This is a genomic window from Litchfieldella anticariensis FP35 = DSM 16096, assembly GCF_000409775.1.
In the GTDB taxonomy this organism is placed as follows: Bacteria; Pseudomonadota; Gammaproteobacteria; order Pseudomonadales; family Halomonadaceae; genus Litchfieldella; species Litchfieldella anticariensis.
Map to the genome: position 1 here is coordinate 558,224 of NZ_KE332392.1, position 56,165 is coordinate 614,388.

Sequence of the window (56,165 nt, forward strand, 5' to 3'; positions counted from 1 at the left end):
CGGCTCGCGGCGCGGCGGCACCGCGCTGATGCGGACGGCGCAAAGCCGTCCCCAGCCGATTCCGGTCTATGCCGAGATGAGCTCGATCAACCCGGTGTTCCTGCTGCCGGAAGCGCTCAAGGCGCGTGGCCCGGAGATCGCCGAGGGCTTCGTCGCCTCGCTGACCATGGGCGCCGGCCAGTTCTGCACCAACCCCGGGCTACTGCTCGGCGTGAAGGGCGAGGCACTCGATGCCTTCCTCGCCGCCGCCGGTGAGGCGGTCAAGGCCAGCGCTGCGCAGACCATGCTCACGCCGGGCATTCATGGTGCCTACGAGGATGGCACTGGGGCTCTGGCTGGCCATCCCCAGGTCCGCGAAATCGCCCGTGGCCCGGCCGGTGACGGCCCCTACCAGTGTCAGGCAGCACTGTTCGCCGCCGCGGCCACCGACTTCCTTCTTGAGGAGGCGTTGCAGGCCGAGGTGTTCGGTGCCAGCGCACTGGTGGTCGAATGTGCCGACCTGGCAGATATGCAGCGTGTCGCCGCTCACCTCGAAGGCCAGCTCACCGCCACCCTACAGCTCGACGACGGTGATCTCGAGGCGGCCAAGGCACTGCTGCCGGTACTCGAGCGCAAGGCCGGGCGAGTGCTCGCCAACGGCTGGCCGACCGGGGTCGAGGTGTGTCACGCCATGGTCCACGGCGGGCCCTTCCCGGCGACCTCCGACAGTCGCACCACCTCGGTGGGCAGTGCCGCCATCCAGCGCTTCCTGCGCCCGGTGTGCTACCAGAACCTGCCGGCGGGGCTGTTGCCCCAGGCACTCGAGGACGGCAATCCGCTGGACGTGAGCCGGTTGGTGGATGGTAAGAGAGAGCTGAGCCGCTGATCGTCAGTATGTCTGGCCCACGGCTCGGTCACTGGCGAGTCGTGGTATAGCGCTGGGTGCTGAAGGTGCCCGGCGCCATTCGTCGCTTTACTCAGCGCCTCTCTAAGAGAGGTGCCCACCCGCCACCATCCTCCGGCATCATAGTTAGACTATCGTCTCCCTTGTCCTCCTTGTGAGGGGTGGTTAAGTTGTATGATGTATGACGATATCTGTCATTCTGCACTGAAAAAGCGTTATCGCGTATCGCCCTCCGTTATTGATGCCGACGCTCAAGGAGCAAGGCTAACTATAAATCCAAATTGAACGAGCCAATGAGGAAACACGTCATGCCAATAAAAATGCTTGTGAATCGAGCGACTAGTGTTGCCGCAGTCTCCAGCGCCATGATTGCCATGTCGCTTCCGGTGCAAGCCGAGAACTGGCGAGGCTGGAATATCCATCCGCCCGGTTATCCGAATACTGTCGCGCTCGAATCTTTTGCTGAAAACGTGGCCGAAAGAACGGAAGGGCGAGTGCATGCACAGGTATACAACAATGCAGTGCTTGGCGATCAGCCAGATGCCATCGAACAAACTCGCAATGGTGCGCTCGATTTCGGTAACTTCAATATGGGCCCCATGGGGCCGATCGTAAAAGAAACCAACGTGCTCTCCTTGCCGTTCATCTTCAGCAGTGTCGAGCATATGCATGACATCATGGATGGCGAAATCGGCCGGCGTTTTGCTGATGCCTTGGCCGAGAAGAACCTGATTGCCCTGTCATGGTTTGATTCCGGGGCTCGAAGCTTCTATAACACGAATCGCCCCATCAGCTCTCCGGCGGATGTTGAGGGCCTCAAGATTCGTGTCATGAACAATGACCTTTACGTCGACATGGTCGAGGCACTTGGCGGGAATGCCACTCCCATGGCTTATGGCGAGGTCTATCAGTCACTGAAGACTGGGGTTCTCGATGGGGCGGAAAACAATTACCCTTCTTTCCAGTCAAGTAACCACTACGAAGTCGCCGGGTTCTACTCCGTGACCCAGCATCTCATCATTCCCGAGTGCTTGTGCATTGCCAAAGCGAGTTGGGAAGCGCTTTCACCGGAAGATCAGGAGATCGTTCGCGAGGAAGCCATCAAGGCGGCGGAGATGCAGCGTCAACTGTGGGTGGAAGGTTCCAGAGAGAGTCGACAGATCGTGCTGGATGCTGGTGTCGAGATCAACGAAGTAGAAGACAAGTCGGCATTCCAGGAAAGGATGCAGCCTGTATACGAAGGGTTCATCGAGGAAAATCCTGATCTGGCAACTCTCGTTGAAGATATCAGGGCTACCAATTGACCTCTGGCGTGAATTCCCTCTCGGTGACATGAGTCATCGAGAGGGGGACAGGAGTGTGCCGTGAGAGCTTACTTTGACTCATCAGAGGCGCTTGTGAATCTTCCCTTGTTGCAGAAAAGGATCGGTCGTGTTCTGGATGGCATGGCCGGCCTGTGCCTGGTGCTGGCTGGCGTACTGCTTGTCTTTCTTATCGTCATATTTGGCTGGTTGGTATTTGGGCGATACGTGCTGAATAACACCCCCACCTGGGTTGAGCAGGCGTCTTTGCTGATGGTGGTCTACATCACATGTCTAGGGGCAGCAGCGGGGGTGAGGGGCAATACGCATCTCAGTATCGATTTCGTTCGTGAGGGGATGCCTAGGCCCATCAAGATAGGCTTTCGCTATATCGCTGATCTCTTTATCGTCATTTTTGGTGGCTTCATGACGTATCAAGGATGGGAGTTGGTCGCTTCCAACCTGGAAAGAGCCATCCCCATGATCGGTCTTTCCGAGAGTTGGCGTGCGGCACCTCTCGTCATTTGTGGAGGCCTGATGATGGTGTTCGCTGTTGCCAATATCGTGTCGCGTATTCTTGGCACGAACCGTCAAGAGGGGAGCTGACATGGGCCTCGCCATTCTTTTCGGACTATTCTTTCTCGGTCTGCTCGTGGGGGCTCCGGTAGCATTCTCGGTGGGTTTGGCCGCAGTGGTCACTTTCCTGTACGAAGGCCTGCCACTGTTCGTCGCATTTCAGCGAATCCTGTCGGGAATTTCCGTCTTTTCCTTGCTTGCCATACCGTTTTTCATCTTTGCCGGCGAATTGATGCTTCACGGTGGTATTTCCACTCGCCTGGTACGTCTGGCATCGGCAGCCGTGGGGAAGCTGAGGGGCGGCCTGGGTATCGTCAACGTCAGTTCATCCATGTTGTTCGGCGGCATTTCGGGGTCCGCCGTGGCGGATACGTCGGCACTCGGCTCCATCCTGGTGCCGGTCATGAAAGAGAAGGGGTACGATGCCGATTATGCGGTCAATGTCACCGTGACCTCATCCGTGGCCGGCGTTGTCATTCCGCCCAGCCATAATATGATCCTCTATGCCGTCGCTGCCGGTGGCGGGATATCGGTAACCCAGCTGTTCATTGCCGGTATCGTACCGGGAGTCCTGATGTGTCTGACTCTGGCGGTCGCCGCTTATCTGGTTGCGGTTCGTCGTGGCTATCAGGGGGAAACCTTCCCCGGGTGGGATGTCTTGATCGTTAGCCTTGCAGCGGCCCTGCCTGGCTTGTTGACGGCTGTCATCATCGTGGGTGGAGTGCTCTCCGGCATTCTCACGGTTACCGAGTCAGGTGCTTTTGGTGCCATCTATGCCATCGTCGTCACGGCGCTGGTTTACCGGGAGCTCAGGTGGGAGTCGTTCAAGGCGGCTGTCCTGCAGTCGGTGAGAACGACCGCGCTGGTCATGATCCTGGTAGGGTGTGCCTCGGCATTCTCGTACCTGCTGGCCCTGTATAACGTCCCGCAAATGCTAACCGATACGCTGATGGCATTATCGGACAATCCCATCGTCATTTTCCTGCTCCTGAATCTCCTGCTGCTTGGGCTTGGCATGATCATGGACATGGCGGCCCTCATCCTGATCTGTACGCCGATCTTTCTGCCGGTGGCCGTGCAGTTCGGCATGGATCCGATTCAGTTCGGCATCATCATGATGATGAACCTGGGGTTGGGCTTGTGCACACCTCCCGTGGGTGCCTGTCTGTTCGTTGGTTGCGTGATCGGCAAGATCAAGATCGAGCAGGCCGTTCGTACCATCTGGCCGTTCTACCTGGCGCTCTTCGTTGCGTTGATGTTGGTGACATACGTGCCTGCCGTGTCGATGACGTTGCCTGGGTTCTTCAGGTGACAGGTATGTCACGGAATAAAAGGATCAAGATCCAATGAAGATAGCAGCCGTACATACCCATATCCTCGATCACCTACTGGATACGGCGTTCGAAAGTGCTTCGATGCGTTTTACGAGACGTCAGCACTGTCTGGTCGAGGTCGTTTGCGACGATGGCACTGTTGGCTGGGGAGAGTGTCTTGGGCCGGCCAAGCTGAATGCCGCTGTTGTCGATGCTTATGCATCTGCCTTGATAGGGCAGGATCCATTGCAGACGGAAAGGATCTGGCTGGAACTCTACAACCTGTTGCGTGACCAGGGCCAACGCGGCCTGACCGTGACGGCCTTGAGCGGTATCGATATTGCCTTGTGGGATATCAAGGGCAAGCGATTCGATGCGCCTGTCTCGACACTCCTGGGGGGCAGGTTCCGCGACAGCGTGCGAGCGTATGCGACCGGCTCGTTCCGCCGAGAGGGCGTCGATCGTGTCAAGGATATTGCCAAGGAGGTGGCTGACTACCGCCATGAAGGGTTTCATGCCGTCAAGATCAAGATCGGCTTCGATGTCGAGGAAGACCTGCGTGTCATCGCCGCGGTACGTGAGGCGATTGGGCCCGAGCTACGTTTGATGATCGATGCCAACCATGGATATGACTATCTCGAGGCGATCGAGGTCGGTAAGCGCGCGGCTGAATATGACGTCGATTGGTTCGAGGAGCCGGTGCTGCCGGAGCAGATTTCTACCTATCGTGCCGTGCGCGATGGTCAGCCTATCCCGGTGGCAGGGGGAGAAACTTGGCATGGGCGTTATGCCATGCTCGAGCCTTTGGCGACACGTGCTGTGGATATCGTACAACCTGATATCTGTGGTGTTGGTGGTTTCACTGAAATACGGCGTGTAGCCGACATGGCGGCCATGCATGGCGTTCGGTTGGTGCCACACGTGTGGGGAACGGCTATCTGTCTCGCGGCCAGCTTGCAGTTCATGGCGGCTCTACTCCCCAACCCACCACGCCGTGATCCAATCGAACCCATCCTCGAGTTCGACCGTACCGAGAACCCATTCCGTCAGGCTGTCGTCACTACGCCCATCGAACACGTTGGGGGCGTCGTGGCCATTCCCGATGCTCCTGGATTGGGAATTGACGTCAATCGGGATGCGCTTGCCAAATTCGCTCTCAAGGAGTCGTGAGCCTTGGAAACGATACCACCCAACACAAGACCGCTGGATGGCCCGGCGCCGCGACTGGAAGCCCCTGCCGGTGCTACCGATTGTCATATTCATCTTTACTTACCTGGATATGAATCACAGCCAAATGGGCCAAAGATTCCTGAGTTGGCCACGGTAGAAAACTACCGACCGGTTCAGAAGCGCCTAGGCTTGGAACGCGTTGTGGTCACTCAGCCGAATGCCTATCAGTTCGATAATCGAGCGTTGCTGGAAGCCTTGGCCGAGATAGCGCCACAAACGGCACGTGGTGTAGCCGCAGTGGCACCAGACACGCCGAGAGATGAGTTGCAGGCTTGGCACGAAAAGGGAGTGCGTGGCGCACGGATCATGAACTTGCCAGGTGGCGCCGTGACGATAGACAAGATGCGCGATGTCGAGCGACTGATTCGACCGCTAGGCTGGCATTTGATGGTTCAGTTCAACGGCCGCTACCTCGACGACTATCTTGCCGATCTGCACAAGATCGAGAGTGAATACATCATCGACCATATCGGCAAGTTCATGGATCCCGTGGCAGCGGATGATTTCCGGGTCGATGACATTCTTCGGCTACTCGATCGGGGCAACGCTTGGTTCAAGGTCTGTGCGGGTTATGAAGCCAGTCTGACCGGAGGGCCCTATTATGAAGATGTAGGTGCCATCGCCAAGCGTGTCATCAAGCACGCTCCGGAACGCATCATCTGGGGAAGTAATTGGCCACACGTCGGGGTGCCGCGAGAACAGTACCCTGATGACGCTGAGCAGTTGGATGTATTGCTCGACTGGGCAAGCCCGGAGTTGCGCCGGAAGATACTGGTCGATAATCCTGCGGCTTTGTATGGCTTTTAATCGGCCACTCGTTGTCTTGTCAGAAACATAGGAGGAATTTAATGATTAACCGTCTGTTGGTAACCGGAGCTGCTGGTGGCATGGGGCGTATCATCAGGCCTTTCTTGTCACAACTGGCTAACAAGGTGCGGCTTTCCGATATCATTGATCTTGACGCTGCGGCCAGTCATGAGGAGATAGTTGTCTGTGATTTGACAGATGCCCAAGCCGTCAACGCCTTGGTCAAGGATTGCGACGCGGTCATCCATCTCGGCGGTGTTTCAGTGGAAAAGCCTTGGAACAGTATTCTCCAAGCCAATATCGTCGGTACCTACAACTTATACGAGGCGGCTAGGAACCTTGGTAAACCACGTATTATCTTTGCTAGCTCCAATCATACGACCGGCTATTATGAACGCACGTCAAAGTTGGATGCTGAAGTGCCACATCGCCCAGATTCTTTGTATGGTGTTTCAAAGTGCTTTGGTGAAGATCTTGCGTGTCTCTATTATTATAAGTTCGGTGTTGAAACCCTGAGTGTGCGTATTGGATGGTGCCATCCCAAACCCACGGATACACGCAAGATGGCTATCTGGTTGAGTGCCGAAGATTTCGTCAGCTTGGTTCAGCGTGCGCTTGTCACACCAAGATTGGCTTATACCGTAGTGTACGGTGTTTCGAACAACTCCGAACGTTGGTGGGACAATAGCAAGGCCTCGTTTCTTGGTTGGGTGCCAAAAGACAGCTCCGAGCCTTGGCGAGCCGAGATTGAAGGGGAAGCGATGGGGGGCGATCCCGAAGATCCGGCGGTTGTCTATCAAGGCGGTCCATTTGCCACTTCCGGCCATCCCGACGACGAATAGGTCGAATGCAAGAAAATTGATCATGTTGCTGCTTTTTGACGCATGAATATATCGAATGATGACGCGAAAATACAAAGGTTGTTGTTTATTTCATAACCTTTGTCGATGGTTAATGCTGCCGTTACAAATGGAGAAGGTGATATTGGCTCGTTGACAAGCTATGCATTATAATAAAAATCATACTTTTGAGTGCCGGACGTTACTAACATGGCAAAAGATACGGAAATGACAGTCAAGCTGGCGCCATTTGAGGTGAAGAAAATATCTCGTCAGGGAAGCCTTTCTCTTCACGTGGCGGACCAACTAGAGGCTCTGATCACGCAGGGAAGGGTTCCCGTAGGACAGAAATTGCCTACTGAAAACAGCTTGTGTGACTCTTTTGGTGTCAGCCGCACCGTCATTCGTGAGGCAATTACGCATCTCAAGTCGTTGGGACTGGTCGAAACCCGGCGAGGGGTTGGCACCACCGTATTGCGTTCGACCACGATCGAGGCGAGGCCGGCGGAGCGCATCAATCCGACCACGGTGGAGGATATCCTGCATGTCCTCGAGTTACGTTTGACTCTCGAGCCGGCCGCTGCCGAGTTAGCGGCCCTTCGTCACGATGAAGATGACCGTAAGGCGCTGCAAGCCCGACATGAGGCATTCATCAACGCCCATGCCGAGAAGTCTCAGGCACGGGTCGAGGATTACGAGTTCCATCACGCCATTGCCAAGGCGACCAAGAATCCCTTTTTCAATCGATTCTATGAACAGTTGAACCAGAGTGTCATTCCCCGGGCCAAGTTGCTCAGCATCGACATCAACCCGGCGGCATCGGAGCGCTATCTCGAACGTGTCCAGGAAGAGCATGCTTATATTCTCGAGGCCATTCTTTCCCGCGATGCGGAGGCTGCGCGCGAAACCATGTTCCAGCATCTCAACCGAGCTCGGAACATGTATGCCAAATACCGTGATCGCCAGGATGACTCCCGGATATGACGAGACCAGCCCTGTTGCCGGCCTCACGACCATCAATAGAAGGGGAGTGAGGGTATGGGTAACAAAGAAGAGGCGGTTAGCGAGCCAACCACAATCCAACGACCCCCGCCGCAATGACGGTGGCGAAGAACAGGCGGTTGCGCAAGCGTGTATCACGTGGCGGACGAGATTTGGACACTAAAGGCTCTCTGTCGTGTAGAGGGTGAGTAAAACAAGCGTTTCAATAGAGGGCGAAAACGATTAGGGTTAGATGGTAAACTCGTTAGTCTGCTATGGCTATCGCCTGCCCAGAGATGAATTCGCCATGTCCATTACCCCGATTCGTGATCGCTTGGTCTTTGCCCATGCCAATGGTTTCACTGGTGCCAGTTATCGCAGCTTTCTGTCACCGTTGGAGAGCCGCTTCGACGTGGTGCCACTCGATCGTCTGGGACATCATCCCAGCTATCCGGTAGGCCCCAACTGGTTGCGGCTGCGTGACGAGCTGTTGGCTCAATTGGAAGGGTGTCGGCGCCCTGTCATCGGTGTTGGCCATTCGATGGGTGGGGTATTGATGGTGATGGCCGCCGACGTCGCCCCCCAGTACTTTCGTTGTGTGCTGCTGCTGGACCCTCCTCTGATGCTGGGGTTGGATGCCTGGGCCATGAAGGCGGCCAAGGGCTTGGGGCTTGCAGACCGTGTGACACCGGCGGGCAAGAGCAAGGGGCGCCGAGCGATATGGCCCGACCGCGATGCCATGGGCCATTACTTACGTCGCCGGGCTCTGTTTCGACGCTTCACTGATGAGGCACTGCACGATTACATCGAGGGCAGTACGCGAATATTGGAGGACGGGCGTGCCGAATTGGTCTTCGATCCCGTGGTGGAAACGGAGATCTTTCGTCATTTACCCGATCATTTGCATGGCTTGCCGGGCCGTCTCAAGGTGCCGTTGGCACTATTGGCAGGGTCCGAGTCCGACTTGATCACTCCTCGTCGCCGCCGTCGACTCATGCGCCATGGGATACGTGTCGACGTAGTGCCCGGAGGGCATATGTTTCCCATGGAGTATCCCGACAGCACGCGTCGGGCTCTGCTGTCCACTTTGGATTCGCTACTGGAAGTCCCATCATGAGCAATCCTCATTCCCTGGCATTATCGAAAGATCGCTTGGCGGCGCTGGCTTGGGGTATGGAAACGGCACCCACATGGTTGGCGTTACATGGATGGCTAGACAATGCAGCCAGCTTCACCCGCTTGGCTCCCTTGCTGGTTGAGCGTCTAGGGATTCGAGTCGTGGCGGTCGATTTCTCCGGCCATGGCTTGTCGCGACGGCATCCCCCTGGAGCCGATTACGCCATCTGGGATTACATACATGATGTGCTCGATGCCTTGGAAAGTTTGAAGCTGGAACGAGCTACCCTCTTGGCTCATTCCATGGGCGCTGGAGTGGCCTGTCTGGTGGCGGCAGCACTTCCCGAGCGTGTCGATAGGTTGGTACTGATCGATGGTTTGGGGACCTTGACAACCCCGGCTACGGGTACCGCCGAACAATTGCGCAAAGGGCTGCTTGGTCATCGTCGCCTTGTTTCGCCGGCACCGCGCTATCCTGATATAGAGGCCGCCATTGCTGCCCGAGTGGCGGGTGGAGTGACACCATTGGATACCGATACGGCAACGCCGTTAGTGCAGCGTAACAGCAAGGTTCTGGAGGATGGGCATATCCAGTTGCGCACCGACCCGCGTCTGCTGCGTCCTTCGATGGTTCGCTTCTGCCCTGAGCAGGCACTGGAAATCCTGCAGGCTATCAAGGTGCCCACACTACTGGTCGAAGGAGAGAACGGCATTCTTGGGGAGCGCCCCATGGCAGTCGCAGCGCGGGAGGCGCTATCTGGATTGCAACGGAATGTATTGCCGGGAGGGCATCATCTGCACTTGGAGGCGACGGCGGTTGGAGGGGTGGCTGAGGCGATAGCGTGTTGGCGCGATGGATGAGGTGATGACATGACAGCCAAGCAGGGTGGTAGTAAACGCGTGGCGCTGGTGCTGGGCAGTGGTGGGGCGCGCGGTTATGCGCATATCGGTGTAATCGACGAACTTCTGGAGCGCGGCTACGAGATAGTAGCAATTTCAGGTTGTTCGATGGGCGCTCTCGTTGGAGGGGTTTATGCCACAGGACAATTGGAAGGGTACCGTAACTGGGTGTGTCAACTCGATTATTTCGATGTGCTCAGCTTGGTCGATGTGACCTGGAGCCCGATGGGTGCCATGCGCGCCAACAAGGTAATGAACAAGCTCGAGGGGTTGATTGGTGACACGCTCATGGAAAATCTCTCGATCCCCCTGACCACTGTGGCTACCGACCTGGTACGCCAGCGTGAGGTTTGGTTTCAGAGTGGATCGCTGTTGCGTGCCATTCGGGCATCGATCGCGGTACCCGGCATCATTACGCCAGTGCATATTGGTGAACAGATATTGGTGGATGGGGGCTTGATGAATCCACTGCCGATCATTCCGACCGTTTCGGCACATGCCGATTTGATTCTGGCAGTCAATGCGACAGCCCAAAGTCCTTATCCCATTCGTCTGGAAGATTTGTTACCGCCGTTGGAGGCTGCTGCGGAAGAGGCGCGAGAGAAAGAGCTGGAAGCCCAAGGCAATGGCTTTGGCGCCTGGATCGGTGGGGTTCGGGATCAGGTACAGCGCATGTTTTGGGGCTCAGGGGACGAGGAAGCACTGGATGATCACAGTGAACAAAGCGTTAAGCAGCGTGCCTGGGGACGGCTCGACATGATGCTGGCCTCATTCGACATCACTCAGGCGACACTTGCCAGGTATAAGGTGGCCGGATATCCCCCGGATGTACTGATCGAAATCCCCAAGACGGTCTGTGGTGCTTACGAGTTCCATCGTGCCGAGGGACTGATCAAACTAGGGCGGCATTTGGCGAACGAAGCTCTGGATCACTATGAAGGTCGCCCTGGTGCTGCTAACCCGAGGATGGGGGCCGTGACCATCAAGCCCAAGCCCTCAGCCGTGGAAAAAGGTGTTTCACCCGAGGGGCACGATTTGAAAGGAGAGGAAGCCTGAAGGGAAGGGGGTCACAGGGCCTCACCACGTCGGCGCAACAGTATGTAGAGTGCCCCGGTGCCACCATCCGCTTCACGGGTTGAGCAAAAGGCCAGCACGCTGGGCCATTCGCGAAGCCAGGCATTGACGTGGCTTTTGATCACAGGATAGTCGCTCACGCCACTTGCAGTGTTGCTGCGTGATTTGCCATGGACGACCAGCACGCAGCGCGTCCTTTCGGCTGCAGCATCGCGCAGGAAACTTTCCAATTCGATTCGAGCCTCGTCGAGGGTATAGCCATGCAAGTCGAGCCCCGCCTCCCAAGGAATGTGGCCGCGTTTGAGCTGTACATGGGTGCGATAGGGTAGATCGGGGACGGCGAAATCGAGGAATTCGGAAGGGCGTACGACCTCGACGCGACCATCCGATGTACGGCTGTTGGGCTGGCTAGGAGATGCGGCTGTGGCGGCAGCACGGCGTTCGACGAAGGCGGTGTGTCGATTATCGCGAGGCTTGCCGGGATCGGCACGATTGGCCTTCAGACGCTTCACGCCGGCGCCTTCCAGGGCCTGACGGAATGCGCCGATGTCTTCTTCGTTTGGTTGGCCTCGGCGTCGGCTCATGAATGTTCTCTTCTGTCGGTAGGAATGCCGGGGACACGAATGTTCCAGATGATGGTCAGTATAACGTCTCCTCGATGCGGGAAACCATTGGCGTGGTTGTGACTGTGAAGCCGAGGCTCGGAAGGTTACAATGCCAGTTTCGTCACCATCGTTCACAGGATTCCGCGTGACCGCTTCCCGACCCGATGTCGCTTCGACTCTGACGCTAACCGACGCCGAGATCAGCGAGAGCTTGTTTACCTTGCGTGATTGTCTGCGCTGGGCGACCAGCGAGTTTCACGCTCATGGACTGCATTATGGCCATGGCACCGACTCTCCTTGGGACGAAGCGGTGGCGTTGGTGCTAGGTGCTCTCCATCTGCCTTGGAATGTCGATCCTGCAGTGCTCGAGGCACGTTTGTTGCCCATGGAGCGCTCGCGGATCGTGGCACTGGTGCGCGCGCGTATCGAGACGCGGCGCCCCTTGCCCTATCTCCTTGGCGAAGCTTTTTTCGCCGGCTATCCCTTCAACGTCGATGACCGTGTCTTGATCCCGCGCTCCCCGATAGCCGAACTGATCGAGCACGGTTTCGCCGCCTGGTTTTCCGAGGAACCACCAGCCAGAGTTCTCGACTTGTGCTGTGGATCGGGCTGTATCGGAATTGCCACGGCGCTGCATCTCCTCACCGCCGAAGTCGATCTGGCAGATATCAGTCTGGAAGCGCTGAACGTGGCCAAGGCTAATATTACTCGCCACGATGTAGGAGCCCGCGTGCGTGCCGTCGCATCCGATGTCTTCAGTGGTGTGGTCGGTCAGCGCTACGACCTGATCGTTTCCAATCCTCCGTATGTGGATGCTCGTGATCTGGCGACCATGCCGGCCGAGTTTCTTCATGAGCCGGCGATGGCACTGGGTGCCGGGAACGATGGACTGGATATCGTACGCCGCATCCTGCGTGAGGCTCGCGCACACCTTCGCGACAGCGGCGTGCTGATCGTCGAGGTCGGCAATTCGGATCGCCACCTGGAGGCCACTTTCCCTGATGTGCCGTTCCTATGGCTGGAATTCGAGCGCGGTGGCCATGGGGTCTTCGCGCTGACCGCACAAGAACTCGACGCTCACGCGGCGTCCTTCGCCTGATTCCCTGTCTTGAGAGCTTTGAGGAACGCCCCATGTCCGGCAATACCTTCGGAAAGCTGTTTACCGTCACCACCTTCGGTGAAAGTCATGGTCCTGCCTTGGGAGCGATCGTCGATGGCTGTCCTCCTGGCCTGGAACTCTCCGAAGTCGACTTGCAGCAGGATCTCGATCGCCGTCGTCCCGGCACCTCACGACATACTACCCAGCGCCGCGAACCGGACCAGGTGAGGATTCTCTCCGGAGTATTCGAGGGGGTGACCACCGGCACTCCCATCGGGTTGCTGATCGAGAATACCGACCAGCGTTCCAAGGACTACTCTCAGATCAAGGATCGCTTCCGTCCCTCTCACGCTGACTACACTTACCACCACAAGTATGGTGTGCGCGACTATCGTGGCGGGGGGCGCTCCAGCGCTCGTGAGACCGCCATGCGTGTGGCCGCTGGGGCGATCGCCAAGAAGTACCTGGCCACTCAGGGTATTCAGGTGCGTGGCTATATGAGCCAACTCGGCCCTATCGATATCGATTTCAAGAGTTGGGAGGCGGTCGACGATAACGCCTTCTTCTGTCCCGATCCGCAAAAGGTGCCGGAGCTCGAGGCTTTCATGGATCAGTTGCGTCGCGACCAGGACTCGGTTGGCGCACGAATTACCGTGGTAGCGGAGGGTGTGCCGGTAGGGTTGGGTGAGCCGATCTTCGATCGTCTGGATGCCGAACTCGCGCATGGATTGATGAGCATCAACGCGGTCAAGGGTGTGGAGATTGGTGATGGTTTCGCTGCGGTAACTCAACGCGGCAGTGAGCATCGTGACGAGTTGACTCCCGAGGGGTTCACTTCCAATCATGCCGGAGGGGTGTTGGGGGGGATCTCCTCCGGCCAGCCCCTGATCGCTCACCTAGCGCTCAAACCCACTTCCAGCATCACCATTCCGGGGCGTTCCATCGATGTGCATGGCAATGCGGTAGAGGTGGTTACCAAAGGGCGTCACGATCCTTGTGTCGGAATTCGTGCCACACCGATTGCCGAGGCGATGATGGCGTTGACCTTGATGGATCACCTGTTGCGACATCGTGCCCAGAATGCGGATGTCCAAGTATCGACTCCACGCTTACGCTGAGCTGATAGGATAGGCTCTCGAAAGTAGATGCGGATGCTACACTAGGGACAAGTTTCCTCCAGTCGAGTCACCGCCTCATGAAAATAAATGTCGAATTCGATCTTACTCCAGCCGAGTTTCGTCAGGCCTTGGGCCTGCCTGATGTTGACGCTTTTCAGAAGGAATTGATGTCGCGTGTTCAGCAGCAGATGGAAGCCGGGGTCGAAGGTTACGACCCCATGAGTCTGTTGCAGCCCTTCCTCCAACAGCAGCCGTTCATGCAGCAACCTTTCTTCAAGGATGGTATGGCCAAAGGGTTGGCCAGTTTCGGTAACTACCAGCAGATGATGCTCGACATGTTGCGGCAAGCCGCCAGTGCGTCTTCATCGTCCGAAAAGGAGACATCGCAAGAATCGCAAGGCAGAGGCGGTTCGAGTTCCTCGAAACGAGGCAGTGGTTCGGCTGCTGCCAGCTCGCGTGCCAATCGCAAGTCGGAATAGAGAACGTTCGAATATCGGAGAATGGTTTGCAAGACGATGATCATGATCAAACTTTTACGTTGTCATCGTATTGCAACGCGGGCGAGGGCAGACTACGCTTTGTGCATTGCAGCAAAGTGGTATTCATGCTGTCATGACATCGATCCGCCAGGAGGGACCTACCATGCAAGACAAGATGTTTGACGCCTTCACTGAACAGACCCGTAACTTCTTCGAGCCGATGCGCAAGCTCAATGGGTTGATGCTGGACAACATGGAAAAGATGACCCAGTACCAACTGGAGTCCATGAAGCGTTACAGTCAGCTGGGCACAGAGCGTGTACGCGATGCCAGTGAGATCAAGGATGCTGAGGATTTGCGTGACTTTGGCACTCGCCAGGCCGCCATCATGAACGAGTTGTCCAAGCAGATGCTCGAGGATGCCCGTGCCATGACTGAGCTGAGCATGCAATTCAAGAGTGAAATGGATAAGCTCTTTGTCGAAACCGGGCAGCAGACCGCCGAGCAGACTACTGCCGCCGCCAAGGCGGCCAAGCCTGAACCCGCTACGGCAGCATCGGCCAGAGCAACGGCAACCAAGGCTGAATCCACCAAGACGGCGACAACCAAATCCGAGCCCGCCAAGGCGACAGTCAAGCCTGAACCCGCCAAGGCGGAGGAGACCAAGCCTGAGCCTGCCAAAGCGACACCGACCAAGACGTCGAGTCAGTCAACACGCAAGAATTCGTGAGGACAGCAAGAGTCGGTGTACTGGCTCTTGTCGTAGTGGCCATTGACGTCAATGGTCAACCAGGAGCTGGGCATTATACGTAAGGACCACAGAGGAGGGGCCAATGCAGCCAGGTTTTCAGCAGCCTTCACAAGCCGATTCAGAAGAGTGGGCACAACAGCTCGATGCAATCGGCAAGGAATATCAGGTCTTGATGCAAGAGATGCTGGCTCGCATGTTGCCCAGCGAAGCGGGCAAGACGATTTACGCTGACATGCGCGACACATTCCAGGCGGGGCTGGAAGCCTTGATGCGTAATCCGCAAGCACTGTTCGAGGCTCAGACGCGGCTGGTCGAGGACCAAGCCTTGCTATGGCAGCATGGCTTGCGAGCTTTGGCCGGAGAGGAGGTGCAGCCGTTGGTCGAGCCCGCGCGCCATGATCGTCGATTCAAGGATGAGGCCTGGCACAATGACCCCTTCTATCATGCCATTCTGCAGCAGTATCTACTGTTCGTGCGTCTAGTGGAGGATTTGCTTGCCAACCTGGAAGGGCTCTCACCGGATCAGCAGCGCAATCTGGAGTTCTATGCCCGCCAGTGCGTAAGCGCTATGGCGCCATCCAACTTCGTTACCACCAATCCGGAAGTCATGCGCCTGACCCTGGAAACGAAAGGGCAAAACCTGCTTGATGGCTTGGCGCGACTACGTGAAGACTTGGCCAATTCGGCGGATGGTCTCAATGTCACGATGACCGATCGTGAAGCCTTTCGTGTCGGCGAGAATGTTGCCGTGACGCCGGGCAGCGTGGTCTATGAGAACGAATTGATCCAGCTGATCCAGTATCGACCCAGCACCGAGAAGGTGTTTAAGACACCGTTGCTGATCGTGCCGCCGTGGATCAACAAGTACTACATTCTCGACTTGCGTGAGGACAACTCCTTGGTCAAGTGGCTGGTCGACCAAGGGCATAGCGTATTCCTGATTTCCTGGCGCAATCCTGGCCCCGAGCAGCGCGATCTGACATGGGCCGACTATATGCAGCTTGGTCCTATCGATGCCATGGGGGCCATTGAGCAGGCTTGTGGCGAAAAGTCGGTGAACCTCCTCAGTTACTGCATTGGAGGGACCTTGGCAGCGACTACGGTGGCTTACCTGACCAGCACCCGGCGCGGGCGTAAAGTCCGTTCAGTGACTTACATGGCTACGCTGCAGGATTTCAGTGATCCTGGCGAGCTCGGTGTTTTCCTGTCGGAGCCGGTGCTACAAGGGCTTGAGCGTCAATTGGAGGCTGATGGCTATCTCGATGGCCGGGTCATGGCCTTCACTTTCAACCTGCTGCGCGAGAATGATCTGTTCTGGTCGTTCTATATCAGCAATTACCTCAAAGGCGAGGCGCCGGCGCCCTTCGACCTGTTGTACTGGAACACCGACGGTACCAACCTGCCGGCCGGCACTCACGGCTGGTATCTGCGCCATATGTATCTTGAGAATCGCCTAATCGAGCCAGGCGGTATCGAGCTCGATGGCGTCAAGATCGACCTGCGCAAGGTCTCCACACCGAGCTACTTCGTCTCCACACGTGACGACCATATTGCCAAGTGGAACAGTACCTATGGTGGTACTCAACTTCCCAAGGGGCCTGTGACCTTCGTGCTGGGCGGTTCCGGACATATCGCCGGTATCGTCAATCCTCCGCACAAGAACAAGTACGGCTACTGGACCAATGATTCGCTGCCACCCGGCCCCGATGAGTGGTTCGAGGGCGCTACCTTCAACGAAGGCTCGTGGTGGCCACACTGGCAAGCCTGGATGACCGACAATGGTTATGTCGACCCTGAGAAGCTGGTACCGGCCCGAGAGCCGGGTGACGGTGAACTCCCTCTGTTGGAGGCAGCGCCGGGTCGCTATGTCCGTCAGACCATTCCCGAAGTGCTTGGTGAAGTGCCTCCTAAGTCGGAAGATTCGGCTCGCGCCGAGACAGAAGGCGAGCGGGAAGTAAGTGGGAAGTAGCACGAGAGAAGAAAGAAGTAGGAAGACGGAAGAAGAACCGACAGAGCCCGCTATGTAATGTAGCGGGCTCTTTCCATGAAACCTTGGCCAATAACTGAATAGATATGCTGTGTCTTTACTCTTCCTTCTTATTCCTTCCTTCTCTTTTTCCTTCCTTCTTCCTTCTTATCCCCGGCAACACCAGCAGGGTAGAGAGCAGCCAAGCTGGCCAACTACCAGTGCGAGTGAAGGGGGTCAACCCATCCATGGCGGTGACTTCGGCCTGAATGCTGGTGGTCTCGAATTGGGGAGCGCGTGCGATGATCCGTCCTTGTGGGTCGATGACCGCAGTGACGCCGTTGCTGGTGGCACGCATCACGTAGCGGCCATTCTCCAGTGCACGCAAGCGAGCCATCTGTAGATGCTGTAGCGGGCCGATGGATTCGCCAAACCAAGTATCGTTGGACACCGTCAACAGAATGTCAGCTTCTCGAGCGCGATTGGCCACCAAGTCAGGATAGATGATCTCGTAGCAAACGGCACTGCCGATGGTGAGGCCGGCGGCACGAATCGGTGTCTGGACTTCTTTGCCGGAGGAGAAGCTCGACATGGGCAGATCGAAGAAGGCAATCACTCCTCGTAGCAAGCTCTCCAAGGGCAGGTATTCACCGAATGGAACCAAGTGCTCCTTGCGATATTCACCTTCGACCTCTCCGACACCAATCACACTGTTGAAGAAACGACCTTCCTGATCCCGCTGGACGATACCCGTCAGCAGGGCGGTTTCTGGTGCCATGGTGGCCTGGACCCGTTCGAGTACCGGCAAGGCATCTTGTTCCAACATTGGCAGGGCGGTTTCAGGCCACACGATCAGGTCGATCTCATCGCCTTGAGAGCGGGTCAACTGGGTATAGGTATTGGCGGCAGTGCGTTGCCCTTCCGAGGTCCATTTGATGAGCTGGGGCAGGTTGCCTTGCAGCAGTGCTACCCGGATAGGAGGCTCGCGAGAAGTCGTCCATTGCGTGGGCAGTGCGAGTGGCACGAGCCATAGAGCAGCGATCGCTACACCGGCAGACCAGCGCCGGCGCAGGAATTCCACGCCTAGGGTACCAGTGAGGGCTGTGATCAAGCTCAATGCATAGACACCACCGACTGGAGCCCAGGGCGCTAACGGTGAATCCACTTGGCCGCTCCCTAGTAGCAGCCATGGGAAGCCGGTGAAGGCATAGGTTCGCAGGACTTCACCCAGTACCCAGGTGCCGGCGAAGGTCAGAGCTGCCAGATGAGGGCCGCTTAGGCGTCTGTAGAGCCATAGGACCACGGCAGGGAATAGTGCCAAGGTGACCACGAACAGCACGGTGAGGAACACCGCCAGGGGAACGCCGGTATAGCCGTAGTCGTGAATCGATACATAAATCCAGGAAGTGCCGGAACCGAACAGGCCGACACCATACCACCAGCCCTTGAAGGCGGCTTGGCCGGGTGTTAGGGCATGAATGCCCAGATACATCAGGCCGACGGCCACTGGCCCCAGCCACCATAGCGAGAAAGGAGAAGCGGTTAGGGTAGTCAAGCCGCCGGCAACCAAAGCGATCAAGTAGCCGAGCGCAGGGGTGAGACGCAGTTCACTCATCATCGATCCTTGATATGGGCTGAACGGTGCGACCACCTAGGCTCAGCTGTGTTCTTCCTCATGGGTGGTGACATTCCGATTCTGCTCGGCTTGCAGCAAGCGGATACGACGGTTGTCGGCATTGAGGACCGTGAAGCGCCAGGTGCCGAGGTCAGCGTATTCGCCGCGGCGCGGCAAGTGACCAAAGCGTTGCATCACCAGGCCGCCGACGGTATCGAATTCGTCATCCGAGAACTCGGTGGCAAAGCGGTCATTGAAATCTTCGATCGGGGTAAGGGCCCGAATAGCGTAGCTACCGTTGCCTAGCTCACGGATATCCTCTTCTTCATCGATATCGTGTTCGTCCTCGATATCGCCGACGATCTGTTCGAGGATATCCTCGATGGTCACGATGCCCGCGGTGCCGCCGTATTCATCCACCACCACAGCCATGTGATTATGCGTGTCGCGAAACTCCTTGAGCAGACTGTTGAGGCGCTTGGATTCGGGCACGAACATCGCCGGACGCAATACGCTGCGTAGCTCGAACGATTCTTGGCTGGAGGGTTTCTGACACAGTAGTGGCAGCAGGTCCTTGACCAACAGGATCCCTAACACTTCGTCGAGATTCTCGCCTACTACCGGATAGCGGGAGTGACCCGTCTCGAGAATGACCGGCAGATACTCCTCAGTGGGTTGATCGACAGTGATGGCGGTTACCTGAGATCGGGGAATCAGTACCTCTCGTACCTGCTGGTCGCTGATTTGCAGGGCGCCTTCGATAATGGTCAGGGCATCCTGGTCGAGACGCAGACGCGAGCCAGCCTCGCGCAGGAATTCGAGCAGCTCGTCACGGGAACTGGGTTCGTCAGTATCGTTGGTAAAGGCGCTGAACAACTTCTCGAGCCAAGACTTGTTGCCCTGGCCGCTCGATCGGTCTTCGCTCATGCGTCGTGTCTCTTGTCCTCGGAATCAAGGGGGCCGTGGGGCAGCAGATAAGGATCGGCTATACCGAAGCGAGCAAGAATCTCACCTTCGAGTCGTTCCATGCGTTCGGCCTCGGAATCTTGGATATGGTCGTAACCCAATAAATGCAAGGTGCCATGCACCACCATATGGGTATAGTGAGCGGTGAGTGACTTGTCTTGTTCGTTTGCCTCGCGGACGACCACCTCATGACAGATCACCAGGTCACCCAATAACGGTAGCTCGATACCGGCGGGAGCGTCGAAAGGAAAGGACAAGACATTGGTCGGTCTGTCCTTGCCGCGGTAATCGCGATTCAGCGAACGGCTTTCCACCGCGTCGACAAAGCGCACGGTCAGTTCATGACGTACCTCATCGGGATGACAGGAGAGCACCGCGCCAACCCAGTTTTCGAGTTCGGCTTGAGAGGGCAGTGTCTCGCTATCGGCAGGGTAGGACAATGCTACCTGCCGATCGACAATGACCGGAGGAGGTTCACTCATGAGGAGGACTCCTGACCGCTCTTGGGTCCACCATCCTGATCTTGCTTCTGATCGTTGCCGTTTGCCTGCTGGCGGGATAGCTGCTCACGGCGAAGTTGCTCACGCTCCTGCTTACGCGCACGTTCGGCAGCTTCTTCCTGTGCTTCGAAATGATCGTACGCCTCGATGATGCGCTGTACTAGAGGATGGCGTACCACATCCTTGGCGGCAAAGTGGGTCACCCCAATTCCAGGTGTGTCCTTGAGCACTTCCAATACTTGGATCAAACCGGAGTTCTGGCCGCGTGGCAGGTCTACCTGAGTGATATCGCCAGTGATTACCGCCGTGGAGCCGAAACCGATACGCGTCAGGAACATCTTCATCTGCTCGCGAGTGGTGTTCTGACTCTCGTCGAGAATAATGAAGGAGTTGTTGAGAGTGCGTCCGCGCATATAGGCCAGCGGCGCAATCTCGATGATCTGACGCTCGATCAGCTTGCCAACCTGCTCGAAGCCGATCATCTCATAGAGGGCGTCATACAGGGGGCGCAGATAGGGATCGATCTTCTGTGCCAGGTCGCCTGGCAGAAAACCAAGTTTCTCACCGGCCTCGACCGCCGGACGTACCAGCAGGATACGTCGCACTTCCTGTTGATTGAGTGCTTCGACTGCGGCGGCAACGGCCAGATAGGTCTTGCCGGTACCCGCCGGGCCGATACCGAAATTGATGTCATGAGCACGGATGCTCTGGACATAGCTTTGCTGGTTGAAGCCACGCGGCTTGATCAGTGCCTTGGGGGTGCGCAGCAGCACCTCGCCTTCATCCCCCGTCCCTTCGTCTTCCTCCAGTGCCTCGAGGCCAGATTCCTGCAGGAACAGGTGCACCGTGTCGGGAGAAAGTTCACTGGCTTCGGCTTCCCGGTAAAGGTGTTCGATGACATTGGCTGCAGCCTTCACGCGGGGACTGGGGCCGGCGAGCTGAAAAGTGTTGCCGCGATTACGCAAAGTCACGCCAAGCCGTGACTCGACTAGCTTGAGGTGTTCGTCGCGCTGGCCGCAAAGATTGGCCAGACGCATGGGGTCATTGGGTTCGAGGGTCAGGGTGATGATGCGATTGGCCTGAGTACTGTTCTGGCTCAAGAGCAGAGGATCCATGCGTTGCAGTGAGATTAAGGGAGCTTACTGCCCCGAGCCGGCTCGGGGCAATGGCAAATTCCGCAAGACTGGCCCTTGGTCGTAAGCGGCACCAGAGATCAGTACCGCTCAGGAGAGGCCAGTTCACCTCGCAGAGAGTTGGGGAGCGCTTCGGTAATCTCCACATCGACGAAATAGCCGATCAATTCGGCTGGGTTGGCGGCGCGGAAGTTGACGACACGATTGTTCTCCGTTCGGCCAGAGAGCTGCCCCGGGTCTTTGGGTGAAAAGCCTGTGACCAGAATACGTTCGGTATTTCCCACCATGCGTCGACTGATCTGCATGGCTTGCTGATTGATACGTTCCTGCAATATGGCTAGGCGCTGTTTCTTGACCGCTTCCGGGGTTTCGTCTTCGAGGCTGGCTGCTGGCGTACCAGGACGTGCCGAATAGACGAAGCTGAAGGAGACGTCGAAGCCGATGTGATGGATCAGATCCATGGTGGCTTCGAAGTCAGCCTCCGTTTCGCTGGGGAAGCCGATAATGAAGTCCGAGGAGAAGCTGATATCCGGGCGCAGGGCGCGGATACGCTCCATCTTATCGACATATTCCTCGACTGTATGACCACGCTTCATGGCCGCGAGGATACGGTCGGAGCCGGACTGCACCGGCAAGTGCAGGTGGCTGACCAGTTCGGGAATCTCTCCATACGCTTCGATCAAACTATCGGAGAATTCCACCGGATGTGAGGTGGTGAAGCGGATTCGATCGATTCCCTCAACCGCTGCCACGCAGGCGATCAACTCGGCCAGGTCGATTTCATCACCGAGTTGGTTCTCGCCGCGATAGGCGTTGACGTTCTGACCCAGCAGGTTGATCTCGCGTACGCCCTGGTCCGCGAGGTGGATGACTTCATCCATCACCGCCTCGAACGGACGTGACACCTCTTCACCGCGGGTGTAGGGCACCACGCAGAACGTGCAGTATTTGGAACAGCCTTCCATGATCGAGACGAAGGCCGTGGCTCCATCCGATGACGGCTTGGGCAGGTGATCGAACTTCTCGATCTCGGGAAAGGTCACATCGACTACCGAAATCTGGTCGGCCTGGCGGGCATCGAGCATGGACGGCACACGATGCAGGGTCTGGGGGCCAAACACCATGTCGACATAAGGGGCGCGCTTGCGCAACGCTTCTCCCTCCTGACTGGCCACGCAGCCACCGACACCGATCACCAAGTCGGGGTTGCTTTCCTTGAGCTTCTTCCAGCGGCCGAGTTGGTGGAAGACCTTCTCCTGAGCCTTCTCGCGGATCGAGCAGGTGTTGAGCAGAATGACATCGGCCTCTCGCTCATCGTCGGTCAGCTCAAGCTGATGGGATTCGCCGAGCAGATCCGCCATGCGGGCGGAGTCATACTCGTTCATCTGGCAGCCATGGGTCTTGATGAAGAGTTTCTTCGCCATAAAAATACCGTCGTGACGCTTGATGCGCCCGACTCGTCACCAGTTTCCAGGAATGTTAAAGGGTGTGGCCAGGCGGCCGGGGTCGGATCAGATCGGTGATTATACGGGTCCTGCGTCGATGGGGCCAGCACCGTGCCGCCCGTGAGCCTGTCTATGGTATTCTTCGGGTCCGGGGCCGCAAGGCCGATCTTATTCCTATGTCTTAGTGACGTTTAGCACAGGGTCAATATGGCGTCCAAGCCCATTTACCGAATCGTGTTTCATAACCAGGGCGAGATCTGGGAACTCTACGCACGAGAGGTCTTTCAGAGCGACCTGTGGGGTTTCATCGAAGTGGAGGCCTTCGTCTTCGAAGATGCTTCCAAGCTGGTGGTCGACCCGTCCACCGAAAAACTGAGGCGGACCTTCGAGGGGGTCGGTCGTAGCTATATCCCCATGAATGCCATCGTGCGCATCGACGAAGTGGAGCGCGAGGGGACGCCCAAGGCTATCAAAGCCGAAGGCAAGGTAACGGAGTTTCCGCGTCCTACCGGATGGTCGCCGCGGGAGGATCGGTAGGTCAAAAAATGACCGATCCGTGGCTGTGCCAGGTGGCTCGCCGCTCACCCTAGCCTTGGAGATCGGTTTTCCCAAGGCTTATCCACAGAAAGTGTGGATGAGGACAAGTCTCATCGCGACACCACCCGCACGGGAGGTGCGGGAGTCGCAAGCCAGCGTGTGGCAGCGTTTCAGGAGCCCTTTGACAGTCATCAAGACGGCAAAATTATGCGTAAATTCAATATTCTGATCGCGGGTGCAGTGCTGACAACATGGGGCTTGCCCCTGATGGCGCAAGATGCGGATGACAACAGGCGCTGGGTATCCGATGAGTTGACCACCTTCGTACGTAGTGGGCCCACTGATGGATATCGCATCGTCGGCACCCTTACCTCCGGCGAGCCGGTCACGGTGCTCGATACCAGTGGCGATTATTCCCAGGTAGTGGATGGCGATGGGGATCGTGTCTGGGTATTGTCCAGGGAGCTGCAGGATGAGCCAAGCGCCACGCAGCGGCTTCCCGAACTGGAAGCCCAGGTCGAGTCTCTGACGGCCGAACTAGAAGGCATCAATGAAGAGTGGGAGCGACGTGTCGCGGTTATGACAGACACACTGGAAGCCCGTGAGCAGCGCATCGCTGAACTCGAAGCACGCAATCAGCAGCTTGATAGTCAGGTCACCGATGCCCGGCAGTCGGTGCGGGGACTCCAAGCGCGGTTGGACACCCAGGAAGAAGATTTATTGATGCGCTACTTCATGTATGGCGGTGGTGTGGCGGGGGGTGGCCTGATCCTGGGACTTATCGTGCCCCACCTGCCGCGTCGTCGCAAGAAGAGCGACCGTTGGTTCTGAGAGGCCGAATGAGCGAGAAGCCAGAGGTAGTGAACGAGTGGTTGGCGCGCTGGCGCGAGGGACGGATCGGGTTTCACCGCGATGCCCCTCATCCGGCGCTGAGACGCTACTGGCCTCAGTTCGGCATACCCTCCGAAACCAAGGTGTTGGTACCTTTGTGTGGCAAGAGCTTGGATATGCGCTGGCTTGCAGAGCGGGGACACCCTGTGCTGGGCATAGAGCTATCAGGCGACGCGCTCGACCAGTTTACCGCTGAAGGGCAAGGGGAAGTCTTGCGCTACCATCAAGACGGCTTCGAGGTACGGCGTCAAGGCAACATCGAACTCTGGGGTGGCGATTTCTTCCACTTCCATATCGAACAGGCGGCGGAAATCGGGGCCCTCTACGACCGTGCTGCCTTGATCGCCTTGCCTGAGGCGACACGGCAGCGTTATGCCTTTCATCTGGCTCAGTTGATCCCTCCTGGCGTCCGTGGATTGTTGATTAGCCTGACACGAGCTCCGGGCGACGATCGCGGTCCCCCATACAGTGTCGATACCGACGAGGTTCGGCGGTTATTCGCTCACAACTTCGAGTTGACTCACCTCGAAGATAGCGAGCCCGAAGAGAATGGTTGGCAGGAAAGCGTATGGGCCATGGTAAGACAGGGCCCTAACATGTGATACAGCAACGAGCGTCCGTGTCACGGGCGCTCGTTGCCAATCCTTCAGCGAGCTAACAGGCGGCCGAGTTCCGGATCGCGGAAAGCGCGGTTCAAACCGTCGCTCAGCAACTCGTTGACCATGTTCGTATTATCTTCGCGGTTGGGGCGTATTGCGTAGCTTTGATCACGGCGTGACGTGTAGGTGCCGGTGTAGGTATACCCGGCATTCTTTGCGACGGAGCGAAAAATGGCTTCCAGTCGCGCATTACCGAGCACGGGCTGGCCATCACCACGCTCGTAGCCCAGGCGAGTCAGGGTCAGCGTCAGGCTGGGACGTCCTTCGACACTCTCGGTAGTGGGAGTGAAGCCCATTTGGCGCACGGCCTGCTCGGCTTGTGCCTGCAATTTAGGGACCAGATCATGGGCATAGACGGTAATGGTCGCGGTCGACATGGCGGCACCGCTGCGGGTGCCGAGCACCTCTGACTCACGCCCATCCACCACGTTGACGCTGACCTGTTGACCCCCGCCCGCTTGCGGAATGTCAGCTGTGACCTTCGGGTTGGGTTGCAAGTAATGGGGGCTGGAACAACCTGCGAGCAATACCAAGGCCATGAACAAGCACAATCCCGACAACCAATGTCTTTGCATCCTTAACTCCCTGTTTGACGACGAGGCTTTGGTGCTGAGTATAAGCCGAGTGCGGCTTTCAGGCGATGGCCGCGGGTCAAGAGATCAGTGCACGCTCTGCCATTATCTCGTTACGCCAATGGCACCAGTCTGGGGGCGATCATGCTCTCGGGACGCAGGATCTCGGCCAGGGTGTCGTCATCCAGCAGCCCTTCCTCGCGTACCAGCTCCAGCACACCGCGTCCGCTATGCAACGCTTCCTTGGCGATACGGGTGGAATTCTCGTAACCGATATAGGGGTTGAGCGCCGTTACCAGACCGATGGAGCGCTCGACCATTTCTTGGCAATGTGCCTCGTTGGCGGAGATCCCCGTGATGCAGTGCTCGCGCAGCATGTCCATGGCGCGGGTCAGCAGGCGGATCGAGTCGAAGATCTTGTAGGCGATCAGTGGCTCCATGACGTTGAGCTGCAGTTGGCCTCCTTCAGCGGCCATGGTCAGTGCCAGGTCGTTGCCGATTACCTCGAAGGCGACCTGATTGACGGCCTCGGGAATGACCGGGTTGACCTTGCCAGGCATGATCGAGCTACCGGGCTGGCGCGGCGGCAGATTGATCTCATTGAGACCCGTACGTGGCCCGCTGGATAGCAGGCGCAGGTCATTGCAGATTTTCGACAACTTGACCGCTAGGCGCTTGAGCATTCCTGAGAACAGCACGAAGGCGCCCATGTCCGAAGTGGCTTCGATCAAGTCCAGTGCCGGAACCAGAGGGTGACCACTGATATCTGCCAGTCGCTCGACAGCCAGGCGCTGGTAGCGTGGGTCGGCGTTGATACCAGTGCCGATGGCGGTACCGCCCAGGTTGACTTCGCACAGCAGGGCGGGAACTTGCTTATCCAGATGGCCCAAGTCCTCGTTGAGAGTATTGGCGAAGGCGTGGAATTCCTGACCCAGGGTCATGGGCACGGCATCTTGCAGTTGGGTGCGGCCCATCTTCAGCACCTTGGCGAACTCCTCACCCTTGTCACTGAAGGCTTGGCATAGGTGTTGCAAGCTGGTCAACAGGGCGTCGTGGCCGAGCAGCAGGCCCAGGCGAATTGCCGTAGGGTAGGCGTCATTGGTGGATTGCGCCATGTTGACGTCATTGTTGGGGTGCAGATATCGGTAGTTGCCTTTGGCGTGCCCCATCAACTCCAGCCCCAGGTTGGCGATCACCTCGTTGGCGTTCATGTTGGTGGAGGTGCCGGCACCTCCCTGGATCATATCGACCACGAACTGGTCGTGGTACTGACCGTCTATCACCAATTGGCAGGCCTCGGTGATGGCCTTGAAGCGGGTTTCATCCAGGTAGCCCAAGCGGTGGTTAGCGGTGGCGGCGGCCTGCTTGACCATGGCCAGGGCGATGACCAGCTTGGGGTAGTGCGATAGCGGCACACCACTGAGGTGGAAGTTGTGGACCGCCCGCAAGGTCTGAATGCCGTAGTAAGCTTCCATGGGTACTGGCAGAGTACCCAAGAGGTCCTTTTCCTCTCGCGTGGGGAACTCGGAGGCGGTAATGGTGGCTGCAGAGGTCATGGGGGTGGTCATGGCAAGTAGAGACGCTCTTGGGTGGCATGAAGACGTGGCGCCAACTTAACCTTGGCCTGTGTGTCTTGACCAATGCCATTGCCTTGTGTGCCATGCTGCTACGACATAATGCAAGCTTGGCAGGCAGCCTCAACGGCCCGTATCGGCGGGAGAGGTCGTCGCCAAGGGGCGATGTGTGGCGAGGCACCAGAGACCGAACAGTGGCCCCGGCAGTATGATCCAGGCCAACCAGGCGCCGAGCCATTGCCATAATGGGATCAACACCAGCAAGGAGAGCATCGAGACAGCGAAACCGATGGCGTTCTGTAGCGTCAAGGCGCTGCCGACGATGGTGGTTGGGCAGGCCGCAGCGGAGAGTGCCGAGAATTGTGGTGAGTCGACCACGGCCAGGGCGCTCCAGAGTGCGAGGAAGGCAATCAACAGTGGGGTGGGGAGCCAGGCTAACAGAGGGTAGAGGGCGCAGCAGGTTGCCGAGCCGGCTAGCCCCAATTGGGCGATGCGACGACTCCCCAAGGATTGGCTTAGCCAGCCACCCAACCAGCAGGCCGGGCCGCCGATGGCAATCAGGGCAAAGGCGCCCAGCGCCAGGGTGGTCGTCGACAGCTTTGGCATGCTGGCCAGTAGCATCAGCGGCAGTAATGCCCATAGCGTATAGAGTTCCCACATATGGCCGAAGTAGGCGCTGGCAGCACGGCGGAAGTCCTTGATGTGAAAGGCTTGGATACCGATTAGCCTTGAAGCTGTCGTTGCGGGAGCATGCGATTTCGCGGTCCGGATGTCTGGAGCCTCACCGAGTCGCCACACCAGAATGCCCGCCAGCAATGCGAGTCCCGAGGCTCCCAGGATGCCATTCCGCCAGGCCATGCCTGTGCCCTGTAGCTCGCTCAGGGCTCGCAGTCCGTGCGGCAGTGCCGTACCCAGCACTAACATGCCCACCAGTAGCGCTAACCCCAAACCGGTGCGCCCAGGTGTCCAGCCGACCATCAGCTTCATGCCCACCGGGTAGATACCAGCCAAGCTCATGCCAGTCATGACGCGTAGCGCAACCGCAGGCCATAGGCTCCCAGCCCAGGGCAGCAAGGCATTGGACAATGCGCCCACCAGACAACAGGCGGCAAACAGGCGGCTGGCATCGATCCGGTCGGCAAGGCCAGAGAGTCCGATGGCTAGGGTTCCGAGTAGGAAACCGCCTTGAACGGCACCAGTCAACCAGCCAAGGTCGGCTGTTTGCAGCGACCATAGAACCTGCAGATCGTGAAGTACGGCATTAGGTGTGAACCACAAGGCAGTACCGAATAGTTCAGCGATGGCGAGAATGAAGGCCGGCATGAAGCTCTCTTCATTAGTAGCAATAGTCGATGAAAAAGGCCCGGCACTGCCGGGCCATCCGGGATCAGAGCCCCATCGCGGACGACGTCGAGCGACGTGGATCGGCACCTCCATAGTACATGCCGTCACCAATCATGATCGATTGGGCGGCCCCCATCGCTTCCTGCTGGCTGACGGTATGTCCCATGGCATCCAGTAGGTTGATGGTGTCGGGGCTGATGCCTTCTTCGATGCGCAACTCATCGGGTAGCCACTGATGGTGAATCCGGGGCACGCTAACCGCCGACTGGATGTTCATGCCATGGTCGATGACGTTCATCAATACCTGCAGTGTGGTGGTGATGATGCGCGAACCACCAGGACTGCCGGTGATCAGGAAGTTCTTGCCATCGCGCTTGACGATGGTCGGGGTCATCGATGACAGCATGCGTTTGCCGGGCTCTATCTTGTTGGCCTCACCCCCAATCAAGCCATAGGCATTGGGTACGCCGGGTTTGGCCGAGAAGTCGTCCATCTCGTTGTTGAGTAGGAAGCCAGCACCATCAACGACGATACCCGAGCCATAACTAAAGTTGATGGTGTAGGTGTTGGAGACCGCCAGGCCATTGCTGTCGGCGATCGAGAAGTGAGTCGTTTCGTTGGACTCATAGGGCAGCGGGTTACCCGGCGCGATGGTATCGCTTGGCGTGGCCGTCTCCAGGTCGATGCCGGCACGTAGCTCGGCGGCATACTCCTTGGAGGTGATACCGGAAAGTGGCACATCGACGAAGTCAGTGTCACCGAGATACTCGGAGCGGTCGGCATAGGCACGTTTCATGGCCTCGGCCATGAGATGTATGGTCTGGGCCGAATTGAAGCCCATGGTGCCGATGTCGTACTGCTCGAGAATGTTGAGCATCTGCACGATATGCGCCCCGCCCGAAGAGGGCGGACTCATGGCATAGATATCATAGCCGCGATAGGTGCCGTGGCTGGGTTCGCGGATCACCGGTTGGTAGCTGGCGAGGTCTTCGCGTGTCATCAGGCCATCATGGCGTTCCATCTCGGCGGCGATCAACTCGGCGGTTTCCCCCTCGTAGAACTCGCGTGGACCATGCTCGGCAATGCGTTTGAGTGTGGCTGCCAGGTCGGGTTGGCGGAAGATATCCCCCACCTCGTAGAAGCTGCCGTCTTCCTTGAAGAACACCTTGCGTGTCGATTCCCACTGTTCCAAGCGTTCTCGGGTATCGCGGATGCCCTCGACGAAGCGCGGTGGAACCGTGAAGCCGTTCTCGGCTAGACGGATAGCCGGTTCAAGGGCTTCAGCCAGTGTCAGGGTGCCATACTCTTCCAATGCCAAGGCCAATCCGGCGACTGTTCCGGGGACACCGGAGGCATTGTGGGTATAGCGTGAGAGTTCGGCGACAGCCTCGCCGTCTTCGTTCTGGAACATGGTCTCGAAGGCAGCGGAGGGAGCGGTCTCACGATAGTCGATGGCGATCACTTCACCACTGTTCTCGTCGGAGATCAGCATGAAACCTCCACCACCGATATTCCCTGAACGTGGTTGGGTAACGGCCAAGGCGAAACCGGCGGTCACGGCAGCGTCTACCGCATTGCCACCGGCAGCCAGTACGTCGTGCGCGACTTGAGAGGCCAGGAAGTGGCTGGTGGCGACCATGCCTTGAGTTCCTACCTGTGGGTGGAAACGTTCGCCTTCGAGAATTGCCGGTTGGGCCGCTACGCTACCGGTCATTGCACAGAACAGGAGTGAGGATGCGAAGAGGAGGGGCTTGACGCCTCTCGGGATAATAGCGGTCATGACCATATCCTTGGTATTGGTGAAGAAAGCCGCCCACCAAACGCATTCGTGCATGACACGCTGATGCACGAGATACGAGCTAGCGGATGGTTCCTGTTAGAATAGCTATCTTTTTCAATCAGTCACCCGACAATGGACTCGCTCAATGTCCGATCATCGCCCCGATTTCAAGCTTGCTCCTTCGATTCTCTCCGCCGATTTCGCCCGCTTGGGAGAAGAAGTGGATAACGTGCTGGCCGCTGGCGCCGACATGGTGCACTTCGACGTCATGGATAACCATTACGTCCCCAATCTGACCATTGGACCCATGGTCTGCGAGGCATTGCGCAAACATGGAGTCACCGCGCCCATCGATGTCCACTTGATGGTCAAGCCAGTGGACCGCATCATCAGTGACTTCATCGAGGCCGGGGCCTCTTACATCACCTTCCATCCCGAAGCGTCAGAACATATTGACCGTTCTCTGCAACTCATCCGTGATGGTGGTTGTCAGGCAGGGTTGGTGTTCAACCCCGCTACGCCTTTGTCGTATCTCGATTACGTGATGGACAAGATCGATATGATCCTGTTGATGAGCGTCAATCCGGGCTTTGGTGGCCAGTCATTCCTGCCCAGTACGTTGGGCAAGTTACATGAGGCGAAGCAGCGTATCGAAGACAGTGGTCGTGACATTCGCCTGGAAGTCGATGGTGGCGTCAAGGTCGATAATATTCTTGAGATAGCACGTGCCGGCGCTGATACGTTCGTCGCTGGCTCGGCGATATTCAAAGCGTTCAGTGAGTCCGACCCAAATCGTTACGATAGCGTGGTCCGGGCATTTCGCGACGAGTTGGCTAGAGCCTGAGGCGATGGAGAAAGACGACAGCAGCGATGCACCAGTCTGGCATCTGTATATGATCGAGACCGCCGCTGGTGCGTGGTACACGGGCGTTACCACTGATGTCGAGCGACGTTTTTACGAGCACAGCCGTGGTCTCGGTGCCAAGGCGCTGCGTGGTAAGGGCCCCCTGCGGTTGGTCTATCAACAAATGGTAGGCTCACATGGGGAAGCGCTGCGCCTCGAGGCTAGGGTCAAGCGTCTATCGGCGGCCAACAAGCGCCTTTGGGTTGCGCAGCACCGCAACTAGGGCCATAAAAGTGTCTGGGCGATGGATGGCCGTTTTCCCGGTCAGCCATGTTTTTCATCCATGAGAGGGAGCATTATGGATACGCAAGGGGTACTGAACTATCTGCAGACGGCGGGGACATCTCTCGCACTCAATCTAATCGCCGCCATTGCGATCTTCATCATCGGTCGCTGGGTGGCGAAATTGTTGCATGGCGTGGCGCTCAAGGGCATGCAGCGTAGTAATCTCGAGCCGCTTCTGGTCAAGTTCCTCGGCAATATTCTTTATGCCCTGTTACTGATCTTCGTGGTGTTAGCGGCGATTAGCCGGATCGGCATCCAGACGGCTTCGCTAATTGCAGTGATTGGTGCTGCCGGTCTTGCAGTGGGGTTCGCGTTACAGGGCTCGCTGGCCAATTTCGCTGCTGGTGTGATGGTGATCATTTTTCGTCCATACAAGATCGGCGACTACGTCGAGGCCGGTGGTGTCGCCGGCATGATCGAGGATGTCCAAATCTTTACCACCGAGCTCAAGACCGCCGACAATCGCAAGATCATGGTCCCCAATGGGCAAATGATGGCGGGCGCCATCACCAACTATTCCGCCCATGACACTCGCCGAGTGGATCTGGTGGTTAGTGTGGGCTACGAAGACGATATCGATACCGTAAGGCGGGTGCTGGAAGAAGTGATTGCCGAGGACGAACGGGTACTGGAGTCACCAGCCCCCAATATCCGCATGAACGCCATGGCCGATTCCAGTATCGACTGGATCGTGCGGCCTTGGGTCAATGCTGTCGATTATTGGGATGTCTACTGGGATTTGACCGAGAAGATCAAGCGCCGCTTCGACCAGGAAGGTATCAGCATCCCCTTTCCCCAGCGTGATGTACATATCTACCATCACGGCAATAATGGTCAGCCCGAGCAATCCAGTGGCATCGAGGCCGTTGCCAAACATTGACCGAGCGATAATTGATAGAGCGATAGTGCGATGCGAGATACGACAAAGACCGCCGACGAAACTCGGCGGTCTTTGTCGTTAGTGGCTATCTTTACTCCGTGGGTGAGGATGTCGGTTGGGTAACACACTGGCACACCAGGAGAGAACAATGAAAAACAAGCTACTCGCCGCAGGGCTTGCTGCCGGCTCGGTGGCCTTCATGTCGGCTTATGCACAGACAGACGATACCTTGGAGAAGCTGGGCAGCTTCCAGATCACGGGAGAGACAGAATTCACCACGATCGACCAGAACAGCCCCAGTGCGGATGCCGTCCGCAAGACACTGGAGCAAATCCAGCTGCCGGATGGTTTCAAGATCGATCTCTATGCACTGGTGCCGGATGCTCGTCACATGGCAGTTGGTCCCCAGGGGGTGGTCACTTTCGTCGGTACTCGCAAGACTGAGGTGTGGGCCGTTACCGATCGCGACAAGGATCGGGTGGCCGACGAGGTCAAGAATTTCGTTCCATCGCTCGACAAGGCGATACCCAATGGTCCCTGCTTCTCGCCAGAAGGCGTTCTCTATATCGCCGAGCAGAATCGTGTTCTTGCCTACCCGGCTGCTGAATTCTTCTATGAAAGTCCGGATGCGGTAGCCGTACCCGTCATACCCGGTGGTGAGCTCATCCCGGAGGAGTTCGTCAGCTACAACCACACTGCTCGGGTGTGTGATATCGGGCCCGACGGTAAGCTCTACATATCGCTGGGACAGCCGTACAACGTGCCACCCAAAGAGCACCGCGACGTCTTTGCCGAACATGGTATCGGTGGAATTATCCGGGTAAACCAGGATGGCAGTGAGCGAGAAGTCTATACCTATGGTGTCCGCAATTCGGTGGGTCAGGATTTCCACCCGACGACTGGCGAGCTGTGGTTTACCGACAATCAGGTGGACGGCATGGGAGACGACATCCCTCCCGGGGAAATCAATCGCCAGACCCAGCCGGGGCAGAACTTCGGCTTCCCCTGGTATGGTGGTGGAGACGTTCGCACCAACGAGTACAAGGACGAGGAAATACCCGAGGACGTTGTCCCCCCCGTGGTCGAAACCGATGCTCATGCCGCCGATCTGGGCATGATGTTCTATACCGGCAGGATGTTTCCTGAACAGTACCGGGGTGGCATCTTTTCCGCTCAGCATGGTTCCTGGAACCGAACCGAGCCCATTGGTGCCAGGGTAATGTTCACTCCTGTCGATGCTGAAGGCAATGTGACCGGTGCTACCGTACCGTTCGCTGAAGGCTGGCTCAATGAGAATGGCGAGTATCTCGGTCGTCCAGTCGATGTGGCGCAGCTCCGCGACGGATCGATCCTGGTTTCCGATGATCTCACCGGGGCTATCTATCGCATTTCCTACGAGGCGCCTGTTGCTGAATAAGCACCGCTATGGAAGCGCATCCGGCTGATATCAGCCAGGTGCGCTTCCCCTACGCTTCTTCAGTGCAGCTTCATCTTCGGTCTAAGGAAGCGGTTGATGCCATCGACGACGACTGTCATACCGGTCTTCACCGCACCGTGGATGGCGAACTGGTGCATTCGGTACAGCGATGCATAGAACAGCTTGGCCAGGCGGCCTTCGATGAACAGGCTGCGTGCCGATGCACCTCGCATCAGGCTGCCCACGGCATCGAAATGGGCCAGCGAGATCAACGAGCCGCGATCGTGGAAGGTGAAATCCTTGAGTGGTTTATCTTCAAGGATCGCGCACAGGTTGTGATACAGCCGTGTGGCTTGCTGGTGAGCGGCTTGGGCGCGCGGGGGAACCATCTTGCCGTCGGCCTGTGGGCAGGCAGCACAGTCTCCCAAGGCGAAAATACGTTCGTCGTCGATGCTTTGCAGTGTGCGCTTTACCTTGATCTGGTGGTTGCGTTCGGTGGACAACCCCAATTCGGAGAGAAATGACGGTGCCCGAATCCCCGCAGCCCAGACGTTGAGGTCTGTCTCGATACGCGTACCGTCAGCAGTCATGAAACCGTGTTCGTCGGCTTGGGTGACTCGGGTATCGACATGAATGTTCACACCAAGCTTTTCCAGCTCACGATACACCGCTTTACTGATACGGGTTGGTAGTGCTGGCAAGATCTGAGGTGCCGCTTCGATCAGGTGTACATCGAGTTGGCCACTGTTGAGCGACGTGAAACCGTAGCTGTGCAGCATCTTGGAGGCATCGTAGAGTTCGGCGGCCAATTCCACGCCAGTGGCGCCGGCTCCTACGATACCTACGACCAGGTTGGGATGCAGTCGTCGCTCCGGATCGCTGTAGCGCAAGAAGGTGTTGAGCATTGCCTGACGGAAAGCTTCGGCCTGTTGCGGGCTGTCCAGGAAATGGCAGTGGCTCGCCACTCCGGGAGTGCCGAAATCATTGGATACGCTACCTAGCGCCAGTACCAAGTAGTCGTACTCCAGAGTACGCGAAGGCAGGACCAAGGTGCCGTCGTCGATGATTGGGGCCAAGGTCAAGCGACGTGCGTCGTGGTCCAAGTCACTTAACGTGCCGCGCTGGAATCGGTAGCCATGCGCCTTGGAGTGACCTTGGTAGGAGACTTCATCGAGTCCCGAATCGAGAACGCCGGTGGCGACTTCGTGGAGCAGAGGCTTCCAGATGTGGGTGGGGTTGCGATCGACGAGCACGATCTCGGCACGCTTGCGCTTGCCAAGCTTGCGTCCGAGCCGGGTGACCAGCTCGAGTCCGCCCGCGCCTCCGCCGACCACCACGATACGTGGTAAGGTCATGCGAGACTCCTGACTGAAAGTGTGAAAGGTAAAGTTCGTAAAATAAGTCACCTGGGTCAGGAAGGGCGTTTCGGTGCACGACTGGCCAACAAGAAAATGGGGCTTGTGTAATGGCCTGTATCGACACGAAGGCTCACGACCTGGTAGCGGCGACGGTCGCCCAATAGCATATGCCTCTTGGACGCATATGCCTATGGCTGACGTCGGTTTTGGGTATGTTTTTTCGTAATATTACATGCATGGAAGGGGTGTCTAGCCTTGCAAATCATCTATGTGATTGATTTTTAAGGAGAGTGAGATGCATCCGATATTGTCGGGGATTCACCTGGTCACCTTTGATTTGGACGGAACCTTGATCGACTCGGTGCCCGACTTGGCGGTGGCGGTTGGTCTGGCGCTGGCTGACGAGGGGCTGCCGGAGCCTGGGGAAAGCAAGGTGCGTGATTGGGTTGGCAACGGCTCGCACAAACTTCTGGAACGAGCCCTGCGCGATGCGACGGGAGAGTTGCCTGCGTCTGATGTACATGAGGCCGTTCATGAGGCGTTCCTGCACCACTATGGTCAGGCGCAGAGTGCAAGAACGCGGCTCTACCCTGGAGTGCGCGAGGCACTGGATGCACTGCTGGCGAAAGACATGCGGCTGGCGCTGGTAACCAACAAGCCGCATGCCTTTATCGATCCGATTCTTGAACGTTTCGGTCTGGCTCGGTATTTCGGTCTATGTGTAGGTGGCGATTCACTGCCCCAGAAGAAGCCAGATCCCGCACCGCTGCAGCACGTGGCCAGGTACTTTGGGGTTGCGCCACAGCATTGCTTGATGATCGGTGACTCACGGCATGACATCGAAGCCGGGCGCCAAGCAGGCTTTCGGACACTGGCGGTGCCGTATGGTTATAATCATGGCGAACCGGTGGCGGAGAGTCGTCCCGATGCGATGGTTGAATCGCTGGCAGAACTCGTTTAGGGTTGGACAATCGCTGCTATAAGAAGCGTTGAATCGATAAGATTCCGCTATAACATTCGTTTTACGGACAGTTCCATGACACTGGAATCCCGCCTTTCCTTGCAACTCCTCTTGGCCGTTCACGGCGCTGGTGCGCTGATGCGCGATGTCAAGCGTTGGCGATGGTGATCGCTTCTCTTTTCTTGGGGCCCTTGGGCTCCGCGAGCTTGTCGTCACTATTTAGAAACGTCTTGTAAGGAATTGCCGGGCCATGATGACTCCCGAACGCTTCGCCGAGCTGGCGCAGGCCGGTTACAACCGTATTCCGGTCATGCGCGAAGTACTCGCCGATCTCGACACCCCCTTGTCGACCTACCTCAAGTTGGCCAATGCTCCTTGGACCTTCCTGCTCGAGTCCGTGCAGGGGGGAGAAAAGTGGGGGCGTTATTCGATCATCGGTCTGCCGTGCCGTGAGCGGGTCGAAGTGCATGGTTTCGAGGTGCGTCATATCATTGATGACGAGCCGCAAGAAACGATTGCAGTCGAGGATCCGCTAGTCTGGATAGAAGCCTTTCAGCGCCGCTTTCAGGTGCCGCGTCTTGATGACCAGCCGCGTTTCGACGGTGGTCTGGTGGGTTACTTCGGCTACGACACCATTCGCTATATCGAGCCTCGCTTGCGTGGACCGCACGTGGATGCCAAGCCTGATCCGCTGGGGGTACCAGATATCCTGCTGATGGTCTGCAACGATCTGGTGGTGTTCGACAACCTTTCCGGTCGTCTGACGCTGTGGACTCATGCCGACCCGTCGGAAGCCGAGGCCTATGAGCACGCCAAGGCACGGCTCGAGCGCCTGGAAATCCAGTTGCGCAGTGCTACTGTCAATACTGTCAGCCCAGGGACCGGTCGCAGTGCCGTCGAAGAGGGGCACTTTACATCGGGATTCACCGAAGAGGGCTTCAAGGCGGCGGTGGAGAAGATCAAGGAATATGTGCTGGCCGGTGACGTCATGCAGTGCGTACCGTCGCAACGCATGTCGATTCCCTATCAGGCACCACCGTTGGACCTGTATCGGGCGCTGCGCAGTCTTAATCCTTCACCCTACATGTTCTTCGTCAATCTCGGTGACCATCAAGTGGTGGGATCGTCGCCGGAGATTCTCACTCGCCTGGAAGAAGGTGAAGTGACGGTACGGCCGATTGCCGGCACCCGGGTGCGAGGCCGTACTGAGGACGAGGACCACGCCCTGGAAGCCGACCTGTTAAGCGATCCCAAAGAGATCGCCGAGCATTTGATGCTGATCGACCTGGGACGCAATGATGTCGGTCGGATCAGTGAGGTCGGCTCGGTCAAGGTTACCGACCAGATGGTGGTGGAGCGCTATTCGCATGTCATGCACATCGTCTCCAATGTCACCGGTCGTCTGAAACCAGGACTCTCGGCGATGGACGTACTGCGTGCGACCTTCCCAGCGGGCACCTTGTCCGGTGCGCCGAAGATCCGTGCCATGGAGATCATCGACGAACTGGAGCCGGTCAAGCGCGGCATCTATTCCGGTGCCGTGGGCTATCTTTCCTGGCACGGCAACATGGATACCGCCATTGCCATCCGCACCGCGGTAATCAAGGACGGTGAACTGCACGTGCAGGCTGGAGCCGGCATCGTGGCCGACTCGGTGCCCGAGATGGAGTGGCAGGAAACGCTCAACAAGGGACGGGCACTGTTCCGGGCCGTAGCCATGGCCGAGCGTGGCCTGGACAACCTCGAATAATGCTGCCCACGATTACCTGAATGATATCGCCTGGCAGTTGCTGGCCAGGCGAAAGCGGAGACCGATCCATGTCCGTGCTGATGCTGGATAATTACGACAGTTTTACCTACAACCTGGTGCAATATTTGGCCGAGTTGGGTGCCAAGGTCGAGACATACCGCAACGACACCATCGACATCGAGTTCATCGAGGCCATGGCGCCAAGCCACATCGTCATTTCTCCCGGGCCTTGCACTCCCAACGAGGCCGGGATCTCCATGGAAGTGATTCGTCACTTTGCCGGGAAGCTACCTATCCTTGGCGTGTGTCTGGGGCACCAGGCCATTGGCCAGGTGTATGGCGGTGACGTTGTGCGGGCCCCTCAGGTCATGCACGGCAAGACCTCGAAGGTACATCATCATGATACCGGTGTATTCAGGGGGCTCGAGAATCCGTTGGAAGTGACGCGCTATCACTCATTGATCGTGGCGGCCGACAGCCTTCCTGAATGCCTGGAAGTCACCGCCTGGGTGGACGATGATGATGTCACGCCTGGCGTGATCATGGGGTTGAGACACAAGACCCTCGATATCGAGGGAGTGCAGTTCCATCCGGAATCGATCTTGACCCGCCAGGGGCATGAGTTGTTGGCCAATTTCCTCGAACGCACTTAACCGCCACCGGCGCGACTGGAACGGAGACCCATTATTATGCTGATGCGAGAGGCCATTGCGGCCGTAATGCGTGGCCAGAGCCTGAGTTTCGATCAAACTCATGCTGTAATGCGTACGATCATGACCGGCGAGGCCACCGACGCTCAGATCGGTGGCTTTCTGATTGGCCTGGCGATGAAAGGGGAAAGCGCCGAGGAGATCAGTGCCGCGGCCCAGGTGATGCGTGAGTTGATGACGCCTGTCGAAGTGCACTGCGAGAACGTCGTCGATATTGTTGGCACCGGGGGTGACGGCGCGAATCTATTCAATGTTTCCACGGCATCGAGCTTCGTCGCCGCAGCGGGTGGTGCCCATGTTGCCAAGCACGGCAACCGGAGCGTGTCGTCGTCGTCCGGCAGTGCCGACCTGTTCGATGTGGCGGGAATCAAGATCGATATCGATGCCAATCAGGTGGCACGTTGTATCGATCAGGTTGGGGTGGGTTTCATGTTCGCACCCATGCATCATCAAGCAATGCGCCATGCTATCGGTCCTCGTCGCGAGATGGGGGTGCGCACCCTGTTCAATATCCTCGGTCCATTGACCAATCCAGCCGGTGCACCTAACCAGGTGCTGGGTGTTTATGAGGCGGCCTTGGTGCCGATGATGGCCGAGGTGCTTAGGCGTTTAGGTAGCCATCATGTGCTGGTGGTGCATGCCCAGGATGGTTTGGATGAAATTTCCTTGGCGGCCCCGACCAACGTTGCCGAACTCAAGGAGGGTGAGATTCTCGAGTACACCATCGCGCCCGAGGATTTTGGCATTGAGCGCCAGTCTCTGGATCCACTCAAGGTGGTGACGGCCGAAGATAGCCTGCGGTTGGTCAAGGAGGCCTTGAGTGGTGATGGGGCGGCAGGAGATATCGTGGCCTTGAATGCCGGTGCGGCGTTGTATGTCTCGGGAGTGGCCGATACCCTTGCCGAGGGTGTGGTGATGGCCCAGGATGCCCAGGCGTCGCATCTGCCACTGGAAAAGATGAAGGAACTCGTGGACTTTACGCGCGTCTTTGCCGACGAATAGTCTTCTGCCGTGAACTGTCGGCGTCCTTCGATGTTACATGGTACGCCGAATCGGGAAACATGATATGAGCACTACATCGGTTGAATTGCCGACCATTCTGGCCAGGATCCTGGCTCGCAAGGAAGAGGAAGTAAGGGAGCGCAGCCAGGCGGTTCCCGAGCTTGAGCTGCTCGAGTTGGCTAGCCGCCAGAGCGCTCCGCGTGGTTTCGTTGCTGCACTCGACGACCGGATTCGCAAGGCCGAGCCGGCGGTGATTGCTGAGATCAAGAAGGCTTCTCCCTCCAAGGGCGTGATGCGCGAGGATTTTCGTCCTGCCGAGATCGCCGCGAGCTACCAGGTCGGCGGTGCCGCCTGCTTATCGGTACTTACCGATGCCGACTTCTTCCAAGGGCATGAAGACTACTTGATCGCCGCGCGTGAAGCCTGCGTGCTGCCAGTGATTCGCAAGGACTTCATCACCCATGGCTATCAGATCAGCGAAGCACGTGCGATTGGTGCCGATTGCATCCTGTTGATCGTCGCTGCGCTCGACGATGCTCGTATGCGAGATCTCCACCAGCAAGCGGGGGAACTAGGCATGGATGTGCTGGTGGAAGTCCATGATGCCCGGGAACTCGAGCGAGCGTTGGCACTCGAGTTGTCGCTGGTGGGCATCAACAATCGTGACCTGCATACCTTCGACACTCGGCTCGACACCACCTTCGAACTACTCGAGCGCATTCCCCAAGACGTGACGGTGATCACCGAGTCGGGCATCCATACTCGTAACGATGTCGCGCGCATGCGTGAGCATAATGTCCATGGCTTCCTGGTGGGCGAGGCCTTCATGCGAGAACCTGACCCGGGTCGAGCACTCAAGCGGCTATTCTTCTAGGCAATTTTCAGACAATGCCTAAGTCGCCTCCGCCATGAACGAGACGGGCAGCCAAGCGGCTGCCCGTCTTGCATTCAGGGCTTCCTTAGCGGTTGATTATCCACAGTGCTATGGAGATCACCACGCTGAGCAGGATCATGGTGGTGATGGGGAAATAGAAGGAAAAATTCTCACGGCGAATGGCGATGTCGCCTGGTAGCTGGCCGAAAGGGAGTTTGCTGATCCAGGGCCAGAGTAGGCCGATGACGACGATCGTCAGGCCGATCAGTATCAAGGTACGTGACATCGTTGCCTCCCGTGAGTGACAACGGCCGACATCCGCCTAGGGATGTCGGCAATCCAGATAATGCATCAGCGCGCGCGTCTCACCACATCCAACAGTCCTTGTAGAGGGTGTGCCAAACGCCGACTGGATAGGCGTTTGGCCTGGCTGCGGCACGAATAGCCGGTAGCCAGCAGGCGCCCGGCGTTGTCCGGGTTTTCGACCTGCCCCTGCCACGACTGGGCGTAGATCGTTTGCGAGGTGTCCCGATTGCGTGCCTCGTGGCCATAGGTGCCGGACATCCCGCAGCAACCGCTGGCCAGCAGCTCCAGCTCCAGTCCGAAGGCGCTGAACACCTGCTGCCAGGCCTTCGGACTGCCTGGAGCGGTGGTCTTCTCGGTGCAGTGCGACAGCAGCTTGTAGCCTGGGTCGTCGAGGCGCAGGTCGCTCGGCACGAGCCGGCGACCCAGCGATACCAGCCACTCCTGGAGCATCAACACCTCGGGCGCTGCGTGGGGGCCCAGGGCCTTGGTGTACTCCTGGCGGTAGGTGAGGGTCATGGCCGGGTCGATGCCCACCAGCGGCACGCCAAATTCAGCCAGGCCGCGGAGGCGCTTGGCCTGCTTGGCGGCGGTGCGTTCGAAGGCGCCCAGGAAACCCTGCACGTTGAGCGGCTTGCCGTTGGGGGCGAAGGGGGCCACGAAGACCCGGATGTCCAGGCGTGAGAGCAACTCGACGATATCCATGACCAGCTTGGCTTCGAAGTAGCTGGTGAAGGCGTCCTGGACCAGCACCACGCTGCGGACTTTCTGGCGCTCGGTGAGCAGCCCCAGTGCGGTCGGGGTGGCCTCGGCCACCCCCCAGGCGCGGAGTTGCTTCTTGAGGCTGGCGCGCGACAGCCGAGGGCTGTCGACCATGCCGATGGGGCCTGCCAGCAGGCGCTCGACGAGACGGTTGTCGAGCGCGGTGTTGTAGAGCGGTGCCACCGGGGCCAGGTAAGGCACGAAGAACTCCAGCCCGCCGATCAGATAGTCGCGCAAGGGACGCAGGTAGCGGCCGTGGTAGACCTCGAGGAACTGCGAACGGAATTCGGGCACGTTGACCTTGATCGGGCATTGGCCGGCGCACGACTTGCAAGCCAGGCAACCCGCCATGGCAGCGTAGACCTCGTGCGAGAAATCGGGCTCGCCGCGACGTTTGGCCAGGCTGTTACGCAACCGCCAGGGGAAGTCACGCACGAAGCCCCAGGCGCCTTCGACCTTCTTCTTGCGCGATTCCTCGACCACATCGATGTCGGCCTGGCCCTGCAGTCGTAACCATTCCCGCATCAGGCTGGCACGTCCCTTGGGCGAGTGGATACGCTCGCGGGTGGCCTTCCACGACGGGCACATGGCGTCATTGGGATCGTAGTTGTAGCAGGCACCGTTGCCGTTGCAGTACACCGCGCTGGCATGCGCCTGCCAGACACGCTCGTCGATCTGGCGGTCGCGTTGGCCGCGAGTCGGCACGCCATCGATGGTCAGCAGGCCCGGGTCGACGAGTTTGACTGGTTGTGCCTCGATGGCCTCCGACGTGACAACGGTTTCGGCCTTGGTGGTATCGGGGGCAGGCGTGCTGCTGTAGGGTGTCGCGATCTTGCCCGGGTTTAACTGGTTGTAAGGGTCGAAGGCCGCCTTGACGCGTTGCAGGCTGGGATAGAGCTCGCCGAAGAACTGGGGGGCATATTCCGAGCGCACCCCCTTGCCGTGTTCGCCCCACAGCAGGCCATGGTACTTGTGGGTCAGCTTGGCGACTTCGTCCGATATCTCGCGGATCAGCACTTCCTGTTCAGGATCCTTCATGTCGATGGCCGGGCGCACGTGCAGCACGCCGGCATCGACATGGCCGAACATGCCGTATTCCAGGCCGCGCGCGTCAAGCGCGGCGCGGAACTCGGCGATATAGTCGGCCAGGTACTCGGGTGGCACTGCGGTATCCTCGACGAACGGGATCGGCCGCTCTTCGCCCTTGGCGTTGCCGAGCAGACCCACCGCGCGCTTGCGCATGGCGTAGACACGTGCAATCTGCTCCTGGCCCTCGGCCAACGTATACCCCAGACGTTCGACGCGGGTGTCGGCTTCCAAGTGGCGGCAGAAGGCAGCAACCCGTTCGGCTAAGCGCGCGGGATCGTCGTCATTGAACTCGACCAGGTTGATACCGCGGATCTGGGGCGTCGTCCGTGTCGCGGTGGTCGTGTCGCCACCGGCTTCTGACTTGGCGCCGGCGTCTGTCGGAAAGAACTCGGCGACGCTGTCCCACACGAAATCCTCCATAGCCAGGGTCAGCACCTTGTCGTCCACCGTTTCGATCGAGGTGGGGCGAGGCGCCTGTGGCTGGGTTGATGATGAGTCGCTCGCCATCAATGCCTTGGCGTCGCGCAGCGCGTCCATGAAGCCCGCGTAGCGCACGTTGACCAGCGTCGAGTGCTTGGGAATCGGCAATACGTTGAGCACCGCCTCATTGAGGAAGCCCAGCGAACCCTCCGACCCGCACAGCAGGCTATTGATATCCAGCCGACCGTCTTCAGTATGTAGATGTGCCAGATCGTAGCCGGTCAGGCAGCGATTGAGTTTGGGGAACGTCGCATCGATCAACTCACCCTGGCTGTCGGCGATCTCGCGGGCGGTACGATGGACTTCACCCACGATACCGTCACGAGCGCACAGGGAGGCCAACTCCTCGTCGTTGACGGGGTGGCTGGTCAGCCGCTCGCCGCCCAGCAGCACGGTATCGAGTTCGAGCACGTGGTCGCGGGTCTTGCCGTACTCACAGCTGCCCTGGCCGCTGGCATCGGTGGAGATCATGCCGCCGATGGTGGCGCGGTTGGAGGTCGACAGCTCCGGGGCGAAGAACAGCCCGTGTGGCTTGAGGGCGGCGTTCAACTGATCCTTGACCACCCCCGCCTGGACCCGCACGCGGCGTTTCTCGACGTCGATGTCGAGGATGCGGTTCATGTGCTTGGAGACATCCACCACCAGGCCGTCGGTGAGCGACTGACCGTTGGTGCCGGTGCCGCCACCACGTGGGGCGAGCACCACCTGGCGATGTTCCTCGCACGCCGCCAGGCGGGAAAGGCGTTCGAGATCCTCGGCATCGCGTGGATAGAGCACCGCCTGGGGCAGGCGCTGATAGATGGAGTTGTCGGTGGCTTGCACCACACGGTTGGCATAGTCGGGTGCGATCTCGCCACGGAAGCCGTCGGCTTGCAGGGCTTCGAGAAAACGCAGGTATTGAGCGTCGAGCCGCTCGAGTGTGTCCAGTCGTGCGATCATGAGGTCGATATCAAGCCTTTGGGCGCCGCCGTTAAGCATCAAGGCCTTGGGCGGGACAAGAACGTGTCGACTACTTTACCCGAGCCGAGCAAACTGCGCATCCCGCCACCCCTTATCAGGGCGGCGTGGTGAAAAAGACGGCTTTTCCTTACAATAAGCGGCTGATTCTCGATCGCCCACTTTTACGACACGACGGACAGGATTCCATGCTCGATCCGAAACTGCTGCGTAGCGACCTCGACCAGGTCGCCCAACGACTGGCCAAACGAGGCTATACGCTCGATACCGCGCAATTCGAGGCGCTGGAATCCCGGCGTCGTGAGCTGCAAACCGAAACAGAACGCCTGCAAAACGAACGTAACACACGCTCCAAGGCAATTGGCAAGGCCAAGGCCAGCGGTGAAGACATCGCCCCGTTGCTGGCTGAAGTCAATGACTTGGGGGATCGGCTGGATGCTGCCAAGGTGCGTCTTGCTGAAGTCCAGGGCGAGTGGGAAGCCTTGGCAGCCAGTCTTCCTAACTTACCTCATGACAGTGTGTCCGTGGGTGGCGATGAGGATGACAACGTCGAACTGCTGCGCTGGGGAACGCCGCGAGAGTTCGATTTCAAGGTCAAGGATCACGTCGATCTGGGGGCCAAGCTGGGTTACCTCGACCTCGAGATGGCCGCCAAGCTGACAGGGTCACGCTTCGCCGTAATGCGCGGACCGATCGCGCGCCTGCACCGTGCCCTGACCCAGTTCATGCTCGACAAGCAGACGCTCGAACATGGTTACGAGGAATGCTACGTACCCTATATGGTCAACGCCGAGTCACTGACCGGAACCGGTCAGTTACCCAAGTTCGGCGAAGATCTGTTTCGCCTGGAGGGCGATCAGGAGTATTACCTGATTCCCACCGCTGAGGTGCCGCTCACCAATTTTGCGCGTGACACCATCCTTGAGCACAAGGCGCTGCCGGTACGGCTTACCGCCCACACTCCCTGTTTCCGCAGCGAAGCGGGCTCTCACGGGCGGGATACCCGCGGCATGATCCGTCAGCACCAGTTCGACAAGGTCGAGATGGTTCAATTGGTCGCGCCCGAAGCAAGCTATGAGGCTTTGGAAGAGATGCGTGGTCATGCCGAGGCAGTTCTCCAGGCGCTAGACCTGCCTTATCGAGTGGTGACATTGTGTACTGGCGACATGGGCTTCGGTGCCGCCAAAACCTACGATCTTGAGGTCTGGTTACCGAGCCAGAATACCTATCGCGAGATTTCGTCGGTCTCCAACTGCGAAGATTTCCAAGCACGGCGCATGCAGGCACGCTTCCGTCATCCTGAGCAGAAGAAGCCGCAGTTGCTGCATACTCTGAACGGTTCAGGCCTAGCGGTAGGCCGTTGTCTGCTAGCGGTGCTCGAAAATTACCAGAATGCGGACGGTTCGATCACCGTACCCGAAGTGCTGCGTCCCTATATGGGCGGCGTCGAGACAATCAATATCTGAGCTACGGGCTACGGGCTACGGGCTACGGGCTACGGGCTACGGGCTACGGGCTACGAGCGGTTGTTATTGGCTCGTGGCTCGCAGCCCGGTGCTCGATGCTTAGTTTTCGATTTCCCAACTGACCTCGACGCCGGCATCGATGCTGATCTTACCGGGTCGATACTCGGGGGCAGCGCCTTGGCTCTCCATGGCATCGGCGCGCATTGCCATCATACGTGGTGCGAAGATGGGGGCCTGGCTCTCGCGCACGTGAACGATTTTTCCTAGCGAGATACCCAGCGTCTCGGCCATCAATTCAGCCTTGTGGCGTGCCTTCTCAAGAGCTTGGGTGAGAGCTCGGTCGGTGGCCGCGTCGCGATCAGAAAGGTCATATTCCACGCCGTCGAGGGCATTGACGCCCGCTTGCGTCAAGGCGTCGAGAATGGTGGGGAGCTGCTCGATATCCTTGATGGTAAGCGTGATAGGACGTTCGAGCTGGGTGCGCACCAGTTGGTCCCGCTCGTCATTGCCATGACGCGGTCCCGGGATATATTCGGGCCTGACATTCAAGGAACCAGCGCGGATCGACTCGCTCTCCAGCCCGGCTTGTTTCAGCGTGCGGATCAGATCACCGGTGCGTTCCTCCAAGCGATCTCGAGCTTCGCGCAAGGCTTCAGGATCGCTTTGGGTGTCTTCACGTATCGCTATGGCAGGGGTTCGTTCCCAGAGACGAGCATTGAGAGTGGCGCGGTCTGGTACCACGTCGAGGGTGGTTTGTGCTTGGACGTGTAGTCGCGAATCCCGTGATTCGTCATCTTGCGCTTGCGCGCCTGTCGCCATAAGGACACCGAGTAGCAGAGTGCCAAGGATCAGGGAAAGATTGCGTGAATGGGTCATGATGCCTCCATGCCGAATATAGGTAAGGGCGCATCGACGCGCCAGCGCTGACTTCGAGTCAAGCACCTGAGAACGGTTCCCATGATATCCTCAGCAATATCACTTTTCCCTAATTGCTGCACGAATGGTCGCGAGTGTGTTTGTCCGATGGCTCAGTGGCGGCCATCATAAGGAAGGGCTCAATCGGCCAGGATGGCGATATGCACAACGAAAAAGACAATATTCGACACAACCTTCCTCTTAACCTGATGCTGGCGCTGGCGGCATTGGTTGTGATCGTCGCTGGGATGAAGTCGGGGGCCGACCTGCTGGTGCCGTTGTTATTGTCGCTGTTCATTGCGGTGGTATGTACGGCTCCGGTGCACTTTCTGCAGCGTCTGGGGCTCGGTCCTCGCGTGGCTGTTTGGATCACGCTATTAGTGATCGGCGCTTTTCTGATGCTGCTGGTCCTGTTGCTGGTCAATAGCTTCAGTACCTTTGTCGATGCGTTGCCAAAACTGGAGGAGCAGCTTCGGGAGTATTATCTGAATCTGCTCAACTGGCTGGCAGCGAAGGGGATGTCAATTCAGCCTGAGCAATTCACCCAGTGGCTGGACCCTACCACCGCCACCAAGTTTGCACCACAGTTTCTCGGTGAGTTGGGAAACTTGCTGATGCAGAGCGTGATTGTGGCGTTACTGGTGATCTTCATGCTGTTTGAAACGCTGAATTTTCGCAGCAAGATTTCCCAGGCGCTTCGTGATCCCGACCCCAGTTTGCAGCGATTCAAAGAGTTCAGTCTGACACTCAAGCGTTACCTGGCGGTCAAAACCCTCATCAGCTTGAGTACCGGAATACTAGTATGGGTAGCCTGCGTGCTGGTGGGTGTGGACTTTCCTTTACTCTGGGCGACACTGGCCTTTGCCCTTAACTACATCCCCAATATCGGCTCAGTACTCGCAGCAATACCCCCCGTATTGCTGTTACTCGTATCGCCGGAAGGCGGCTTGTTGAAGGCGACCGTTCTGACGGGAGCTTATCTGGGTATCAATCTGGTCCTGGGGAACCTGATCGAGCCACGAGTGATGGGACGAGCCCTGGGGCTTTCGGCTTTCGTTGCCTTCCTGTCGCTGGTGGTGTGGGGGTGGATCCTGGGTACGGTGGGCATGTTGCTTTCCGTCCTGTTGACCATGACCCTCAAGATAGCCCTAGATAGCCACCCGGATACACGTTGGCTTGCGCGCCTGTTGGGGCCCGGTGATCAAAGGCGAGATGGACGCGAGAAGGACGCCTGAGCTCATTTGACCCAGAAACGACATCGCCCCGGCCTAAACCGGGGCGATGAAAGAGAGTTAGCCTGGAGAAGCTAGGTTCTGGTATCAGGCGTTCTGTTCGATGAACTGCGCCAGTTGCGATTTGGACTGCGCTCCTACCAGTGAGGCAACTTTGGCGCCAGACTTGAACAGCATGACGGTCGGAACGCCTCGCACGCCATGTTCTGCGGCGATTTCCGGAGCATCATCAACGTTCACACTAACGATCTTGAGGCTATCTGCGCGTTCCTCGGCGACTTCATCCACCACCGGTGCCATCATCTTGCAGGGGCCGCACCAAGGCGCCCAGAACTTCAGCAGAACCGGCTTGTCGGCCTTGAGTACTTCCTGCTCGAAGTTGGCGGTAGTGACATCGACGTTGTTGGCCATGGGGGTCTCCAATTCTATGCGCTTGCGAGCGTCGCGATGACTAGTTTAGTCCGCGATGTTAGCGGTAGGCCGCCGCGCTGGCAAATGTCCGATAGGTAAAGCGGCGATAGATATACCCTATCATGAGACGTGACGGAGTGAGAACTAGAGGATTTTGCATCGGAACTTACAGCGAGTTCTCTATATGCTATAAGGTAATCATGTCATGATCGTTTATTGCTTGCTGGCATTAGGCGATTGGCGTTGCCCTCAAAACGTTCATGTGTTTGGCAACACAGGGACACCTGCAGAGTATACAGGGGAGTCGGATCGGGTATGAAGCTTCAGCAGCTCCGTTACATTTGGGAGGTCACACGTCATAACCTCAACGTATCGGCTACGGCACAGAGTTTGTACACCTCTCAACCCGGCATTTCGAAACAAATTCGCCTATTGGAAGATGAACTGGGCGTAGAGATATTTGCTCGTAGCGGCAAGCACCTGACGCGGGTGACACCGGCAGGGCAAGCCATCATCGATTTGGCAGGACAAGTGCTACGCACTGCCGAGAACATCAAACAGGTGGCCCAGGAGCACAGCGACGAGCGTCGTGGCAGTCTCTCCATTGCGACCACCCACACTCAGGCGCGCTATGCCTTGCCGCCGGTCATTCGTGAATTCACACGCAAGTACCCTGATGTGGCCTTGCATATGCAACAGGGAACACCCAAGCAGATTGCACAGATGGTCAGTGAAGGGCTAGCCGATTTTGCGATCTGCACCGAGTCCCTCGAATTATTCAATGACTTGGTGCTCCTGCCCTGTTACCGATGGAACCGCTGTGTGCTGGTACCCGATGACCACCCCTTGGCCAAGCTCGAGGAACTGACGCTGGAAGCCTTGGCAGAATATCCTTTGGTAACCTATGTGTTTGGATTCACCGGTCGATCACAGCTCGATGATGCCTTTCGGGCCAAGAATCTAACGCCCAATGTGGTGTTGACCGCTGCCGATGCAGACGTGATCAAGACTTACGTGAGACTAGGGCTTGGGGTGGGAATCGTTGCACATATGGCAGTCGATCCTGAGAGCGATACCGGACTGATAGCACTGGATGCGGGCCATCTATTCGAGAGCTCTACCACCAAGATCGGCATTCGGCGCGGTACTTTCATGCGTAGTTATATGTACGATTTCGTCCAGGGCTTTGCTCCGCACCTGGATAGAGACATCGTCGAAGCTGCACTTGCTGTAGGGCCGCGGCATGAACAGGAGCTGTTCGAGGACATCGATTTGCCAATGCGCTAGCATTTCCTGTCATTGGACAACCGAATACGCCAAGGCCCGCCAGATTTTGCTGGCGGGCCTTGGCGTTACTGGCAGAGATGATCAGTGCTGCAGATGCAGCCCACATTCGCGTTTCTCTTCCACCTTGGTGGGGTCGAAGTAGTCGAAGTTGTTGGGTAGATCATGTTGCAGAAGATAATGGTACATGTCTTTAGCACTCCAGTGCAGTACTGGGGCGACCTTGATTAACCCGTCGGCATTGATGGAGACCGGCTGCATCTGAGAGCGCTCAATGGTGTCCTCGGCTCGCAAGGCGGTTAGCCATACTTCGGGTGCCATTTCGCGCAGGGCGCGTTGGAATGGCTCCAGCTTGACTTCACGAGTAAAAGCAGCGTGACGAGGATCGTCGATATCGGGTAGCGGACCTTCCACCGCTTCGCGATGAGCACGGGAGCGTTGCGGATGGTAGGTGATCAGGTTCAGATCGAGACGCTTGACGATCTCGTCGACAAAGCGGTAAGTCGCTTCGGTGTTGTAGCCGGAGTCCATCCAGACAATGGGAATGTTCGGCTGCTCTCGCGTGACCATGTGCAGTATTACTGCTTCAAAGGGGCGAAAGTTGGTAGTGCAGATGGCGCGCTTGCCGAGCCCCAATGCCCAGCGGGTCAAGGCTTCCGGGTCACGACCGAGTTGTTGGTTGATGACGTCGATATCCAGATTCATGAAACGCTCCTTCCCCAAATGATGCCGATACCCTAGCAAAGCTACCCCTTATCGCCCCAATATCTATTGGTTCGGTTCTTATATAGCTATTTGATAGAACCTCTTCTTCTGCTTAGAACCATAGGTGCTAGCAAGCCATGCCACTCAAAGCAGCCTGGAAATCTTGGCATTGGTTCCCAAGGCGTTTAGGAGGTGGCGTATCTTGGCTAGCGTCTCGCGATATTCAGCTTCTTCCTCGGAGTCGGCCACCAAGCCGCCACCTCCCCAGATATGCAACTTGCCGGCTTCAGCAACAGCAGTACGAATGGCGATTGAGGTATCCATGTGACCACGTTGGTCGATATAACCGAGACTACCGCAATAGACACTGCGCTGGCTGGGTTCGAGCTCATCGATGATTTGCATGGCACGAACCTTGGGGGCGCCGGTAATCGAGCCTCCTGGAAAGGCCGCAGCCAAAAGGTCGAGGGGGGTTCGCTGACTTGCCAGTGTACCGCTGACGATGCTGACCAAATGATGGACGTTGGCATAGCTTTCGAGGCCGCACAGTTGCGGCACCTTGACACTGCCAGGTTGGCACACTCGCCCCAGATCGTTGCGTAGCAAGTCGACGATCATTACGTTCTCGGCTCGATCCTTGGCACTATTCTGTAGTTCTTCGGCCAGTTGACGATCTGCATCCGGAGTATGGCCGCGTGGTCGAGTCCCTTTGATAGGCCGGGCTTCCACACAGCCCTGATGTGCCTGTAGGAAGCGTTCCGGTGATAGTGACAGAACGCCCTTGTCCCCCCAGGCCAGATATCCGGAGAAAGGGGTTGGGGTTGCCTGGCGCAGGCGCAGATAAGCTTGCCATAGATCGCCTTCGTAGCAAGCGCTGAAGCGTTGGGCCAGGTTGATCTGATAGCAATCACCAGCGTGGATATAACGCTGAACAGCGCGAAAGCGTTCACCATAGCCGCTGCGGTCGAGTTCGGCTTCAAAGGGGGTCGTGATTCTGAATGGGCGGGAAGAAGGGGGTGACCCCGACAACCAGCCAAGCACTTGCTCGCGGCGTGAAGCGGTTGCCACCAAAAAGGTCTGCTGTCGATCATGATCCTGAATCACTGCCCAGTCGTAGAGGCCGACACGACTCCAAGGGAGATGTACGGCTGGCTTGGCCCGACCATCCACATGCTCGAGCCGTTGTGCCAAATCGTAGCTCCAGTATCCAATCAAGCCACCCAGAAAGGGAAGCTCGCAATCTGCCGGTGGTTCGACATCAAGGCTGTCGAGCAGGGCCTGCTGCGCAGCGAAGGGATAAGCCGGCAAGCGGATATTGGCATCATAGTGGAGTTGGCCTTCAGCATCGACTTCCAGTAGGCCTACCGGGTCGCAACTGAGAATGTCATAGCGCCCTCCCGGACCATGGGGTTGTCCGCTATCGAGCAGGACCGCTCCGCGACGCTTTCGCAGCCTCGTGAAATAGTCCAGAGGATCGGCCTGATAAGGTAGGGGAGTGATTTCTAGTCGTAATGTCATCTGGTGCGCTTCCCTCAACAAGCGGACCATTCTAGGCGTCATGCTGCCATTTGTCGCATTCTGCCATGATGTTGAGAGCGACGCCCGATCAACGCCTGTCGACCTTGAGACTATCGATTGATTGTTGACACATGCTTTTGACGCCATGCTGTCATCTACGCCAAAAGATGTAATCTGGTGAGGTATATGGCCGGTTGACGCCCTCTGGATGGATGGCCTAAAGTTTCTTTAATTTCAAATTGTCGACAATGACCATGAACTCAGTAACCCCCGAACTAAGCGCCCCCGAAGTTCGTACTTTGGCCGAACGTGTCTTCAACCAACTGCAGAGCGCTATTGTCAGAGGCGAGTTGGCGCCGGGCAGCAAAATCACCGAGCCCGGATTGTCGAAGGCCTATGGAATCTCGCGTGGACCACTGCGTGAAGCCATGCGACGTCTCGAAGCTCATCGCCTGATCGAGCGGGTTCCCCACGTGGGGGCTCGAGTGGTCAAACTGTCGATGAAGGAACTGCTCGAGTTGTTCGATGTGCGTGAGGCCTTGGAGAGCATGGCAGCTCGACTCGCAGCTGAACACATGTCGGCGGAAGAAATCGTTGGGCTACGCGAGGTGCTAGCCATTCACGAGCGCCAGGCTGATCTCAAACGCGGCGAAGCCTACTACCAGCGCGAAGGTGATCTCGACTTCCATTTCCGGATCGTGCAGGGCAGCCACAATCGTATGCTGATGACGATTCTTTGCGACGACCTCTATTACTTGGTGCGCCTGTACCGTACTCAGTTCAGTGCTAGCGGAACCCGGCCCCAGCGAGCCTTTGTCGAACACCATAGGATTGTCGATGCCATCGAAGCAGGGGATGCCGAGCTTGCTGAATTATTGATGCGGCGTCACGTGAGCGCCTCCCGCGCCAATGTAGCCGACCGCTATGCCGCAGTATTGAAACAGGAAGCCGAGCAGGAAGCGTCGCCTTCCCCAGCCGAATAACCCAGGAGATCACCATGACTCGCCAGACTCCCGGCGCGCGCTTTCGCGCCGCTCTCGATGCTTGCCGCCCACTACCCATTGTCGGAACGATCAATGCCTATACGGCGATGATGGCCGAGCGGGTCGGTCATCGCGCGATCTATCTTTCGGGTGGTGGTGTGGCCAATGCTTCCTTCGGTCTGCCTGACTTGGGTATGACCACCATGAATGATGTGCTCGAAGACGCTCGGCGCATCACGGGAGCCAGCGAATTGCCACTGCTGGTGGATATCGATACCGGCTGGGGTGGGGCTTTCAATATCGCTCGCACCATCAAGGAGATGCAGCGTGCCGGCGTGGCCGCCGTGCATCTCGAGGATCAAGTGGCGCAGAAACGTTGCGGTCACCGTCCCAACAAAGCGATCGTCTCCAAGCAGGAAATGGTCGATCGCATCAAGGCAGCAGTCGATGCGAAAGTCGACCCGGATTTCTATCTGATCGCTCGCACCGATGCCTTTCAGAAGGAAGGGCTGGCAGCAGCCATTGAGCGTGCCAATGCCTGCATCGACGCTGGAGCCGACGCGATCTTTGCTGAGGCCGTACATAGTCTCGACGATTACCAGGCGTTTTGTGAAGGGGTCAAAGCCCCGATCCTGGCCAATATCACAGAGTTTGGTGCCACTCCCTTGTTTACCCAGCAAGAGTTGGATGTCGCCGGCTGTCGCATGGTGCTCTACCCACTTTCGGCATTCCGTGCCATGAATGCGGCAGCGCTCAAGGTCTATCGCAGTATCCACGAGCAAGGCCATCAGCGTGATGTGATCGACTTGATGCAGACTCGTGAGGAGCTTTACGACTTCCTCAACTACCACGATTTCGAGCGCAAGCTCGATGCCTTGTTTGCGGAACAAAGTGGTGCTGATCAGGGTGATTCCTGAACGCCCGATAACAAACACAATCTCGGTATATCCGTTTTGTTCAGTAGGAGATACGCCATGGCTGAAAAAACGCCGGTAAGCACTGGGCTACGTGGTCAAAGTGCTGGTAGCACGGCCTTGTGTACCGTTGGCAAGAGCGGTTCGGGGCTGACTTATCGTGGCTATGATATCCACGACTTGGCTGAGCATGCTGGCTTCGAAGAAGTGGCCTACCTCCTGCTCAAGGGGAAGTTGCCGACCCAGTCCGAGTTGGATGCCTATGTTGCCAAGCTGAGAGGGTTGCGCGATCTTCCGCAGCCGCTCAAGGCGGTTCTCGAGCAGATACCCGCCGATGCCCACCCCATGGATGTGATGCGTACCGGGGCCTCGATGCTTGGCAATCTGGAAACCGAACAGAGCTTCGATCAGCAGCAAGAGGCAGCTGACCGGCTGTTGGCAGTGTTGCCATCGATCATTTGCTATTGGTACCGCTATTCACACGATGGCGTGCGCATCGATACCGACGTCGATGACGAGTCGATCGGTGGACACTTCCTGCATCTACTGCATGGCAAGCCAGCGTCCGAGTTGCACGCCAAAGTGATGAACGTGTCGCTAATTCTGTATGCCGAGCATGAATTCAATGCCTCGACCTTCAACGCCCGGGTCTGTGCTTCGACTCTCTCGGATATTCATTCCTGTGTGACGGGAGCCATTGGCACGCTACGGGGGCCATTACACGGTGGGGCCAACGAAGCCGCGATGGCGATGATCGATGAGTGGCAAACCCCTGACGAGGCCGAGCGTGGGATTCTTGGCATGCTCGAACGCAAGGAGAAGATCATGGGGTTCGGGCATGCGATCTACAGGGAGTCCGATCCACGTAACGCACTCATCAAGCAGTGGTCGAAAAAGTTGGCCAAGGACGTGGGCGATACCCGGCTCTATCCTGTCTCGGTACGTTGTGAAGAGGTGATGTGGCGCGAGAAGAAGCTATTCTGCAATGCTGACTTCTTTCATGCCAGTGCCTACCACTTCATGGGTATCCCCACCAAGCTGTTCACACCGATTTTTGTCTGTTCACGGGTTACTGGCTGGTGCGCTCACGTTTTCGAACAGCGTGAAGGCAACCGAATCATTCGCCCAAGTGCAGATTATGTTGGGCCAGAGCATCAGCAATGGCTGCCAATCGAGCAGCGCCACTGAATAGAGCACGGCTTGTTATTGATCCAAAGGAAACCTTATGAGTGCCAACGTTGACCTGAATGAACGTCCGGATTACGACGTCGAGCTACAAAAGATCGCTGACTATGTCCTCAGCTATAAGATCGAAAGCCCCGAGGCGCTGGGCACGGCACGTAACTGTCTGATGGATACTCTCGGCTGTGGCCTATTGGCGCTGCGTTTTCCTGAATGCACCAAGCACTTGGGGCCTGTCGTCGAGGGTACGGTGGTACCCCATGGTGCTCGTGTCCCCGGTACCTCATATCGTCTTGATCCCGTCAAGGCCGCCTGGGACATAGGCTGCATCATTCGCTGGCTGGACTACAACGATACTTGGCTAGCAGCCGAGTGGGGGCACCCATCCGATAATCTGGGCGGTATCCTGGCCGTAGCCGATCATCTTTCCCAGAAGCGAGTCGCCCAAGGAGATGCCCCGCTGACCATGCGCGAGGTGCTCGAGGCCATGATCATGGCCCATGAGATTCAGGGTGTGATCGCATTGGAAAACTCCTTCAATCGTGTCGGGCTTGATCACGTGGTATTGGTCAAGGTGGCCTCTACCGCAGTGACAGCCAAGCTGATGGGGGCCGATCGTGAGCAATTGCTGGCAGCGTTGTCGCATGCCTGGGTCGACGGCCAAAGCCTGAGAACTTATCGCCATGCGCCCAATGCCGGTTCCCGCAAGTCCTGGGCGGCGGGTGATGCTACCTCGCGTGCCGTGCGCCTGGCTGATATTGCAATGCGTGGCGAGATGGGAATTCCGGGGGTCTTATCCGCTCCACAGTGGGGCTTCTACGATGTGCTGTTCTCCAAGACCAATAAGGACCAGCAAATCAAACAGGAAGCTCAACGTCGGTTCTCTTTCAGCCAGGATTATGGCTCCTATGTGATGGAGAACGTGCTGTTCAAGATCTCGTTCCCGGCTGAGTTCCACTCTCAGACCGCCTGTGAGGCGGCAGTCACATTGCACCCTCAGGTCAAGGATCGACTTGGCGATATCGACAAGATCGTCATTACGACCCACGAATCTGCTATCCGAATCATCTCCAAGGTTGGTGAGTTGGCCAATCCGGCTGATCGGGATCACTGTCTGCAATACATGACGGCGGTACCACTTGCGTTTGGGAGTCTTGTAGCAGAGCACTACGAGGATGACTTTCACAGGGCAAATCCGATCATCGACGAACTGCGCGAGAAAATGGAAATCGTCGAGGACGAACGCTACACACGTGAATACCTGGAGCCCGACAAGCGTTCGATCGCCAATGCTGTCCAGGTATTCTTCAAGGACGGCAGCAAGACCGAAAAAGTCGCGGTGGAATATCCCATCGGGCATCGTCGGCGTCGCGCGGAGGGCATTCCATTGCTGGAAGAGAAGTTCAGGGCCAACTTGGCTACACGCTTCCCGGCACGCCGCTGTGAAGAGATTTTCGGGTTGTGCAAGGATCAGAAAGAGCTTGAGGCCACGCCGGTCAATCGGTTCGTCGATTTGTTCGTGGTATGAGCATGTTAACCGATAAGGGATGACGTTCGTCATTGGTGGGTGAGGGCAGCCCGCTTCAGGGATGTCGCGGTGTTGCCTCGGTGGGGATACAGCATGTCCCGAAGTCATGTTTTTGCTACAAATCATGGCGTCTTTGAATGTCATGGACTATATTTTTCATCCTAGGTCTTGAACATGGCCTGGGAAATCCGTAAAGTACGCATCCGCTGCTGACGACGGGCACACGTTGTTGGCGGTGGAG

General features: G+C 57.6%; 51 protein-coding genes and 1 pseudogene. 35 read left to right on the top strand and 17 right to left on the bottom strand.

The features are described from left to right. The 11 genes from L861_RS18155 to L861_RS18205 all read left to right on the top strand — a co-directional run. Nucleotides 1–865 (top strand): aldehyde dehydrogenase family protein (locus L861_RS18155; protein WP_016418104.1); only part of this gene is annotated, 865 nt, incomplete at its 5' end. Nucleotides 866–1,191: 326 nt separating this feature from the next. Beyond that, entirely contained in the window at nucleotides 1,192–2,187 is a 996-nt protein-coding gene (locus L861_RS18160; protein ID WP_051149362.1) for a TRAP transporter substrate-binding protein, read from the top strand. A 60-nt stretch (nucleotides 2,188–2,247) separates the two neighbouring features. After that, a complete protein-coding gene (locus tag L861_RS18165) occupies nucleotides 2,248–2,790 on the top strand; it encodes a TRAP transporter small permease (protein WP_016418107.1) in 543 nt (180 codons plus the stop codon). Nucleotide 2,791: 1 nt separating this feature from the next. Beyond that, nucleotides 2,792–4,072 carry a TRAP transporter large permease gene (locus L861_RS18170; protein ID WP_016418108.1) on the top strand — a complete coding sequence of 427 codons (1,281 nt, stop codon included), beginning with the start codon at nucleotides 2,792–2,794 and terminating at the stop codon, nucleotides 4,070–4,072. Between the two features lie 34 nt (nucleotides 4,073–4,106). Further along, a complete protein-coding gene (locus tag L861_RS18175; RefSeq protein ID WP_016418109.1) occupies nucleotides 4,107–5,243 on the top strand; it encodes a mandelate racemase/muconate lactonizing enzyme family protein in 1,137 nt (378 codons plus the stop codon). A 3-nt stretch (nucleotides 5,244–5,246) separates the two neighbouring features. Next, nucleotides 5,247–6,110, top strand: a complete 864-nt coding sequence (locus L861_RS18180) for an amidohydrolase family protein (RefSeq protein WP_021029227.1) — start codon at nucleotides 5,247–5,249, stop codon at nucleotides 6,108–6,110. A gap of 41 nt (nucleotides 6,111–6,151) precedes the next feature. Next, on the top strand, nucleotides 6,152–6,952 hold the full coding sequence (locus tag L861_RS18185; RefSeq protein ID WP_016418111.1) for an NAD-dependent epimerase/dehydratase family protein: 801 nt from the start codon (nucleotides 6,152–6,154) through the stop codon (nucleotides 6,950–6,952). A 207-nt stretch (nucleotides 6,953–7,159) separates the two neighbouring features. Then, nucleotides 7,160–7,933, top strand: coding sequence for a FadR/GntR family transcriptional regulator (locus tag L861_RS18190; RefSeq protein WP_371827885.1), 774 nt, complete (start codon nucleotides 7,160–7,162; stop codon nucleotides 7,931–7,933). 304 nt (nucleotides 7,934–8,237) lie between these two features. Continuing rightward, the gene (locus tag L861_RS18195; protein WP_027947920.1) at nucleotides 8,238–9,047 is read left to right on the top strand and encodes an alpha/beta fold hydrolase; all 810 of its coding nucleotides are present in this window, start codon (nucleotides 8,238–8,240) and stop codon (nucleotides 9,045–9,047) included. Further along, nucleotides 9,044–9,907: an alpha/beta fold hydrolase gene (locus tag L861_RS18200; RefSeq protein WP_016418114.1), complete on the top strand. Its 864-nt coding sequence runs from the start codon at nucleotides 9,044–9,046 to the stop codon at nucleotides 9,905–9,907. The genes L861_RS18195 and L861_RS18200 overlap by 4 nt, the downstream gene beginning before the upstream one ends. Nucleotides 9,908–9,916: 9 nt before the next feature. Next, nucleotides 9,917–11,002 (top strand): patatin-like phospholipase family protein, encoded by a 1,086-nt coding sequence (locus L861_RS18205; RefSeq protein WP_016418115.1) that lies wholly within the window; start codon nucleotides 9,917–9,919, stop codon nucleotides 11,000–11,002. Nucleotides 11,003–11,013: 11 nt separating this feature from the next. On the opposite strand, the gene L861_RS18210 is transcribed toward L861_RS18205, so the two are convergent. Then, nucleotides 11,014–11,604: a Smr/MutS family protein gene (locus tag L861_RS18210; protein WP_016418116.1), complete on the bottom strand. Its 591-nt coding sequence runs from the start codon at nucleotides 11,602–11,604 to the stop codon at nucleotides 11,014–11,016. A 166-nt stretch (nucleotides 11,605–11,770) separates the two neighbouring features. On the opposite strand from L861_RS18210, the gene prmB reads away from it, so the two are divergent. From prmB to phaC, 5 genes and pseudogenes are all read left to right on the top strand, one after another. Beyond that, nucleotides 11,771–12,724 carry a 50S ribosomal protein L3 N(5)-glutamine methyltransferase gene (prmB, locus tag L861_RS18215; RefSeq protein ID WP_016418117.1) on the top strand — a complete coding sequence of 318 codons (954 nt, stop codon included), beginning with the start codon at nucleotides 11,771–11,773 and terminating at the stop codon, nucleotides 12,722–12,724. Nucleotides 12,725–12,756: 32 nt separating this feature from the next. Continuing rightward, entirely contained in the window at nucleotides 12,757–13,842 is a 1,086-nt protein-coding gene (gene aroC, locus L861_RS18220) for a chorismate synthase (protein WP_016418118.1), read from the top strand. Nucleotides 13,843–13,919: 77 nt separating this feature from the next. After that, the gene (locus L861_RS18225; RefSeq protein ID WP_016418119.1) at nucleotides 13,920–14,321 is read left to right on the top strand and encodes a hypothetical protein; all 402 of its coding nucleotides are present in this window, start codon (nucleotides 13,920–13,922) and stop codon (nucleotides 14,319–14,321) included. Between the two features lie 163 nt (nucleotides 14,322–14,484). Continuing rightward, nucleotides 14,485–14,886 (top strand): annotated as a pseudogene (locus L861_RS18230) (phasin family protein); the annotation flags it as partial. Nucleotides 14,887–15,154: 268 nt separating this feature from the next. Further along, nucleotides 15,155–17,041 carry a class I poly(R)-hydroxyalkanoic acid synthase gene (gene phaC, locus L861_RS18235; protein ID WP_016418121.1) on the top strand — a complete coding sequence of 629 codons (1,887 nt, stop codon included), beginning with the start codon at nucleotides 15,155–15,157 and terminating at the stop codon, nucleotides 17,039–17,041. Between the two features lie 115 nt (nucleotides 17,042–17,156). Here the strand turns inward: phaC and lnt are convergent, their stop codons facing one another. From lnt to miaB, 5 genes are all read right to left on the bottom strand, one after another. Continuing rightward, nucleotides 17,157–18,656 carry an apolipoprotein N-acyltransferase gene (gene lnt / locus L861_RS18240; protein WP_051149363.1) on the bottom strand — a complete coding sequence of 500 codons (1,500 nt, stop codon included), beginning with the start codon at nucleotides 18,654–18,656 and terminating at the stop codon, nucleotides 17,157–17,159. A gap of 39 nt (nucleotides 18,657–18,695) precedes the next feature. After that, nucleotides 18,696–19,580: a CorC family transporter gene (locus L861_RS18245; RefSeq protein WP_016418123.1), complete on the bottom strand. Its 885-nt coding sequence runs from the start codon at nucleotides 19,578–19,580 to the stop codon at nucleotides 18,696–18,698. Further along, nucleotides 19,577–20,101 carry an rRNA maturation RNase YbeY gene (gene ybeY, locus L861_RS18250; protein ID WP_016418124.1) on the bottom strand — a complete coding sequence of 175 codons (525 nt, stop codon included), beginning with the start codon at nucleotides 20,099–20,101 and terminating at the stop codon, nucleotides 19,577–19,579. The genes L861_RS18245 and ybeY overlap by 4 nt, the downstream gene beginning before the upstream one ends. Then, nucleotides 20,098–21,219 (bottom strand): PhoH family protein, encoded by a 1,122-nt coding sequence (locus L861_RS18255; protein WP_016418125.1) that lies wholly within the window; start codon nucleotides 21,217–21,219, stop codon nucleotides 20,098–20,100. The genes ybeY and L861_RS18255 overlap by 4 nt, the downstream gene beginning before the upstream one ends. Nucleotides 21,220–21,332: 113 nt before the next feature. Then, nucleotides 21,333–22,676: a tRNA (N6-isopentenyl adenosine(37)-C2)-methylthiotransferase MiaB gene (gene miaB, locus L861_RS18260; RefSeq protein WP_016418126.1), complete on the bottom strand. Its 1,344-nt coding sequence runs from the start codon at nucleotides 22,674–22,676 to the stop codon at nucleotides 21,333–21,335. A gap of 228 nt (nucleotides 22,677–22,904) precedes the next feature. Between miaB and L861_RS18265 the strand changes: the two genes are divergently transcribed. From L861_RS18265 to L861_RS18275, 3 genes are all read left to right on the top strand, one after another. After that, nucleotides 22,905–23,234 carry a DUF1820 family protein gene (locus L861_RS18265; RefSeq protein WP_016418127.1) on the top strand — a complete coding sequence of 110 codons (330 nt, stop codon included), beginning with the start codon at nucleotides 22,905–22,907 and terminating at the stop codon, nucleotides 23,232–23,234. A gap of 207 nt (nucleotides 23,235–23,441) precedes the next feature. Then, nucleotides 23,442–24,065: a TIGR04211 family SH3 domain-containing protein gene (locus tag L861_RS18270; RefSeq protein ID WP_016418128.1), complete on the top strand. Its 624-nt coding sequence runs from the start codon at nucleotides 23,442–23,444 to the stop codon at nucleotides 24,063–24,065. 8 nt (nucleotides 24,066–24,073) lie between these two features. Further along, nucleotides 24,074–24,727: a class I SAM-dependent methyltransferase gene (locus L861_RS18275; protein WP_016418129.1), complete on the top strand. Its 654-nt coding sequence runs from the start codon at nucleotides 24,074–24,076 to the stop codon at nucleotides 24,725–24,727. A gap of 44 nt (nucleotides 24,728–24,771) precedes the next feature. Here the strand turns inward: L861_RS18275 and L861_RS18280 are convergent, their stop codons facing one another. The 4 genes from L861_RS18280 to ggt all read right to left on the bottom strand — a co-directional run bounded on the left by L861_RS18280 (nucleotide 24,772) and on the right by ggt (nucleotide 29,988). Further along, on the bottom strand, nucleotides 24,772–25,359 hold the full coding sequence (locus L861_RS18280; protein ID WP_016418130.1) for a YajG family lipoprotein: 588 nt from the start codon (nucleotides 25,357–25,359) through the stop codon (nucleotides 24,772–24,774). Nucleotides 25,360–25,469: 110 nt separating this feature from the next. Continuing rightward, nucleotides 25,470–26,912, bottom strand: a complete 1,443-nt coding sequence (locus L861_RS18285) for an aspartate ammonia-lyase (protein ID WP_027947925.1) — start codon at nucleotides 26,910–26,912, stop codon at nucleotides 25,470–25,472. Nucleotides 26,913–27,053: 141 nt separating this feature from the next. Beyond that, nucleotides 27,054–28,367 carry an MFS transporter gene (locus tag L861_RS18290; protein WP_081645888.1) on the bottom strand — a complete coding sequence of 438 codons (1,314 nt, stop codon included), beginning with the start codon at nucleotides 28,365–28,367 and terminating at the stop codon, nucleotides 27,054–27,056. After that, complete coding sequence (ggt, locus tag L861_RS18295; RefSeq protein WP_236617178.1) at nucleotides 28,318–29,988, bottom strand: gamma-glutamyltransferase; 1,671 nt, start codon at nucleotides 29,986–29,988, stop codon at nucleotides 28,318–28,320. The genes L861_RS18290 and ggt overlap by 50 nt, the downstream gene beginning before the upstream one ends. A 211-nt stretch (nucleotides 29,989–30,199) precedes the next feature. On the opposite strand from ggt, the gene rpe reads away from it, so the two are divergent. From rpe to L861_RS18315, 4 genes are all read left to right on the top strand, one after another. Then, on the top strand, nucleotides 30,200–30,898 hold the full coding sequence (gene rpe, locus L861_RS18300; RefSeq protein WP_016418134.1) for a ribulose-phosphate 3-epimerase: 699 nt from the start codon (nucleotides 30,200–30,202) through the stop codon (nucleotides 30,896–30,898). Between the two features lie 4 nt (nucleotides 30,899–30,902). Beyond that, nucleotides 30,903–31,181, top strand: a complete 279-nt coding sequence (locus tag L861_RS18305) for a GIY-YIG nuclease family protein (RefSeq protein ID WP_016418135.1) — start codon at nucleotides 30,903–30,905, stop codon at nucleotides 31,179–31,181. A 75-nt stretch (nucleotides 31,182–31,256) separates the two neighbouring features. Then, entirely contained in the window at nucleotides 31,257–32,123 is an 867-nt protein-coding gene (locus tag L861_RS18310) for a mechanosensitive ion channel family protein (protein ID WP_016418136.1), read from the top strand. 148 nt (nucleotides 32,124–32,271) lie between these two features. Further along, nucleotides 32,272–33,540, top strand: coding sequence for a PQQ-dependent sugar dehydrogenase (locus L861_RS18315; protein ID WP_016418137.1), 1,269 nt, complete (start codon nucleotides 32,272–32,274; stop codon nucleotides 33,538–33,540). A 59-nt stretch (nucleotides 33,541–33,599) separates the two neighbouring features. Here L861_RS18315 and L861_RS18320 read toward each other — a convergent pair whose 3' ends face one another. Beyond that, nucleotides 33,600–34,895, bottom strand: coding sequence for an NAD(P)/FAD-dependent oxidoreductase (locus L861_RS18320; protein ID WP_016418138.1), 1,296 nt, complete (start codon nucleotides 34,893–34,895; stop codon nucleotides 33,600–33,602). Nucleotides 34,896–35,193: 298 nt separating this feature from the next. Here L861_RS18320 and L861_RS18325 point away from each other — a divergent pair, with 298 nt between their 5' ends. The 5 genes from L861_RS18325 to trpC all read left to right on the top strand — a co-directional run bounded on the left by L861_RS18325 (nucleotide 35,194) and on the right by trpC (nucleotide 40,195). Continuing rightward, nucleotides 35,194–35,859 carry a phosphoglycolate phosphatase gene (locus L861_RS18325; RefSeq protein WP_016418139.1) on the top strand — a complete coding sequence of 222 codons (666 nt, stop codon included), beginning with the start codon at nucleotides 35,194–35,196 and terminating at the stop codon, nucleotides 35,857–35,859. 253 nt (nucleotides 35,860–36,112) lie between these two features. Continuing rightward, nucleotides 36,113–37,609 (top strand): anthranilate synthase component I, encoded by a 1,497-nt coding sequence (gene trpE / locus L861_RS18330; protein ID WP_027947927.1) that lies wholly within the window; start codon nucleotides 36,113–36,115, stop codon nucleotides 37,607–37,609. Between the two features lie 68 nt (nucleotides 37,610–37,677). Beyond that, nucleotides 37,678–38,262 (top strand): anthranilate synthase component II, encoded by a 585-nt coding sequence (locus L861_RS18335; RefSeq protein ID WP_016418141.1) that lies wholly within the window; start codon nucleotides 37,678–37,680, stop codon nucleotides 38,260–38,262. A gap of 36 nt (nucleotides 38,263–38,298) precedes the next feature. Beyond that, nucleotides 38,299–39,321: an anthranilate phosphoribosyltransferase gene (trpD, locus tag L861_RS18340; protein WP_016418142.1), complete on the top strand. Its 1,023-nt coding sequence runs from the start codon at nucleotides 38,299–38,301 to the stop codon at nucleotides 39,319–39,321. A gap of 64 nt (nucleotides 39,322–39,385) precedes the next feature. Next, on the top strand, nucleotides 39,386–40,195 hold the full coding sequence (trpC, locus tag L861_RS18345) for an indole-3-glycerol phosphate synthase TrpC (protein WP_016418143.1): 810 nt from the start codon (nucleotides 39,386–39,388) through the stop codon (nucleotides 40,193–40,195). 85 nt (nucleotides 40,196–40,280) lie between these two features. Here the strand turns inward: trpC and L861_RS18350 are convergent, their stop codons facing one another. Both L861_RS18350 and L861_RS18355 read right to left on the bottom strand, forming a co-directional pair. Further along, on the bottom strand, nucleotides 40,281–40,481 hold the full coding sequence (locus L861_RS18350; RefSeq protein WP_016418144.1) for a DUF2905 domain-containing protein: 201 nt from the start codon (nucleotides 40,479–40,481) through the stop codon (nucleotides 40,281–40,283). 65 nt (nucleotides 40,482–40,546) lie between these two features. Next, nucleotides 40,547–43,768, bottom strand: coding sequence for an FAD-binding and (Fe-S)-binding domain-containing protein (locus L861_RS18355; RefSeq protein WP_016418145.1), 3,222 nt, complete (start codon nucleotides 43,766–43,768; stop codon nucleotides 40,547–40,549). 206 nt (nucleotides 43,769–43,974) lie between these two features. Between L861_RS18355 and serS the strand changes: the two genes are divergently transcribed. Continuing rightward, nucleotides 43,975–45,252: a serine--tRNA ligase gene (gene serS, locus L861_RS18360; RefSeq protein WP_016418146.1), complete on the top strand. Its 1,278-nt coding sequence runs from the start codon at nucleotides 43,975–43,977 to the stop codon at nucleotides 45,250–45,252. 99 nt (nucleotides 45,253–45,351) lie between these two features. On the opposite strand, the gene L861_RS18365 is transcribed toward serS, so the two are convergent. Next, on the bottom strand, nucleotides 45,352–46,128 hold the full coding sequence (locus tag L861_RS18365) for an SIMPL domain-containing protein (protein WP_016418147.1): 777 nt from the start codon (nucleotides 46,126–46,128) through the stop codon (nucleotides 45,352–45,354). A 200-nt stretch (nucleotides 46,129–46,328) separates the two neighbouring features. Here L861_RS18365 and L861_RS18370 point away from each other — a divergent pair, with 200 nt between their 5' ends. Next, on the top strand, nucleotides 46,329–47,402 hold the full coding sequence (locus tag L861_RS18370; RefSeq protein WP_016418148.1) for an AI-2E family transporter: 1,074 nt from the start codon (nucleotides 46,329–46,331) through the stop codon (nucleotides 47,400–47,402). Nucleotides 47,403–47,486: 84 nt separating this feature from the next. Here the strand turns inward: L861_RS18370 and trxA are convergent, their stop codons facing one another. Next, nucleotides 47,487–47,810: a thioredoxin gene (trxA, locus tag L861_RS18375; RefSeq protein WP_016418149.1), complete on the bottom strand. Its 324-nt coding sequence runs from the start codon at nucleotides 47,808–47,810 to the stop codon at nucleotides 47,487–47,489. Nucleotides 47,811–48,125: 315 nt separating this feature from the next. On the opposite strand from trxA, the gene cysB reads away from it, so the two are divergent. Further along, entirely contained in the window at nucleotides 48,126–49,097 is a 972-nt protein-coding gene (gene cysB / locus L861_RS18380; protein WP_016418150.1) for an HTH-type transcriptional regulator CysB, read from the top strand. An 81-nt stretch (nucleotides 49,098–49,178) separates the two neighbouring features. On the opposite strand, the gene L861_RS18385 is transcribed toward cysB, so the two are convergent. Next, nucleotides 49,179–49,799 carry a phosphoadenosine phosphosulfate reductase domain-containing protein gene (locus tag L861_RS18385; protein ID WP_016418151.1) on the bottom strand — a complete coding sequence of 207 codons (621 nt, stop codon included), beginning with the start codon at nucleotides 49,797–49,799 and terminating at the stop codon, nucleotides 49,179–49,181. 144 nt (nucleotides 49,800–49,943) lie between these two features. Beyond that, nucleotides 49,944–51,317, bottom strand: coding sequence for an aminodeoxychorismate synthase component I (gene pabB / locus L861_RS18390; protein WP_027947928.1), 1,374 nt, complete (start codon nucleotides 51,315–51,317; stop codon nucleotides 49,944–49,946). A 254-nt stretch (nucleotides 51,318–51,571) separates the two neighbouring features. Between pabB and L861_RS18395 the strand changes: the two genes are divergently transcribed. From L861_RS18395 to prpD, 4 genes are read left to right on the top strand one after another with little or no spacing between them, the layout of a single operon-like run. Beyond that, nucleotides 51,572–52,300: a GntR family transcriptional regulator gene (locus tag L861_RS18395; RefSeq protein ID WP_144063065.1), complete on the top strand. Its 729-nt coding sequence runs from the start codon at nucleotides 51,572–51,574 to the stop codon at nucleotides 52,298–52,300. Nucleotides 52,301–52,314: 14 nt separating this feature from the next. Next, nucleotides 52,315–53,217: a methylisocitrate lyase gene (prpB, locus tag L861_RS18400; RefSeq protein ID WP_016418154.1), complete on the top strand. Its 903-nt coding sequence runs from the start codon at nucleotides 52,315–52,317 to the stop codon at nucleotides 53,215–53,217. A 57-nt stretch (nucleotides 53,218–53,274) separates the two neighbouring features. After that, nucleotides 53,275–54,402: a bifunctional 2-methylcitrate synthase/citrate synthase gene (gene prpC, locus L861_RS18405; RefSeq protein ID WP_016418155.1), complete on the top strand. Its 1,128-nt coding sequence runs from the start codon at nucleotides 53,275–53,277 to the stop codon at nucleotides 54,400–54,402. Nucleotides 54,403–54,439: 37 nt separating this feature from the next. Beyond that, nucleotides 54,440–55,924, top strand: coding sequence for a 2-methylcitrate dehydratase (gene prpD / locus L861_RS18410; protein ID WP_016418156.1), 1,485 nt, complete (start codon nucleotides 54,440–54,442; stop codon nucleotides 55,922–55,924). Nucleotides 55,925–56,165 lie beyond the last annotated feature (241 nt).

Bases quoted from the DNA above. Each gene is read 5' to 3' on its own strand.
- miaB (WP_016418126.1), bottom strand. From the start codon at position 22,676: ATGGCGAAGAAACTCTTCATCAAGACCCATGGCTGCCAGATGAACGAG.
- L861_RS18385 (WP_016418151.1), bottom strand. From the start codon at position 49,799: ATGAATCTGGATATCGACGTCATCAACCAACAACTCGGTCGTGACCCG.
- aroC (WP_016418118.1), top strand. From the start codon at position 12,757: ATGTCCGGCAATACCTTCGGAAAGCTGTTTACCGTCACCACCTTCGGT.
- L861_RS18205 (WP_016418115.1), top strand. From the start codon at position 9,917: ATGACAGCCAAGCAGGGTGGTAGTAAACGCGTGGCGCTGGTGCTGGGC.
- L861_RS18185 (WP_016418111.1), top strand. From the start codon at position 6,152: ATGATTAACCGTCTGTTGGTAACCGGAGCTGCTGGTGGCATGGGGCGT.
- L861_RS18270 (WP_016418128.1), top strand. From the start codon at position 23,442: ATGCGTAAATTCAATATTCTGATCGCGGGTGCAGTGCTGACAACATGG.
- L861_RS18395 (WP_144063065.1), top strand. From the start codon at position 51,572: ATGAACTCAGTAACCCCCGAACTAAGCGCCCCCGAAGTTCGTACTTTG.
- L861_RS18280 (WP_016418130.1), bottom strand. From the start codon at position 25,359: ATGCAAAGACATTGGTTGTCGGGATTGTGCTTGTTCATGGCCTTGGTA.
- pabB (WP_027947928.1), bottom strand. From the start codon at position 51,317: ATGACATTACGACTAGAAATCACTCCCCTACCTTATCAGGCCGATCCT.
- rpe (WP_016418134.1), top strand. From the start codon at position 30,200: ATGTCCGATCATCGCCCCGATTTCAAGCTTGCTCCTTCGATTCTCTCC.
- trpD (WP_016418142.1), top strand. From the start codon at position 38,299: ATGCTGATGCGAGAGGCCATTGCGGCCGTAATGCGTGGCCAGAGCCTG.
- serS (WP_016418146.1), top strand. From the start codon at position 43,975: ATGCTCGATCCGAAACTGCTGCGTAGCGACCTCGACCAGGTCGCCCAA.
- trpC (WP_016418143.1), top strand. From the start codon at position 39,386: ATGAGCACTACATCGGTTGAATTGCCGACCATTCTGGCCAGGATCCTG.
- trxA (WP_016418149.1), bottom strand. From the start codon at position 47,810: ATGGCCAACAACGTCGATGTCACTACCGCCAACTTCGAGCAGGAAGTA.
- prpB (WP_016418154.1), top strand. From the start codon at position 52,315: ATGACTCGCCAGACTCCCGGCGCGCGCTTTCGCGCCGCTCTCGATGCT.
- L861_RS18310 (WP_016418136.1), top strand. From the start codon at position 31,257: ATGGATACGCAAGGGGTACTGAACTATCTGCAGACGGCGGGGACATCT.
- L861_RS18175 (WP_016418109.1), top strand. From the start codon at position 4,107: ATGAAGATAGCAGCCGTACATACCCATATCCTCGATCACCTACTGGAT.
- ybeY (WP_016418124.1), bottom strand. From the start codon at position 20,101: ATGAGTGAACCTCCTCCGGTCATTGTCGATCGGCAGGTAGCATTGTCC.
- L861_RS18225 (WP_016418119.1), top strand. From the start codon at position 13,920: ATGAAAATAAATGTCGAATTCGATCTTACTCCAGCCGAGTTTCGTCAG.
- L861_RS18275 (WP_016418129.1), top strand. From the start codon at position 24,074: ATGAGCGAGAAGCCAGAGGTAGTGAACGAGTGGTTGGCGCGCTGGCGC.
- L861_RS18325 (WP_016418139.1), top strand. From the start codon at position 35,194: ATGCATCCGATATTGTCGGGGATTCACCTGGTCACCTTTGATTTGGAC.
- L861_RS18290 (WP_081645888.1), bottom strand. From the start codon at position 28,367: ATGGAGGTGCCGATCCACGTCGCTCGACGTCGTCCGCGATGGGGCTCT.
- L861_RS18285 (WP_027947925.1), bottom strand. From the start codon at position 26,912: ATGACCTCTGCAGCCACCATTACCGCCTCCGAGTTCCCCACGCGAGAG.
- lnt (WP_051149363.1), bottom strand. From the start codon at position 18,656: ATGATGAGTGAACTGCGTCTCACCCCTGCGCTCGGCTACTTGATCGCT.
- L861_RS18195 (WP_027947920.1), top strand. From the start codon at position 8,238: ATGTCCATTACCCCGATTCGTGATCGCTTGGTCTTTGCCCATGCCAAT.
- L861_RS18200 (WP_016418114.1), top strand. From the start codon at position 9,044: ATGAGCAATCCTCATTCCCTGGCATTATCGAAAGATCGCTTGGCGGCG.
- L861_RS18320 (WP_016418138.1), bottom strand. From the start codon at position 34,895: ATGACCTTACCACGTATCGTGGTGGTCGGCGGAGGCGCGGGCGGACTC.
- L861_RS18305 (WP_016418135.1), top strand. From the start codon at position 30,903: ATGGAGAAAGACGACAGCAGCGATGCACCAGTCTGGCATCTGTATATG.
- L861_RS18370 (WP_016418148.1), top strand. From the start codon at position 46,329: ATGCACAACGAAAAAGACAATATTCGACACAACCTTCCTCTTAACCTG.
- L861_RS18245 (WP_016418123.1), bottom strand. From the start codon at position 19,580: ATGAGCGAAGACCGATCGAGCGGCCAGGGCAACAAGTCTTGGCTCGAG.
- L861_RS18190 (WP_371827885.1), top strand. From the start codon at position 7,160: ATGGCAAAAGATACGGAAATGACAGTCAAGCTGGCGCCATTTGAGGTG.
- L861_RS18210 (WP_016418116.1), bottom strand. From the start codon at position 11,604: ATGAGCCGACGCCGAGGCCAACCAAACGAAGAAGACATCGGCGCATTC.
- L861_RS18315 (WP_016418137.1), top strand. From the start codon at position 32,272: ATGAAAAACAAGCTACTCGCCGCAGGGCTTGCTGCCGGCTCGGTGGCC.
- phaC (WP_016418121.1), top strand. From the start codon at position 15,155: ATGCAGCCAGGTTTTCAGCAGCCTTCACAAGCCGATTCAGAAGAGTGG.
- L861_RS18335 (WP_016418141.1), top strand. From the start codon at position 37,678: ATGTCCGTGCTGATGCTGGATAATTACGACAGTTTTACCTACAACCTG.
- prpD (WP_016418156.1), top strand. From the start codon at position 54,440: ATGAGTGCCAACGTTGACCTGAATGAACGTCCGGATTACGACGTCGAG.
- cysB (WP_016418150.1), top strand. From the start codon at position 48,126: ATGAAGCTTCAGCAGCTCCGTTACATTTGGGAGGTCACACGTCATAAC.
- trpE (WP_027947927.1), top strand. From the start codon at position 36,113: ATGACTCCCGAACGCTTCGCCGAGCTGGCGCAGGCCGGTTACAACCGT.
- L861_RS18355 (WP_016418145.1), bottom strand. From the start codon at position 43,768: ATGATCGCACGACTGGACACACTCGAGCGGCTCGACGCTCAATACCTG.
- L861_RS18265 (WP_016418127.1), top strand. From the start codon at position 22,905: ATGGCGTCCAAGCCCATTTACCGAATCGTGTTTCATAACCAGGGCGAG.
- ggt (WP_236617178.1), bottom strand. From the start codon at position 29,988: ATGACCGGTAGCGTAGCGGCCCAACCGGCAATTCTCGAAGGCGAACGT.
- L861_RS18170 (WP_016418108.1), top strand. From the start codon at position 2,792: ATGGGCCTCGCCATTCTTTTCGGACTATTCTTTCTCGGTCTGCTCGTG.
- prpC (WP_016418155.1), top strand. From the start codon at position 53,275: ATGGCTGAAAAAACGCCGGTAAGCACTGGGCTACGTGGTCAAAGTGCT.
- L861_RS18365 (WP_016418147.1), bottom strand. From the start codon at position 46,128: ATGACCCATTCACGCAATCTTTCCCTGATCCTTGGCACTCTGCTACTC.
- L861_RS18160 (WP_051149362.1), top strand. From the start codon at position 1,192: ATGCCAATAAAAATGCTTGTGAATCGAGCGACTAGTGTTGCCGCAGTC.
- L861_RS18350 (WP_016418144.1), bottom strand. From the start codon at position 40,481: ATGTCACGTACCTTGATACTGATCGGCCTGACGATCGTCGTCATCGGC.